The 57,671-nt window shown below is 45.9% G+C and carries 45 protein-coding genes; 17 read left to right on the forward strand and 28 right to left on the reverse strand.

The window, feature by feature from the left end; genetic code table 11:
- Positions 1–318: 318 nt before the first annotated feature.
- The 3 genes from VHA02S_RS17825 (at position 319) to VHA02S_RS17835 (ending at position 5,317) form a co-directional block, all read left to right on the forward strand.
- Positions 319–1,089, forward strand: a complete 771-nt coding sequence (locus VHA02S_RS17825; protein WP_038899069.1) for an efflux RND transporter periplasmic adaptor subunit — start codon at positions 319–321, stop codon at positions 1,087–1,089.
- Positions 1,086–4,133, forward strand: a complete 3,048-nt coding sequence (locus VHA02S_RS17830; protein WP_038899068.1) for an efflux RND transporter permease subunit — start codon at positions 1,086–1,088, stop codon at positions 4,131–4,133. The genes VHA02S_RS17825 and VHA02S_RS17830 overlap by 4 nt, the downstream gene beginning before the upstream one ends.
- 212 nt (positions 4,134–4,345) lie before the next feature.
- A complete protein-coding gene (locus VHA02S_RS17835) occupies positions 4,346–5,317 on the forward strand; it encodes a TAXI family TRAP transporter solute-binding subunit (protein WP_005451897.1) in 972 nt (323 codons plus the stop codon).
- A gap of 97 nt (positions 5,318–5,414) precedes the next feature.
- Here VHA02S_RS17835 and VHA02S_RS17840 read toward each other — a convergent pair whose 3' ends face one another.
- The 4 genes from VHA02S_RS17840 to VHA02S_RS17855 form a co-directional block, all read right to left on the reverse strand.
- Positions 5,415–6,185 carry a sulfite exporter TauE/SafE family protein gene (locus tag VHA02S_RS17840; RefSeq protein WP_038899067.1) on the reverse strand — a complete coding sequence of 257 codons (771 nt, stop codon included), beginning with the start codon at positions 6,183–6,185 and terminating at the stop codon, positions 5,415–5,417.
- Between the two features lie 154 nt (positions 6,186–6,339).
- Positions 6,340–7,866: a tripartite tricarboxylate transporter permease gene (locus VHA02S_RS17845; RefSeq protein WP_005451899.1), complete on the reverse strand. Its 1,527-nt coding sequence runs from the start codon at positions 7,864–7,866 to the stop codon at positions 6,340–6,342.
- 20 nt (positions 7,867–7,886) lie between these two features.
- Positions 7,887–8,381: a tripartite tricarboxylate transporter TctB family protein gene (locus VHA02S_RS17850; RefSeq protein ID WP_005451900.1), complete on the reverse strand. Its 495-nt coding sequence runs from the start codon at positions 8,379–8,381 to the stop codon at positions 7,887–7,889.
- Positions 8,382–8,611: 230 nt separating this feature from the next.
- A complete protein-coding gene (locus VHA02S_RS17855) occupies positions 8,612–9,586 on the reverse strand; it encodes a tripartite tricarboxylate transporter substrate binding protein (protein ID WP_038899066.1) in 975 nt (324 codons plus the stop codon).
- A 284-nt stretch (positions 9,587–9,870) separates the two neighbouring features.
- Here VHA02S_RS17855 and VHA02S_RS17860 point away from each other — a divergent pair, with 284 nt between their 5' ends.
- Positions 9,871–10,269 carry a GFA family protein gene (locus VHA02S_RS17860; protein WP_005451902.1) on the forward strand — a complete coding sequence of 133 codons (399 nt, stop codon included), beginning with the start codon at positions 9,871–9,873 and terminating at the stop codon, positions 10,267–10,269.
- A gap of 158 nt (positions 10,270–10,427) precedes the next feature.
- On the opposite strand, the gene VHA02S_RS17865 is transcribed toward VHA02S_RS17860, so the two are convergent.
- Positions 10,428–10,877, reverse strand: a complete 450-nt coding sequence (locus VHA02S_RS17865; RefSeq protein ID WP_005451904.1) for a GNAT family N-acetyltransferase — start codon at positions 10,875–10,877, stop codon at positions 10,428–10,430.
- Positions 10,878–10,969: 92 nt separating this feature from the next.
- Positions 10,970–11,455, reverse strand: a complete 486-nt coding sequence (locus tag VHA02S_RS17870) for a type II secretion system protein (protein WP_009696964.1) — start codon at positions 11,453–11,455, stop codon at positions 10,970–10,972.
- Positions 11,456–11,736: 281 nt separating this feature from the next.
- On the opposite strand from VHA02S_RS17870, the gene VHA02S_RS17875 reads away from it, so the two are divergent.
- The gene (locus VHA02S_RS17875) at positions 11,737–14,883 is read left to right on the forward strand and encodes an HD domain-containing phosphohydrolase (RefSeq protein ID WP_038899065.1); all 3,147 of its coding nucleotides are present in this window, start codon (positions 11,737–11,739) and stop codon (positions 14,881–14,883) included.
- A gap of 26 nt (positions 14,884–14,909) precedes the next feature.
- Here VHA02S_RS17875 and VHA02S_RS17880 read toward each other — a convergent pair whose 3' ends face one another.
- The 19 genes from VHA02S_RS17880 to VHA02S_RS17970 form a co-directional block, all read right to left on the reverse strand.
- Positions 14,910–15,626, reverse strand: a complete 717-nt coding sequence (locus VHA02S_RS17880; protein ID WP_038899064.1) for a protein kinase domain-containing protein — start codon at positions 15,624–15,626, stop codon at positions 14,910–14,912.
- A gap of 2 nt (positions 15,627–15,628) precedes the next feature.
- Positions 15,629–19,018 (reverse strand): type VI secretion system membrane subunit TssM, encoded by a 3,390-nt coding sequence (gene tssM, locus VHA02S_RS17885; RefSeq protein ID WP_038899063.1) that lies wholly within the window; start codon positions 19,016–19,018, stop codon positions 15,629–15,631.
- Positions 19,015–20,268, reverse strand: a complete 1,254-nt coding sequence (gene icmH, locus VHA02S_RS17890) for a type IVB secretion system protein IcmH/DotU (RefSeq protein WP_038899062.1) — start codon at positions 20,266–20,268, stop codon at positions 19,015–19,017. The genes tssM and icmH overlap by 4 nt, the downstream gene beginning before the upstream one ends.
- A 6-nt stretch (positions 20,269–20,274) precedes the next feature.
- Positions 20,275–21,606, reverse strand: a complete 1,332-nt coding sequence (gene tssK / locus VHA02S_RS17895; protein ID WP_038899061.1) for a type VI secretion system baseplate subunit TssK — start codon at positions 21,604–21,606, stop codon at positions 20,275–20,277.
- Positions 21,607–21,632: 26 nt separating this feature from the next.
- Positions 21,633–22,115, reverse strand: a complete 483-nt coding sequence (tssJ, locus tag VHA02S_RS17900; RefSeq protein WP_038899060.1) for a type VI secretion system lipoprotein TssJ — start codon at positions 22,113–22,115, stop codon at positions 21,633–21,635.
- A complete protein-coding gene (locus VHA02S_RS17905; RefSeq protein ID WP_038899059.1) occupies positions 22,115–23,053 on the reverse strand; it encodes a type VI secretion system-associated FHA domain protein in 939 nt (312 codons plus the stop codon). Before VHA02S_RS17905 ends, tssJ begins: the two co-directional genes overlap by 1 nt.
- A gap of 3 nt (positions 23,054–23,056) precedes the next feature.
- The gene (locus tag VHA02S_RS17910) at positions 23,057–23,860 is read right to left on the reverse strand and encodes an ABC transporter substrate-binding protein (protein ID WP_227740471.1); all 804 of its coding nucleotides are present in this window, start codon (positions 23,858–23,860) and stop codon (positions 23,057–23,059) included.
- Positions 23,861–23,872: 12 nt separating this feature from the next.
- Positions 23,873–26,479, reverse strand: coding sequence for a type VI secretion system ATPase TssH (gene tssH, locus VHA02S_RS17915; protein ID WP_038899058.1), 2,607 nt, complete (start codon positions 26,477–26,479; stop codon positions 23,873–23,875).
- A gap of 57 nt (positions 26,480–26,536) precedes the next feature.
- Positions 26,537–27,475, reverse strand: coding sequence for a type VI secretion system baseplate subunit TssG (locus VHA02S_RS17920; RefSeq protein ID WP_172461363.1), 939 nt, complete (start codon positions 27,473–27,475; stop codon positions 26,537–26,539).
- 12 nt (positions 27,476–27,487) lie between these two features.
- Entirely contained in the window at positions 27,488–29,239 is a 1,752-nt protein-coding gene (gene tssF, locus VHA02S_RS17925; protein ID WP_038899056.1) for a type VI secretion system baseplate subunit TssF, read from the reverse strand.
- The gene (gene tssE, locus VHA02S_RS17930) at positions 29,232–29,654 is read right to left on the reverse strand and encodes a type VI secretion system baseplate subunit TssE (RefSeq protein ID WP_005451929.1); all 423 of its coding nucleotides are present in this window, start codon (positions 29,652–29,654) and stop codon (positions 29,232–29,234) included. Before tssE ends, tssF begins: the two co-directional genes overlap by 8 nt.
- Positions 29,654–31,048: a type VI secretion system contractile sheath domain-containing protein gene (locus VHA02S_RS17935; RefSeq protein WP_038899055.1), complete on the reverse strand. Its 1,395-nt coding sequence runs from the start codon at positions 31,046–31,048 to the stop codon at positions 29,654–29,656. Before VHA02S_RS17935 ends, tssE begins: the two co-directional genes overlap by 1 nt.
- 244 nt (positions 31,049–31,292) lie before the next feature.
- Positions 31,293–32,771: a type VI secretion system contractile sheath large subunit gene (gene tssC / locus VHA02S_RS17940; RefSeq protein ID WP_038899054.1), complete on the reverse strand. Its 1,479-nt coding sequence runs from the start codon at positions 32,769–32,771 to the stop codon at positions 31,293–31,295.
- Positions 32,771–33,274, reverse strand: a complete 504-nt coding sequence (gene tssB, locus VHA02S_RS17945; RefSeq protein ID WP_005443648.1) for a type VI secretion system contractile sheath small subunit — start codon at positions 33,272–33,274, stop codon at positions 32,771–32,773. The genes tssC and tssB overlap by 1 nt, the downstream gene beginning before the upstream one ends.
- A 20-nt stretch (positions 33,275–33,294) precedes the next feature.
- Positions 33,295–33,816, reverse strand: coding sequence for an Hcp family type VI secretion system effector (locus VHA02S_RS17950; RefSeq protein ID WP_005426582.1), 522 nt, complete (start codon positions 33,814–33,816; stop codon positions 33,295–33,297).
- Positions 33,817–33,849: 33 nt separating this feature from the next.
- Positions 33,850–35,301: a type VI secretion system protein TssA gene (locus tag VHA02S_RS17955; RefSeq protein ID WP_038899053.1), complete on the reverse strand. Its 1,452-nt coding sequence runs from the start codon at positions 35,299–35,301 to the stop codon at positions 33,850–33,852.
- 201 nt (positions 35,302–35,502) lie between these two features.
- Positions 35,503–35,805, reverse strand: a complete 303-nt coding sequence (locus tag VHA02S_RS17960; protein WP_038899052.1) for a PAAR domain-containing protein — start codon at positions 35,803–35,805, stop codon at positions 35,503–35,505.
- On the reverse strand, positions 35,802–36,410 hold the full coding sequence (locus VHA02S_RS17965; RefSeq protein ID WP_038899051.1) for a DUF6931 family protein: 609 nt from the start codon (positions 36,408–36,410) through the stop codon (positions 35,802–35,804). The genes VHA02S_RS17960 and VHA02S_RS17965 overlap by 4 nt, the downstream gene beginning before the upstream one ends.
- Complete coding sequence (locus VHA02S_RS17970; protein ID WP_038899050.1) at positions 36,410–38,392, reverse strand: type VI secretion system Vgr family protein; 1,983 nt, start codon at positions 38,390–38,392, stop codon at positions 36,410–36,412. The genes VHA02S_RS17965 and VHA02S_RS17970 overlap by 1 nt, the downstream gene beginning before the upstream one ends.
- 134 nt (positions 38,393–38,526) lie before the next feature.
- Here VHA02S_RS17970 and VHA02S_RS17975 point away from each other — a divergent pair, with 134 nt between their 5' ends.
- From VHA02S_RS17975 to VHA02S_RS18020, 10 genes are all read left to right on the forward strand, one after another.
- Entirely contained in the window at positions 38,527–39,417 is an 891-nt protein-coding gene (locus VHA02S_RS17975; protein WP_005426534.1) for a hypothetical protein, read from the forward strand.
- Between the two features lie 277 nt (positions 39,418–39,694).
- On the forward strand, positions 39,695–40,414 hold the full coding sequence (locus tag VHA02S_RS17980; RefSeq protein ID WP_009696948.1) for a GntR family transcriptional regulator: 720 nt from the start codon (positions 39,695–39,697) through the stop codon (positions 40,412–40,414).
- 12 nt (positions 40,415–40,426) lie between these two features.
- On the forward strand, positions 40,427–41,323 hold the full coding sequence (gene prpB, locus VHA02S_RS17985; RefSeq protein WP_005443641.1) for a methylisocitrate lyase: 897 nt from the start codon (positions 40,427–40,429) through the stop codon (positions 41,321–41,323).
- A 119-nt stretch (positions 41,324–41,442) separates the two neighbouring features.
- Complete coding sequence (gene prpC, locus VHA02S_RS17990; protein WP_009704402.1) at positions 41,443–42,585, forward strand: bifunctional 2-methylcitrate synthase/citrate synthase; 1,143 nt, start codon at positions 41,443–41,445, stop codon at positions 42,583–42,585.
- 133 nt (positions 42,586–42,718) lie between these two features.
- A complete protein-coding gene (acnD, locus tag VHA02S_RS17995; protein ID WP_038899049.1) occupies positions 42,719–45,328 on the forward strand; it encodes a Fe/S-dependent 2-methylisocitrate dehydratase AcnD in 2,610 nt (869 codons plus the stop codon).
- A gap of 23 nt (positions 45,329–45,351) precedes the next feature.
- On the forward strand, positions 45,352–46,539 hold the full coding sequence (prpF, locus tag VHA02S_RS18000) for a 2-methylaconitate cis-trans isomerase PrpF (protein WP_038899048.1): 1,188 nt from the start codon (positions 45,352–45,354) through the stop codon (positions 46,537–46,539).
- Positions 46,540–46,779: 240 nt separating this feature from the next.
- Positions 46,780–48,660, forward strand: a complete 1,881-nt coding sequence (locus tag VHA02S_RS18005; RefSeq protein ID WP_038899047.1) for a propionyl-CoA synthetase — start codon at positions 46,780–46,782, stop codon at positions 48,658–48,660.
- 160 nt (positions 48,661–48,820) lie between these two features.
- On the forward strand, positions 48,821–49,303 hold the full coding sequence (locus VHA02S_RS18010; protein ID WP_038899046.1) for a GNAT family N-acetyltransferase: 483 nt from the start codon (positions 48,821–48,823) through the stop codon (positions 49,301–49,303).
- A 200-nt stretch (positions 49,304–49,503) separates the two neighbouring features.
- Positions 49,504–51,066 carry a trypsin-like serine protease gene (locus VHA02S_RS18015; RefSeq protein WP_038899045.1) on the forward strand — a complete coding sequence of 521 codons (1,563 nt, stop codon included), beginning with the start codon at positions 49,504–49,506 and terminating at the stop codon, positions 51,064–51,066.
- Positions 51,067–51,361: 295 nt separating this feature from the next.
- Positions 51,362–52,795: a bifunctional NUDIX hydrolase/phosphatase PAP2 family protein gene (locus VHA02S_RS18020; RefSeq protein ID WP_038899044.1), complete on the forward strand. Its 1,434-nt coding sequence runs from the start codon at positions 51,362–51,364 to the stop codon at positions 52,793–52,795.
- A 54-nt stretch (positions 52,796–52,849) separates the two neighbouring features.
- Here VHA02S_RS18020 and VHA02S_RS18025 read toward each other — a convergent pair whose 3' ends face one another.
- A complete protein-coding gene (locus VHA02S_RS18025; protein ID WP_009696940.1) occupies positions 52,850–53,659 on the reverse strand; it encodes a Cof-type HAD-IIB family hydrolase in 810 nt (269 codons plus the stop codon).
- Between the two features lie 164 nt (positions 53,660–53,823).
- Here VHA02S_RS18025 and queE point away from each other — a divergent pair, with 164 nt between their 5' ends.
- Both queE and queC read left to right on the forward strand, forming a co-directional pair.
- Positions 53,824–54,474: a 7-carboxy-7-deazaguanine synthase QueE gene (gene queE, locus VHA02S_RS18030; protein WP_017188077.1), complete on the forward strand. Its 651-nt coding sequence runs from the start codon at positions 53,824–53,826 to the stop codon at positions 54,472–54,474.
- Positions 54,475–54,488: 14 nt separating this feature from the next.
- Positions 54,489–55,187 (forward strand): 7-cyano-7-deazaguanine synthase QueC, encoded by a 699-nt coding sequence (gene queC / locus VHA02S_RS18035; RefSeq protein ID WP_029789726.1) that lies wholly within the window; start codon positions 54,489–54,491, stop codon positions 55,185–55,187.
- Here queC and VHA02S_RS18040 read toward each other — a convergent pair.
- A complete protein-coding gene (locus VHA02S_RS18040) occupies positions 55,144–57,111 on the reverse strand; it encodes a tetratricopeptide repeat-containing diguanylate cyclase (RefSeq protein ID WP_005451970.1) in 1,968 nt (655 codons plus the stop codon). The two genes, queC and VHA02S_RS18040, sit on opposite strands and share 44 nt — an antisense overlap.
- 191 nt (positions 57,112–57,302) lie before the next feature.
- Positions 57,303–57,656 carry a DUF2750 domain-containing protein gene (locus VHA02S_RS18045; protein ID WP_005451971.1) on the reverse strand — a complete coding sequence of 118 codons (354 nt, stop codon included), beginning with the start codon at positions 57,654–57,656 and terminating at the stop codon, positions 57,303–57,305.
- Positions 57,657–57,671: the final 15 nt, after the last annotated feature.

Raw genomic sequence — 57,671 nt, forward strand, 5'->3', positions numbered from 1 at the left:
GGTTACTTGGGTATATATCAAATCATGGCGAGTTTCTCTCGACAGACCTGCAACGGTTTTGATTGAACGAAGTACTAACAAATCAGAAAGGACTCCCTCGATTTAAGTAGTTAAACGCTTTATTCAGGACTCACTTTTTTTCCACACCTCCACTGATAATTTATATATCAAGCATCAATAAATAAGAGCGTTAATCGTTTGCTGTACTTCTGGTTAATGCCTTAGTAAACACTAAAGGCTTGTGTGTTCCTGTCAGTGGTGACTTGTCGGAGGAACGGTTACACAAGTCATTTGGTTCATCGGAAATGAGATAACTAAATGAAAAAAAGATCCGTACTAATTCCTTTATTTCTTTTATCAAGCGCTGCTCATGCAGCGAGCGATTACGTTGTTGGTCAACTGATTCCTGAAAAAAGTGTTGTGGTAAAAAGTGAAGTCGTCGGCGTGGTGGATTCTTATCGTTATGATAACGGTGACTCTGTGACTCAAGGGCAGGAGCTATTGTCTCTGTCCTCAGAAGACTATGCATTGAGTTTGGACTTAGCCCGTAACGAGTTAGAGGTGAGTCGTGCCGAGTTAGATATTCAAGAAAAGCAATTAAAGCGTTATCAATCCTTGCTGACCAGTAATGGCGTCTCGGCAAGTGACGTGGACAACCAAATTCGTGTGACTAACATTGGTCGAGCTCAATTCAACGTAAGCAATACACACTACAAAATCGCTGCACGAACATTGGATAAAGCCTCTCCAGATGCACCTTTTGATGGGGTAATCATCAATCGCTCTGTTGAGTTAGGGCAGTTTATTTCGGTGGGCGATGCGCTCTTTACCATCGCTGATATGAAGCGATTGAAAGTGCGTTTTCATCTGTTAGAGATTGATTTCAACAAGTTCAGCAAAGGCGAAAAGGTTAAGGTCGAAGTGCCTTCTGTTGAGCAAACGCTAGATGGCACCATCACTTTGCTTTCTCCTGCGTTCCAAAACAGTGAGCCGGGCTTCCTTGTCGAAGTGACGGTCGATAACGCCAACGGCGAGCTTAATCCGGGCATGGAATCATACGTGTATTTCAATGATCAGGAGGCAATGTGAATTTCTTCTTAGATTTGCTCTCTCATCGAAAGTTTGCGTCTAAAATCCTAACCATTTTGATCATCAGCATTGGTGCCCTTACTGCCTACAATCTTCCCCTTGCTGAGAAGCCTCGATTTGACTTAGGAAAAGGCGATATCGTCACGGTTTACCCTGGTGCCAGTGCGAAAGACATTGAAAGCAACATCACCAGTAAAATCGAGAAAGAACTGCTGTCTATTTCTGGATTGAAAGAGTTTACCTCCACGTCGGAAACTGGCGTCTCAAACATCAGTGTGGTGTTGGACAGCAATGTCTCTGATCCGAATGCGGTTTATCAAGACATTCGAGATGCACTGGCAAGGGTAACGGATTTACCCGCTGGTGTGACCGAAGCGCCAACCTTGTCGATCAAAAAGTCGTACAGCTTGGATTTCATGGTGGTCGGTATTTCTGGTGATGTTGGTTATAAAGCACTGCGAGATAAAGCCAAAGACCTAGAGTTGGCATTGCGACGCGTAGAGGGGATTGGTGAAGTTTACACTGTTGATTTACGTGCGCCAGAATTCTTAATCCAACTCGAACCAATTTCTTTGAGGCGCTACGGCTTAACATTGGATCAAGTGGCGGCATTGATTGCAGAGCGTAATACGCTGATCAGCGGTGGTCGTCTAGAAACCTTAAAGAACAACCCTGAACTGATGACCTCTGCCGAGCTGGATAGTATTGAAGAGCTGCGTGAAATGTTCATCTCATTCAGCCCAAATATTCAGCTTAAAGACGTTGCAGGTCTCATTGAGGATGGGTTTGAAAAAGGCGAGGTTTATGGCTCAATCAACGGTAACAAGAGCATTCTTTTTGACTTAAGAACCAATGAAAGTGCGGACGTTATTAGCACCTCTAACGCGGTGAAAGCTCTGATTGCAAATCAGCAAAAACTGCTCGGTGACAAATACACTATCGCCATCGGTTCTGATTTGTCTGAAGACATCCAAGAGAAAGCGCGCATCGTGCAAGACAACGGCTTGGTTGGGCTTGGCTTGGTGTTGATTACGTTGGCGCTTTTCCTTGATAGACGCATTGCATTTTGGGTCGCGGTTTCTATTCCCGTATGTATCTTCGGCACGCTGGCTTTGCTGCCTCCTTTCGGGCAGATTCTGGATGTGTTCACTATGTCCGCCTTAATTTTGATTGTCGGAATTATTGTCGATGATGCCGTGGTGGTGAGCGATAAAATCGTGGCACTAGTTGAAGAAGGTTATCCAGTTGATAAGGCGGTCTCGCAAGGTGTGAAGAGTGTATTCCCAGCGGTCCTAGCAAGCATTTTATCGACCATGATTGCCTTCATACCTTTGCTCTTCTTACCGGGAAACAGCGGTAAATTGGTTTATGTAATTCCGCTTACGGTCATTATTGCGTTGTGCTTTTCGTTTATCGACGCGCTGTTCTTTATTCCTGCCCATTTAAAGGGCATTTTGAGTAAGAAGAGTCAGGTAAAGAAAAAGCCATTTTTAGATTTAAGCGCACTGAATCGTTTAATTGAACTTGTCATTCGAAACAGCAAAGTAGCGCTGCCATGTATTACCGTAGTGATTCTGACTTTAGGAGCGATTTCATATAAGAGTTTGAGCTTCTTGTTCTTCCCAACAGACGGCGCGTATTTGATAGAAATCAGTGCTGAATCGAATCCAGAGTTAGATTTGGATGACGTCTGGAAAGAAACACAACAACTCGAAGCGCTGATCAAAAGCACTGAAGAAGTGAATTATTGGTACGGCGAAGTGAGCTCACCAAATAGCTATTGGGTGATTTCATTAACACCACCAAACAGCCGAACAAGAACCGCAGAGCAAATCGTCGAAGAGTGGGAAGAGAAAGCAACGCAAATTACAGGGTTGGCTCAAATTGAGTTCGATATTGATGGCGGCGGTCCTCCGGTAGGACGTCCAGTGGACTTGCGTGTCGTTGGCGGTACGGATGAAGGGCGAGAAAAGCTTGCTAATGATTTGACGGCGTACATTGAATCATTGGAAGGGACGAGCCGAGTACGACGTGATTTAAATGCACCAGCACCACAGATTCAAGCTGAGCTGCAAAATCACTGGCTCAAGTACTACGGCATCAGTGCCAACAAAGTTGGGGATATCATTAAGTTTGCGATTGACGGTCAACGCGTGACGCGGATCTTTAATGGTGAAGAAGAAGTGTACTTCCGAGTCGCTTTAGAAGAAGACGACAAATCCTTAAAAGAACTGGATAACATTTTGGTTCGCGCCAGCAATAACAAGCTGGTGCCATTAAGTGAGCTGGTTCGATGGAGAAATGCCGATGCAGAAGCACAAATCAAACACTTTAATGGAGAGCGAGTGATTCGTGTCTCGTCAGGTGTCGATTCGACCGTGACTGATCCGGTTGCCGTTTTTGCTGCGGTTCAAGAAGCCTTTGCCAATAAAGAATACGGCGGTGCCTCTATTATTGCGACAGGGCAGATCTTAGAAACACAAGAAGCGCAGCAAGGCTTTGTCATCGCGATTAGTGTGGCGTTTATTGGCATTGCGTTGCTTCTGATTCTTCTTTTTGACCGAATGCGCGAAACCTTAATTGTGTTGACGGTGATTCCTTTTGGCATCGCTGGTGCGATGTTTATTCTGTTCTTACATAATCAGGTGCTGAGCTTTTTCTCCATCATCGGGATGATTGCCTTGATTGGTATTATGGTGAACAACAGCTTGGTGCTGATTTGGCACTTCAAAGAACACGAAGCGCAATGTAACGATACCAACTTGCTGGAGTTTGTAATTCGTGGAACGCAAAGCCGAGTAAGACCAATCACCTTAACCACAATCACAACCGTTGCAGGTCTTATCCCGCTTGCGTACGGCTTGGGTGGCTACGATAACTACATGTCGCCGATGGCGCTGGTGGTTGGTTGGGGCTGCGTGATCTCGATGATCGTCACGCTTACCGTGATCCCATCCATTTACCTATGGACACACAGGAGAGGGAATGAAAGTGCATCCGCAGTCAATGACAACAGCGAGGAGAGAGCCCTAGCGACCGACTAAGTATTATTGAAATACCGGACAGCCCGCAGTTAAATTCTGCGGGCTTTTTGGTTGGGCTAAAACTAAAGTCGAACACGGTTCATAATTGCTTACCGATCAATGCCTTTTGCTGCGTGGTGATAATTCTCAGGATGTGATCTTAAACGTTATCAATTTGTTAACGATTGCTATACTTACCAAGCCATAAACAAAGGAAAAAATAAGGACGTTCAATGTTAAAGCTCAAGCAAATTGCTGTCGCGGCTTCTCTGGCTGCACTCAGTACAAGTTTTTCAGTTTCTGCTAAAGATACGTTCGTAACCATTGGTACGGGCGGTGTAACTGGCGTGTACTACCCGACGGGTGGTGCAATTTGTCGTTTGGTGAACAAATCACGTGCTGATCATGGCATCCGTTGTTCAGTAGAAAGTACTGGTGGTTCTATCTACAACATCAACACCATTCGCGCAGGTGAGTTGGATTTAGGTATCGCGCAGTCGGACTGGCAATACCATGCTTATAACGGTACGAGCAAGTTTGAAGATAAAGGACCATTCAAAGAGCTTCGTGCGGTGTTCTCTGTACACCCAGAACCGTTCACCGTTGTGGCTCGTAAAGACGCTAACATCAACACGTTTGATGACCTAAAAGGCAAACGAGTGAACATTGGTAACCCAGGTTCTGGTCAGCGCGGCACCATGGAAGTGCTAATGAAAGAGTACGGTTGGACGAATGATGATTTCAAGCTGGTATCTGAGCTAAAAGCATCAGAACAGTCAAAAGCACTGTGTGATAACAAGATCGATGCGATGGTTTACACGGTCGGTCACCCAAGTGGTGCGATTAAAGAAGCAACGACCTCGTGTGACAGCAACATCGTAACGGTAGCCGGGCCACAAGTTGAGAAGTTGGTTTCTGATAACAGCTTCTACCGTATCGCAAACGTACCGGGTGGCATGTACCGCGGTTCAGAAAGCGATGTACAAACCTTTGGTGTAGGTGCGACGTTTGTTTCTTCAACGGCCGTGCCAGACGAAGTAGTTTACAACGTAGTGAAAGCGGTATTCGAAAACTTTGATGATTTCCGCCGTCTACACCCAGCATTCGCCAACTTGAAGAAAGAAGAAATGGTGAAAGATGGTCTATCTGCGCCGCTTCATCCAGGTGCTGAGAAGTACTACAAAGAAGTGGGTTTGATTAAGTAATTTCACTTAGAACTAATAAAAACGCCATCGTAGTTTGCGATGGCGTTTTTGTTTGTGAGCAATGAGCGCTTGGCTTTGGTTATATCGTGGTATTGAGTTAGGCATAGACATCTACGAAAAAGTAAATGGTAATCGCGATAGAAGAGAGGGCAACGAAGCCTTTTACATGATTAGGATTCAACCGGCGAGATACACGCGCTGCCAAGTAGCCGCCAACCAATGTGCCAACCATTACAACGCTGCCTTTGGTCCAATCGATCGAACCGTTAGCAACAAAGATCACGATGGCAATCAGAGAAACACAGGTCGAAACCAGCAGCTTAAGCCCGTTCATTAAGTTGATGTCTTGGTGCCCTGCAACCACTAAATAACTTAATACGATCACGCCTAGTCCGGCATTGAAGAAGCCGCCATAAGCAGAGACGCTAATCAAAAGAAGACTTAATGCAATCACACCCAGAATGCCGGCGTGTTTGGTCTCTTTGGTCAGAGATTTAATCAACGCGGTCATGCGTGAGCCAGTTAAAAAGAGCACGGTTGCGAATAAAAGTAGCCATGGAATCGCTTCAAGAAAAACAGATTCCGGCGTATTCAGCAGAAGGTAAGCACCGACAGCGCCACCAATCAAACTGAAAGAGATAGTGAAAGCGAGTTCTTGCTTGTTCTTCATGATTTCTTCGCGAAAACCGATTGCACCACTGATGTAACCTGCGCAAGAAGCATAAGTATTCGTCGCGTTCGCCATGATGGGAGGCACGCCAACCGCCATTAATGCAGGGAAGGTAATGAAGCTACCACCACCGGCGACGGAGTTCATGATCCCACCAACGACGCCCGCAGCAAACAAGAGAGCAAATTCCAGCAGCATAAAAAGTCCTTTTTTGTTCTTATAGTTTTTGTTTCTGAACGATTAACACTACGCAACTCACCCAAAGAAATAAAGTAGCGATTAGTCCAAGAAAAAAGCCACCGCAGAGGGTGGCTTGGTTTCAAAGGTCTATCTTGAGGGAGAGATAGAATGCTTATTGCTCAACTTTCACTGGTTGCGCTTTAAGCTTTTGAAAGAGTTTTACAAACAGTGGGCTGCCAAGTACCAATACTGCAAGCACTGTGAATGTCAGTGTGATTGGGCGTTCCCATAAGAAGCTCAGTTCACCGTCGGAAATCATCAATGCACGACGCAGGTTCTCTTCCATTAATCCACCAAGGATAAAGCCAAGCAACAGCGGTGCGAGAGGGAAGTTTGCTAACCTTAGTGCGATGGCAGCCATTGCCACAAGTAACATCACAAACACGTCCATGGTGTTGAAAGAAACCAGATACACACCCGTAATGGAGAAGAACAGAATCATCGGCAACAACACGGTTCTTGGTACTGCTAACAACTTCGAGATGTATGGGATCAGCGGTAGGTTAAGAATCACCAACACAATGTTGCCGAAGTACATGGAGATAATTACCGACCAGAACACATCTGGATGTTCAACAAACAGACGAGGACCTGGTTGAATACCGTAAGCGATTAATGCTCCTAGCATGATTGCGGTTGTACCAGAGCCCGGAATACCAAGAGTCAAAAGAGGAACGAAAGAACCACTTGATGCCGCGTTGTTCGCTGACTCCGGAGCAACCAAACCTCGAATGCTGCCTTTACCAAACTGCTCTTTTTTATCCTTTGGAGCAAGGTTACGTTCCATACCGTAACTTAAGAAGGCTGCGATGGTTGCACCTGCGCCCGGAAGAACACCAGTAAAGAAACCAAGAATTGAAGAGCGAATAGAAACAGGCGCTACTTCTTTGATTTCTTCCTTGGTGACTTTCATCGAGCCAATGTTGCTCAGCTTATCTTGTTCCTCATCACGCGTATCTTCAGAAGGCTTCAAAATACCCATCAACGTTTCACCAAGCGCAAAGGTCGCCATCGCCAACAATAGGAAGCTAAAGCCATCCATCAAATCCGTTAGACCAAAGGTGAAGCGTTCGACACCGACGCCTTTATCAATACCGACGGTAGACAACATCAAGCCTAGAATGGTCATCATCCATGCTTTTATTACTTGTCCTTTGCCAGCGAACGCAGCCACTGCGGATAAGCCAAGAAGCATTAGCGCAAAGTAGTCAGAAGATTGGAAGCTTAACGAGACGTTAGCCAATGCAGGTGCCGCCACAAGCAGCATTATTGCTGAAAGCGTGCCACCAGTGAAAGAAGAGTAAGCCGCCAGTGCAAGTGCTTTACCTGCTTGTCCTTTCTGCGCCATTGGGTAGCCATCAAACGCGGTAACTACGGTTGAAGAACAACCCGGTGCGTTGATAAGAATAGAGGAAGTTGAACCACCAAATACCGCACCATAGTAAACACCTGCCATCAGAATCAGACCCGAAGATGGATCCAAACCATAGGTGATAGGAATCATCAGAGCGATGGCAGAAATAGGACCAAGCCCCGGTAGCATGCCGATAAACGTACCAACAAAACAGCCAACAATCACCATCATGATGTTCATTGGCATCACGGCGGTGGATAAACCTTGTAGAATTCCATCTAACATAATTCAGTCCTTTCTTTTGACTACCAGATGGTGAAAATCAGACCAGGCTCAAGGTAGATATCCAGACCTTGAGTGAGCAACAAGTAAAACGCGATAACGAACGGGAATGAGGCTCCAAACAACACCGATTTACGTCGTTCGCCAAGAAGGTAAAAGCCCGCAAGCAGGAAGAATCCTGTCGCTAATACAAAGCCGATGTAAGTCAAACCCAGACCATAAAGCGCCATCAAAACTAAAAAGGCGATAAGCAATTTCCAGTTGAATGACATCACAGCGCCGCTTTGTTTATCGGGCTGACCAGTGACCAATAGCATTAGCGCTAAACCAATCCCGACGTAGGTCAGAATGGTCGGTAAAGTGCGAGCCGTGAAAGGTTCGTATTCATCCCCGGGAAAGAGAGGGATTTGCGTAGTTTGGTAGCCATAGCATAGGCAAAACAACAAAAAGATCATCGCGCCAACACGATCGCGGCACAGCAAGTTCTCTTTGGTAAAAATATTGGTTGAATGAGACATATCCAACTCCTAGAACAACAGGAAAAGACCGTATATGGGCGTTAATGAAGAAGGACCAAGTCATTAACAATTAAGCGCATCGCTGCTAGTCGAGTTACTTAGTGTTTACCAATCAATAAACAAAGGAGTTTTTACTTGTCGAATATCGACAATGCCCATATACGGTGAAATTAGAGTGCAAATACAACGGGGCTAGGGATAGCTAACCCCACAAACTCGGATGGGAGTTATTACTTTTTAAGGAAACCTAATTCGCGCATTAGATCGCCCATTTGCTGCTCTTGCTCTTCTAGGAACGCGAAGAACTCTTTATCCGCTTTGTAGTTGTCAATCCAACCATTGCGGTCACGAACAACTTGCCATTCGTCCGTTTTGTACATCTTGGTCAGAGCTGCGTTCCATTCATCGAGTTTGGCTTGGCTCGTGCCAGGAGCGGCAAAGAAACCACGCCAGTTCGCGAACACAGTCTCATTGCCATATTCTTTCAGGGTAGGGATGTTTGGTGCAGCGTCTAGACGTTTTGGTGCCGTAATCGCCAGTACTTTTACCTGACCAGATTTCGACATCTCTAATACTTCGCCAAGACCGGTTGAAAGCAATTGTGTTTCGCCAGACAGAAGCGCTGCCATTGCTTTGCCGCCAGCGTCATACGCGATGTAGCGAACTTTACGCGCGTCAAAACCTTCGCCTTTAAATGCAGCTGCGACGACAAGGTGATCCATCGAGCCACGAGCAGAACCGCCGGCGATTTTTACTTTACGTGGGTTAGATTCGAAATCTTTGACCACATCTTCCCATGTGTTGTACTTCGAATCCGCGGAAGTCACGATAGCGCCGTAATCAGCAATCGTCGCAGCTACTGGCGTGAGATCTCGAAAAGATTGCGGGAAGATACCCGTCAGTGAACGAACAACGATTGGGGTTGAGTTCACCATCAACGTATCAGGTTGGCGCTCAGCGGTTTCGATGAGGTGTGCAATGGCTTTACCACCACCGCCACCAGAGAGGTTTTGGAAAGAGACATTTTCAAGGATGTCGGATTTAACCAGTACATCACCTGTACCACGAGCCGTCATATCCCAGCCACCACCAGCACCACCAGGGATTAGAAAGTGGATTTTTTCAACATCAGCAGCAAAAGCGTGGAAAGAAAATGAGGCTGCAATGATGGATGCGGCGAGCGTTGGTTTGAGTACCTTTAACATGTTTCACGTTCCTTATGTTGGTGACTCTCTTGTTTTGAAGAGTCTTATTATTTGTTCTCCTAGCAAGGTAGGGTGACTCGCTAGTGATGAGTTAAAGGTTAATAAGGTGTTAACGTGATGTCTCTAATGCGTAGATAAAGAGAATATTGAGCATAAACGACGTTTTGTTCATAAAGTTCACGCAAATATACTCATCAAAGAATGTGGTGAAAGACTAGGTTGGTCACATCAATGGAGTGTCTAAAACCGCCATAATGATGGAGGTTGAATAGGGAGGAATAGAGATGAAAGGAACATGTTTATGTGGCGCTATTGAAGTGACCGCACCTCAACACAATGAAGTGAGCTTTTGTCATTGCGATATGTGTCGAAAGTGGTCAAGTGGGCCTCTGCATGCGGTGCATTGTGGTCCCGGTGTGACATTTAACGGTGCTGAGCCTAAACGCTATCAATCATCCCAATGGGCAGTACGAGGTTTTTGTGGTGAATGCGGCACGAATATCTATTACCACTTGTTGGCAACAGATGAATATATTCTTTCTGCGGGATTATTTAATGAGCCAGATTTCAAATTAAGCTTAGAGATCTTCACTGATGAGAAGCCCGCATACTATGATCTGCAACCACACAGCAAGAAAATGACAGCTCAAGAAGTTTTTGACCAATACGCGCCAGAAGAGTAGATAAAATGAAGTTTCTCTGGTTAAAGGTTTTACTGACAGTAGCGGTATTTGCAGGTTTATTTTTGATTGTCTATCAGCAAGTACAAAGTGGTGTAAGTTGATCATTAAAAGCCGAGTATTGACTCGGCTTTTCGCTCTTTGCTCACGTGCTCGTTTGATTACTTAAGCATGTGGACATAGTTATAAAACTCGACATCTCGTACGTAACCGTGTTTCTCATACACGGATTGCGCGGTTTTATTATCAATACCAGTGCTTAACATAACAAAGGCAGAGTCGGTCTCTTTTGCCAGTTGGTCCGCTTGTTCCAATAAGCGTTCACCAATCCCTCGTTTTCTCTGTGATGAATCCACATACAAATCGTACAGAAGCCAAATCTTACGCATTTCTAGCGAACAGAAGAGTGGATAAAGCTGCGCAAAACCGAGCGTCCGCCCACTTTCATCCGTTGCGTAGTACACGACTGATTCTTCATTCTCAATACGAGCTTTGATAAAAGACTCTGGGTCTTTACCTGAAACATCGACTTGATAAAACTCAAGATATTTTAGGTAAAGAGGAGAGACCTTTTTGACATCAGAGACACCTGCTTTTTTCACGACGATCATAATAAAACCTTAAGGGTATATAAGACATTAGCTAGCATACGCCGATTGAAGAATAAGATTTCGTAGTAATCTAATCTCTCTAAAATGGAGCTCTAGCAATAGTCGTAAAACTTTGTGATGGTTAACTTATTCGTAGTTGCAGTTAGACTCGTAGCGCCGTGAGATGGGCGGCTGATACTGAGGAAACAACCTGACTCTTTTATCTGTTCAGGTGACTTTTCCTTGCCTAAGTAAATAAGTAATGACGGTTTCTCGGTCGGTCCGATATTGGCAAGGTTCAACCCTTGCACGCCCATCGCTTTCTCTACATTGAAATCATCCAACGCTAGCGTTCCCAATCTGACATAAATGTTCAGTTCTGACAGTTTTGCTAACGGCATTTCTGCGACACCTTGACTCTTAGCGTGTGTCATCATCTCCTGGTTGATGTCATGAAATTTGTCGATAAAAGATTCCAAGCTGTTGAGTCGATCTTGACGTTGCTTCTGCATGATTTGTGGTGCTGAAAACAAACTTATTATGGCTAAGAGAATAAGCGCTACAGTCACTTCGGTTAAGGAGAATCCTTTTTGCTTCATAGATATTTCTTACAGATAGAGGGGGCATACAAAAGAAGCGTAATGTTAGCGAGCTAGGTGCTTAGGATAAATTTGAGATGACCGATTATTTCAACAGTCGAAACCTATGAAAGAACTGAGACTGTGGTTGCGATAGTGGTACTTGCCGATTAATAACCTTTTGGTCGCTCCTTGTGCAAGTCTATGAAAAATATGTACTAGACTTGATATTAATATGCCTCAAGTTGCCAACATAGGTAGCGAATTTTCTTGTCGTCAATGCCATTGGAGGGCGTTATCGCATGAAAACTAAATCAGGTTCTCCTCGTAAGTTTTCGATTAAGTTCACCGTCGGAAGTCTCTTCATATTTGCTACTGCAGTGACTGCGTTACTCGGGGTTGGTATGCAATACTACTTTGGTAAGCAGATGTCAGAGGAACATATTTTGACGCGCTTAACCATGACGGCTAAAGACGTCAGTAACCATATCCATCAAATTGATGCGAGTGCAACAAGTAGTGCGGGGATACTGCGGAGTGTAGCTGATTACAGTGATACACAATTTAGTGAAGATGAAATTCAGCACGTATTTACCCAAACCTTGATTGATAACCCTGTCTTTTACAGTATTTACTTTGCGAATCAGGAAGAGTTCTTCTTTCAAGTAGTTAACTTGGAATCTTCTTCAATTGTTAGAGGAAAAATAGGAGCGGCACCTGATGAACGTTGGGCGGTTATCAAAATTGTAGGAGAAGGCGAAGAGCGAACAAGATATTCCTTATTTTATTCAGAGTCGCTTGAGCTGGTTCGTACTACAAAACAAAGTAGTAACTTCTATCCATCTCGGAGACCTTGGTTCGACAATGCCTCAAAAAACAGTGTCTACAAGACCGATCCCTACTTATTTCAGCATTTAAAAATCACCGGTCAATCCTATTCTGTTCGCAGTAATAAAGGCGCAGTGATCGGTGTCGATACCGTGCTCTCGTCTCTGAGTGAGAAAATCACAGCGACTGAACTCGGAATGAAAAAAGATGATGGCGTAGAGTCGTTCATTTTTAACAATCGAGGTGAAGTGATCGCTTCAAGCATCAACGTATTTCAAGAGGTTGAAATTCCGACATCGCCACCGTTAACTTTAACAAAAGAACAGCAAGCATTATTGAATGATAAAGAGTTTGTTGTGTCCAACCAGAATGATTGGGGACCATACGATTATACCGAGAGTGGTGAGCCTGGTGGCTATGCTATCGATGTTTTAAAACTCATCGCTGAGAAAACGGGCATGGCAGTGGAGTTCGTAAATGGCTTCAGTTCTGCAGAATTGGTGAAGAAGTATCGCAATGCCGAAATAGATATACTTCAGCCAGTGCTTGGTGCTCCCTCTGAATTTGGTCTCAAGAGCCATCCGATATTTTACGGACAACTGGCTATCGCAGCCAAAATCGATATTCCGATGCCCGTTTCTCTAACTGAACTCACGAACCAAAAAGTGGGCGTCGTCGCTGGCTTTGGAATGAAGGAGTGGTTACTCGAACGTTATCCGACACTCAATATTGTTGAACAACCTAATCTCGATTTAGCAAAACGAGCGCTGCACATGGGGGATATTGAATACCTTGTAGACAGTTACCTAACCATGGTCGAGATGAAGCGACTAGTGAAAATTACCAATATCCATGTGACAAAATTGACGGAATCACCTCTGGAATTTTCTGTGTTCATGCAAGATGAAAACAGTGGATTGATGCAAGTTGTCAATCAGGCAATCGACAGTATTACACCAGAACAACAATCCGCGTTGGAAGAGAAGTGGTTTAAACCCCATCAATGGCGAGGCAGTTTTGCGCCTTATCCAGAAGTCTATGAGCTAGCAACCCAAAAAGACAAACACGACACGATGAACAAAGTGACCATTGAGGGAGAGCATCGATTTCTCTATATCACTAAGTTGCAATCTACTCGTGGAACAAGTGACTACTTTGCGGTGTTAGTTTCCGAGCAAGTCGTTACTGATGCTGTCACCAGTCGATTATCCAAGGCTATTGCGTTTACCTCTATCGTGATGGTTATCTTATTTCCATTAGCATGGAAGGTTGGCTCACCTATTGTGCGTCCGATTCTGGCGCTTCGAAAAGAAACCATCAAAATCAAAAATCGTGAATTTGACCAATTAGCTCCGGTAGAAACGCGTATCAAAGAAGTTTCTGACTTGTCTGACTCAGTTACCGAAATGACGCAAGAGATTCAGCATCACGAGCAACAGCAAGAAGAGTTTGTTGAGGCCTTTATTCGCCTTATCGCGCAAGCGATCGATGACAAGTCTCCTTATACTGCGGGGCACTGTAATCGTGTTCCAGAAATTGGCTTGATGCTGGCAGAGGCAGTAGAGAAGTGCGACACCGGTAAGTTCAAAGACTTTAAGTTCAACAATGACGATGAACGACGTGAATTCCGTATCGCGGCTTGGTTACATGACTGCGGTAAGATCACCACGCCAGAACACATCGTTGATAAAGGCACTAAGTTAGAAGCCAACTACAATCGCATCAATGAGATTCGCACTCGTTTCGAAGTACTAAGGCGAGACGCTGAGGTGGAAATGTGGAAGTCGATATCTACTGGTGAACTGTCAAAAGAAGAGGCACAAGCCAAGTTCGACCAAAGAGTTGCGCAGTTAGACGAAGACTTCCGATTTGTTGCCAACGCCAACGTGGGTGGCGAGTTCATGAGCGACGATAAGATTGAGCGCATTAAACAAATCGCCCAACAAACTTGGTTGCGTCACTATGATGATCATCTTGGTCTTTCTCCATTTGAAGAAATGATTAAGCCAAAATCTGACGTGACGCTACCCGTGGTTGAAAACCTTTTAGCGGATAAGCCTGACCACATTATCGAGCGCGTTCGCCCAATGGAATTTGCACCGGAGCATGGCATTAAGGTGCAAGTGCCAGAGCATCAATATAACTTGGGTGAAGTGTACAACCTGACCATTTCCCGCGGAACGTTAACGCCAGAAGACCGCTTCAAAATTAACGAGCACATGATCAGTGGGATCAAAATGCTGGGGGCACTGCCATTCCCACCGGAGTTAAGTAACGTGCCGCGCTACGCTTCGACCCACCATGAGACGCTGAAAGGCACAGGCTATCCGCGCCGGTTGAGTGCAGAAGATTTATCAACCCCAGAACGCATCTTGGTGATTGCCGATATTTTCGAAGCATTAACGGCGGGAGATCGACCTTACAAGAAAGCCAAGCCAGTGAGTGTTGCGGTCGACATCATGTACAAGATGGCACTGGACGAGCATTTGGATATGGATTTGTTCTTGTTGTTCTTAGAAAGCGGGGTTTACCGTGAATATGCCAACAAGTTTATGCCAACCGAACAGGTTGATGAGGTGGATATTGAGAAGTATCTGAAGTCGAAATCATCGGACGCGTAAGCCAGTGAGCTTAGAGCGTTGAATACCTACAGCTTCAAAGAGTGGCGCATTCGTTGCCACTCTTTTTGTATCAGAACGTGGTAGCGTGTTGGTAAATCAATGTAGCTTGGGGTAGGTAGCAGTTCTGCCGCTTCTTGTAACGAGAGACCAGCAAAGGGATGTTGATCGTGACAGCTGAGCAAGGTCATTGCCAAGGCATAAAAATCATCGTTCTTGCTTGCCTGACCGATACGCAGAGAGGGGCGGGTCGCACTATAGGCTCGGCTGACGGTTGTATGTGAATGCTCTCGGTATTTAGCATCAACTCGAATCATACTGCCAAAGTCGATAAGCCGAACTTGGTTATTTGGCGTCACGACGATGTTGTGTGGCTTGATATCGCCATGCAGATGCCCCGTTTTGTGCAAGTTTAGCAAAGCGAATTCAAGCTTGGTTATTAAGTCTTGCGGTAATAAATCAGGTTCTATCGCGTTAAGTGTTTTGCCTTCCATATACTGGCTCATTAACCAGTCGGCGTGGTTTTGCGAGCCGTAACCATGAAAGTTCGCCCAGTAATCCGATGCGTATTTGGATAGAAAATCCGCTTCCGCCATCAAAGCCCGTTTCTCAGCCAAGCTGCGCGCTACCTTGATGATCACAGAACCATAAAGTTTGTGCTTGCACTGAAACACGTTTTCGCTCAAAGGCGCTACATAAGTAACGCCACAGGCTCTGAACAGGGTTTGATTGGCGAACGTGTTCATCACTAAATACTCGCCGGTAACACAAAGCCCGCAAAGAAGTTCGGTACGAACGGATTGTTCTGACCTTGAGTTTTAATCGTTAAGCGAACCTTGTCGCCATTGTAATCAAACTCAAGTTGAGTACTTTGCGAAGAGGTTGAAGTGACGCGCGGTTCAATCAAGCGGAACCATGCCCAACTGCCTTTAAACTGTTCATTGGCAATCGGCGTTGCTTGTTTTTGTAGACGCACCGTTAGTGCATCTTGTGCGACAGAATCACCTTTCCAGCTTTGTTGTGTCCACAGCATCGGACCGTGTTGGTAGGTGAAAATCGGTTTTTCAGCACGAATGGAAAACTCAGTCAGTGCCGAGCTCATCTCTGTTGGTTTCATCTGGAATTGAATCGCGACGTTTTTCGGGTCAGCTAAAAACAGGGCAGAGCGAATGTCTTTGGCTTTATCAAACATCAGCCAAATCGCAGGATCTAACGCAAAGCCAGTATTTGGCAGTAAGCCGGACATAAACGGCGCACGTTGCTCTGTTGAGAAGCCTTTTAACATGGTTTGATAGAAGGTGTCCAATGTGCCATCGGTTTTAAAGAAGGCAGCAACATCCGCCGTGCTAGCGTCGCTGTTGGCACTTTTCTTAAACGGGTAGAAAGCTGCGATGGTGTTTTCATAAGGCTGGTAGACTTCACTGTTCCACATACTATTAAGGTATTGGTGAGCTAAGTTCATCACCAACTCATTGGTTTGCACTGTCACATAGTCAATCACTTCACCGGATAGCGGTGGCTGGGAATCGGTCAATGACGCCAACTGTGCGACCGGATTTTGCGCTTTTAAACCGGCAGATAACGTTTCGTAAGCCACTTTGTCTGGCGTGTTGGATTTGTAGAACTGATCGAGCCATTTGGCCGTGTTCGCAAAACCTTCCAGAACGGAATCTATTGGCTTCTTACCCTGATCGTCTGATGTCACTTGTTTGTGGAAATCATTAAACGTCAGTGTGATTTGGCGAGCGGATTCCTTTTTCTCGTTGTCTTGCGCAGCATCGGCAATCTCTTCATCGGTCTTCTTCTTCGCATCTTTTGGCTCAGGTAGAAGAACCGAAGTGTAGTTGCTGATGGTGGTAAACAGCTTAGATATTGGGTTGTTTGAGGCATTGTTGAGCACATTCAAGCTGGCATTCAACTGTTCAGAGCCAGAAATGGTTTTCACCTCGATGCTGTTAATAAAATCGCGCCAATAATTGATGTAATCGTTCTGGTACATGCGTTTTAAATCGTGGCTGATTCTATGCATCTCTAGCGCGCTTGGTGCTTGCCCTGCGATGCCTTCATAAGCGGATAACGCTTCGATAAGAAGAGGGGATTCCACCGAAAGATCCAGCTCGTTAAAGCCAGTCGGTGTGTACAAGTAAGGAACGAAATAGCCAACGTAGCCAGGTTTGAATTGGTATATCTGATTGAAGTTGGAACCAAGTTCTTTACGCACATCAATGCGCTTCTCGTACGCATGATCGTTCAAAATGTGTTGGTAGAGTAGCGTCTCGATATTGGATTGATTGATGACTTGCTTCGCCAACCCCTCAAGCTCTTGATTGGCAGTTGTCGCCACTAAGTGCTGGTTAAACACATCGTCGAGCAGCACTTTAAGCTGAGCTACATTGGTTTTGTCCGCTTCGCCTTGGTGCTCTAAGTTTGCTAGGAAGTAGCTTTTGAGCTCTTCAATGTTGGTACGATTTTTATCAAACAACAGTCGATAGTCATTCAACAATTCGAGTGTTCTGGCTTGATCTTCCAAGTTCACATACACATACAAGTCGCTCTCAATGGTGTGCGCCATAGAAGGGATCAGCACTTGCTGCAGTTCTTTGGTGTAAGCCGCCTCAACTTCTGGTTTGATGGTCGCATTCGGTAGGAATGGCAATGTATACCAAGGTTCAGGCTCCTGATATAGCGCGTAAATGCGATGCATGGTGTACAGGTTTGGAATATTGCCCACCAAATCTTCTTTGCTGTATGGCTGTGCTGCGATCGCTTCTTTGTAACGCTCTAACATGCCATCGGCTTTGGCTTCACGATTGGTTTGATAATCGAAGTCGAGCTTGAGAATAGTCAGTGTGCCAACCAGTAGACCGAGCCAAATTAGGGTGTAGGCGGTTTGGCTGAACCACAACCAATTCTCTTTATGGCGGTTAACCCCGACTAAAGTGTTTTCATTTAGCACGACATGAGACATCAAATGCTGAGCAAACAAAGTTTGTTGAACAGGCATTTGTTGGTGTTGCTGATATTGCTCATTGCCGAGGGATTGATTGACCACGTTTGCCAGTAAATCATGCTGTGCGAAATCACTGCCACTGTGGGTAAAGTAGAAGCCGCGGAAGTTGAGCCCATCTGTGTATTGGTCACCTCGATGCAAACGCTGTAAGAAGTGCCACAAATTCTGTTTGAGCAGACCAAATTGGTAAGGCGCCCCACAAATGGCATTGCGGAAATCTTGGTTAAGCTGTGCTCCCAACGCATTGCTCATGTTCGAGATTAACTGACCGATGAGGTGGTCGTATTCGTCATTGAACCAATCGGCATCAATGCCACCATGTTTTTGCACTGGACTTGTGGCGCCGAACACTTCATTGCGTCTCGCTTCATCAAACGCAGAAAAGAACTGACAGAAATCGCTCACTTGACCCATATTGGTTAGGACATTGTAGACAGGTAAGTTCAAACCAAATGAACGATTAAATGCTTTGATTTGCGATTTCAATTGGTCGGCTTTTTGTGACAGGGTTTCACTATTGCCAACTAACTGTTCAATTTCTGTGGTTAGCAACAAGCCGTTAATCGCTTGTCTCGGACGCCATTTATTTAGGCACTGGCACAGTGTTTTTAAGTAAAGCGGTTGCTGATCGTCACCCATGCTGATGGAAATCAGAATTGAGTGTTCACTGAGCCAAAATAGAATCGGAAACTCAATGTCGTTGCCAAAATCATCCACTTTATAAGCTTCATAACCCATCTGCGTGATGATGCTTTTGTCTTTGCTTGGGTTATCACTGAGTAACAGGTAAATCGGCTGATCGTAACGGCTGGTCAAGCGCTTTTTACGTTTTTGTACGCCGAGCATTTTCTTGAAGTGGAAGGCGAGTAACTTGGAGCGTTTAATAATTAGTGCACGTTCTTGGTCTTGCTCAAGACTCTTTTTCACCTTGCGGTTGATTAACCAAAAGCAAAGCCCAGCAGAGAGCAGTGCCACAATGGTCGTCGTGATGACGCCTGCCCATAAGAAATCAGGATACGCAACAAACCAAGTCAGTAAGCCGCCTAAGATTGCCAGAAGCAGAAGGGTAACAAGGCTCCAAATGATTGCCTTTTTTCTTGTTGGTGTGTTTGGGTTGTCTTGCGTCATCGTGACTCAACCTCGCTTTGTTTGTTTTTGTTATGCACCACTAAGCCGTTGACGTTGGCATTCTCTCGATACCAGTTATTGATGGTTTTCGCTTGTTCTGAGTTGTCACATCGAACAATGACGCGAACGTATGAATTGATGTTATCCGCGACAGGTTGATAGTTGGATGTCGGCAGCTGGGCGATAAACTTCTCGGCGTTTTTAAGGTTAGAGAAGGTCGCAAGTTGCACCAGCCAATCAGTGTCCGCTGCAGGGCTCGTGACTGGAGCGCTCTTCGTCTCTGGCGTGGAAGTTTGCGCTTGTTGCGTCACGGCTTTTGGTTGGCTCGGGACTGGACGAGGTGGTTGAGTTGTGTTTACCGCGACTTTATTGCCTTTTAAATCGTCGTCAGTGCTGACATAAACGATATCTTCCGCACGACCAGATTCAATATAGCGTTGGCTGTACTCACCAAGCTGGACAAAATCTCGTGCCCGCTGTGGTTTGGTTTTGTTGTACCAGAAATAGGTCAGAGCAACGCTCAAACCAATGATAGTTAGGAAAAATAGCGTAGTGACAAGGTAACGTTTCTTGCGTGTAGGCTTACGTGTTTTAGGTACCGAAACCTTAGTATGACAATAGATTCCACCGGCTTGTCGGTACTGACTTAAAATCTGCTCTAAGCGGTAGGTAAAACTCTTTAGCTGTTCGCTGCCCGTTTCACGGTACTGACCTTTAAACCCGATATTGAGAAACAGGTAAACCACTTCTAATAAGTCGATCAGCTTGTGCGGTTGGCGCGCTGCTTTCTCTGCCACAGTAAAGAAAAGCTCACCACCGTTGCGCATACCAAACAGTTCACTGAGTAAGGTTTTGTTCTCCCATCCGCGTTTTTCACCCCAATCGGTGTAGACAATCAATTCATCCAAAACCACGGCATACAGGAAGCACAGCTTGTCGATCACGGCGACTGGGTAGGTCAGCTCTGCGCCTTTGGTTTTGATCTCATTGATGGAAGCTACAAGTTGATGCCTAAGCGTGGTGATGTCTTCGGGCTCCGGCAAGGTGTTGATCTTGAGTGTGACTGCCAACAACTCAGAACTGATGTTGATCAGCTGATTCTCGGCTTTATCGAAATGATGTAAGAACCCTATGTTGGCTTGCGCAGCGTTGACCGAATGCCACTTTACGTCTGGCATGTCGGTGTCTTTACTTACGAAGTCGTTTTCGCTGCTGTCCCAAACTAAGGTATCTTCATCCAAATAGTTCATAACTTACTACCTCAGTGCGTACAACATCACTTCTAGCTCGCCAACACGTGTATCGACGTGTAGCGCCAGTGCATCGCGGTTTTCAATCATTTCTAACCAATTGCGGTCTGACGTATCCACTTCAAAATACGCTGTGCCTTGCATCGGTTTCAGTTCGCTTGGCGCAACAGGAAGCGGCGTTAGTTGCACGCCAGAAAGGGCATTACGCACAATCTCGACAATCTTGTTATTGCTGCTGAGTTTGGCAGCCGCAGGGAACAATTCGTTGAGCTCGGTGCTGCTGACGTTGGAACGGACACTGAGTACGAATCGGCGATCGGACAGGTTGTGACCATCTTTTACCAACGTGCGAAGCAAGCGGCGTCGTTCAAACAACGAAGTGTCGAACGCAAACTCAATCACAGAGTCTTGTTGAACCAGCGTGAGCATATTGCGCAGATTCGAAAAAAGCGGATTAAAGCAATCATACAGACGATGGAAATCTAACGGCTGACACGGCTCTGGAATCGCAGGTGTGGATGCCATGACTTGCGCTTCAAACTTGCGTAGCTCCAAATAAAGCTGATGGGTTTGAAACTTTGGGTTCGACAAAGATAAATCAAACCACGGAAGCCAAGTGTTGAGTGTTTGCAGCCACAGGTAGTCTTGCATCATCGACTGCGGACTCTTTTGTCCTTGTCCAGCTTGAATACGTTTGAGCAAGCTGGTGGCACGGTTGGACGTGAGGGCATGAATCTCTTTCAAACGTTCAACCAATAGCTGTGATGCACCATAGTGCAAACACGCAGGAATAAAGGAACGGTCTAGCATCACTTCGCCCGTTTCGCTGCATTCCAACACCTTGGCGAAAGGAATGAGGGTAAAGCCAGAAGTGTCTTCGCCTTCTAGTTTAATCGCTATATTGAGCTGCGCGACGTCCACCTCAACGCTGGCATTCTCAGAGGTTGAAGTATCAAACACATTGATGGTGCGTGTGAGATAGCGGCTTTGTTCCGATTCATCATTGGCGTAATCATTATTGCCTTGCAGAGAGACAGGCAGCGCTAAGTAAGCCATTTTCTCAATCGTACCGTGCGGCACATCTCTGGCGATTTCGCGTTTCAGTTCGAAATGCGTGCCATCTGGGAACAAACCCGCGCTAGAAGAGACGGAAAGCTTGCCAATTTTAAGTAGATCGTGATTGATCGCCAAGTCGGTCACACCATAGTAAGGGGCATAACCAGCAAGCGTTTCGACGTTTTGTCTGACGTAGTTTTGTGTGTATCTGTCTTGTTGTTGAAAGTGTTGTGGGGCAATGAACATGCCTTCTTGCCAAACGACTTTTTTATATGCGTCCACGAGATTTCCCTATCTACTGAATCGAGTTAAAAAACATCCCACCAAGGCGAATCTGGTGTCACGGTTTGCAATGCTGCTTTGTTACCGCTGATCTTTAACTGGATATATTGTTCTTCTTCCTGAGGCGTGGTTGTTACTACCGTCGCCGTGCTTGCATCATATTCGGCAAATTCCACCAATACGCCGATGTATTGAGTGGTCTTGTTGATGTCTAAGGTTTGTTTACTATTGCTGTCTGGCATTACCACAGGCAAAACTTGTTTCGACACCAAGTTTGCGCCCAAAAGGCTCACGTCATCGTTGTACAAATCGATAAACGGCAATTGCTTAAACTGCTGGGCATCGGTCAGTTGATACAAGCGCACCACCACGGGATTGGTACTGTTGTTAACGCTGGGGTTAATTGTCTTCTCGGCGCTTACCGCTAGTTGATATTGCGTGACACCCGGTGTTGGGTCAGACGAACACCCCACCAAAGCGAAAGCGAGTAAACTAAGCCAAATCTTCATCAGCTTTCCTCGCTTTGCTTTTGCATGTTTTCCATAAACATCGCTTTAAATTGACGACGAAAATCACCGTTGTCCTGCCGATGTTGGAAGTGCTTGCGGTAGATTTTCCAATACTTCTTGTCTTTGCTGCTGAACAGTCCGCCAGACACAAATTCGCTAAATTGATTCTCTAGTTGGTTCGGCGCGAATTCGTTGAGGAACTGATCGAGCGTTTTGTCCAACGCATCAAACAAAGCATCATGTGCAAGCGGTGGGTTGCGAAGGTATTGCTGATTCTTCTCGGTAATCGTAATCAGCTTTTCGATGGAGGCTTCCAGCTCTGACGTTGGAAGGTGGTCTCCCGGAAGATACTCAATCTCCGTAGAACGCTCCATTGCTTGCTGCTGTTTCGACACTTCATCCACTTCAAAGTTATCCGCCAGTTCATCATCATCGATGTCTTCGAACGGGTCGGAGGAGAAGGGGTCATCGCTCATTACATTTTGGTGAGAGTAATGGACTTCTGATTTCACTGGTTCGACGAGATCTCCCTCATCGAGAAAATCGACATTGTCTTCCAGTTGCAGGTCGAACTTGGTCGCAAAGAGGTCATCGGATTGCTCTTCGACAGGCGCTTTGCTCGACGTGAGTGTTGATACCAACATCGAATAGCTTTCGATCTTTAAAATGTCGCCATCGTTGAGTGGGTAATCTTTGTCTTTCACCATGGCTTTATCGTTGAGGCGAGCCGGGTTCTTGCCGGTACTCTTCACCAGATAACCTGTTTCAGTGAGACGAATTTGTCCGTGAATACGCGAGATGCGTTTTGATTGATCGGGCAATGCCACTTCACAAGAAGCAGAACGCCCCAACTGCCCGCCAGACTCGGGCAGATAGATGACTCTTGAAGTCACCACCTCTTCAGAGGGTACAGAAATCAAATGTATGCTGATCGCCACTTGTTATCCCTCGCATTTAGCCAACGCTGTGTTGAAAGCGGTTAAGAAACCAGAATATTTGTCCAAAAAGCGGTTAGAGAAATACACGCCCATTGGCTTGGTTTCGAATACTTGAGAATAGAAGTAATCGCTTGGAAGAGAGGCTTGGCTTATTTCCGTGTGGAACACCCGTTCATCTTCCAGTGCGACGTCAATTTCTCTTTGTTTTAAAAGCCTTAGTAAAACCTTAGCATCTCGTGGCTGCTTAACGACGTTGTATCCATTACGTTTCAGCCAAAACCATGTGCTTGAGCCAAATTCTGCCGAGAACTTAAGGTTCAACTTTGACAAATCATCAAGCTTAGGCTCTACACCGGGACCAAAATACCAACGCAGTTTTTGCTCGGTAATGGGAGCAGACAACGTTGCGTAGCTGTCGTGTTCTCTGGTTTTCGGCGAGACGAAAAAGCCGTGCTGTTGACCACTGTGTACGTGGAGCTGTGCGTCAGACCATTCCGTCATGGTCAGTTGGTAAGGTTGTCCCATTTCGCCAAGCGCGCATTTGACGCGGTTGAGCGCAAACCCATCCATGTTTTGATTCTGGTGAGTTTGGTACGGTGCCCATTTGTGGGTCGCAAGCAGTAATCGCTCGGGACCAATCCAAACTTGCGCCCATGCTTCGAACGAGAATAGGGCACCAAGCAAAATAAACAGCGATGAAACCAGCTTGGTTATTTTGCGGAAAAGACTCACCCCACAGGCGACCGCCGCCTCTTGAACAAGAATCGAGGTGGTGACGAGATGGGGTGAATGTACGCTTCTAAACATCATGATTCGTTACTACTGAATATCCAGTTCAAAGCCTTGTGGCGTCGACGCTGCGGTGACCGTCACTTGGCTAATCGGTTGTTGTGTGCTCAGGCGCGCGATGCATTCTTCTGCCAGCTTTGGCATCAAAGAGCGGTTAATGATTTGCTCAACCGCGCGACCACCTGTCGTAGGGTCGGTGTTTTTGCTTACAACCAAATCCACAAAACCTGCATCCCACGTAAAGCTCGCTTGATACTGTTCTGCCAGTTTTTTGCGAATGCGGTTTAGCGCGATTTCGGTGATCTTCGCCAACTCATCATCGTTGAGTGGGTAATAAGGCACGATGGTGGTACGCCCTAAGAACGCAGGCTTGAAGTAACGTTGTAGATCGGGACGAATTGCTTCAAGCAGTTCATCGTTGCTGATCCGTTCGGCGTTTTCATCACACACATCGCAAATCGCTTGATCAGCGGCGTTAGAAGTCATGATGATTAAGGTGTTTTTGAAATCGACCGTGCGACCTTCGCTGTCTTTGATATGTCCTTTATCGAAGATTTGATAGAAGAGGTCATGAACGCCCGGATGCGCTTTTTCCATCTCATCCAAAAGCAAGACAGAATAAGGATTGCGGCGAATAGCCTCGGTTAACACGCCACCTTCACCAAAGCCAACATAGCCAGCAGGCGAGCCAAGTAACATGGAGATTTTGTGTTCTTCTTTAAACTCGGTCATGTTGATAACCGTGAGATCGTTGCTGCCTCCGTAAAGTTGCTCAGCCAGCGCCATGGCGGTTTCCGTTTTACCGACACCACTTGGACCACACATCAAGAACACACCGATTGGCTTGCGATTATCAGTTAAGCCAGCGCGCGAGATTCGAATCGCTTTTGCCAGCTCTTGCTTTGCTACGTTTTGACCGATAACCCGTTTATCCAGCTCTGATTCTAGTGACAATAGGCGAGCTATTTCATCACTCATCATGCTGCCGACAGGAATGCCTGTCCAACCGGAAATGACTTGAGCGATGGTCGCGTCATCCACCATCGCATTAACTAACGGTTCTTCACCTTGAAGCTCATGTAATTGGTCGAGGAGGGCATTCAACTGGGTTTGCTGAGCTTCGTCCGGCGTTTCGCTTTCTGTGATGCTTTGTTGAAGCGCTTTAATCTCATCAACCAATGTAATCTCTTGCTCCCAACGCGTTTGGTAGTCCGCTAATTGAGATTGGTTGGTGGTGATTTCTTGCTTCAATTCGGCAATTTCCTCTGCGCCTGTGCCGAATAAATCAAACTCTTTCTCTAAAGCTGACTGCTCGTTTTGTTGATAGCGAATGGTTTGCTCTAACGCTTCAATCACTTCTGGTTTTGCACCTTGGGTTAAAGCAATACGCGCACTAGCGGTATCGAGCAGGCTGATCGCTTTATCTGGCAATTGGCGAGAGGGTAAGTAGCGAATGGATAGGTTGACCGCGGCATCGATCGCGGATTCTGTAATAAACGCGCCGTGGTGCTTTTGCAATGAAGCCGCAATGCCTCGCAGCATCTGTTTGGCATCTTCTGCATTTGGCTCTTCTACCGTGACGACTTGGAAACGGCGAGTCAGGGCAGGATCTTTCTCGAAGTACTTTTTGTACTCTGCCCATGTTGTTGCGGCAATGGTTTTGAACTCACCACGTGCAAGAGCGGGTTTCAATAAGTTGGCAGCATCATTTTGTCCTGCTGCGCCACCAGCGCCGATCAGCGTATGTGCTTCGTCAATAAATACAATGATTGGCACATCGCTGTTTTTTACTTCATTGATGACGTCTTTCAGGCGATTTTCAAATTCGCCTTTTACGCTGGCACCTGCTTGTAACAAACCTAAATCAAGTGAATGGAGTTGAACGCCTTGCAACGCACTTGGTACTTCATCTGCTGCGATTCTCAGCGCTAAGCCTTCAACGACAGCGGTTTTACCCACACCCGGCTCGCCAACAAAAATAGGGTTGTTCTGGCGTTTACGACAAAGAATGTCGATGGCTTTTCTTACTTCAGAATTACGCCCAGAAATCGGGTCGATATTGCCTTCAATCGCTTGTTGAGTAAGGTTGATGGTGTACTTGCTTAGTGCGTCGTTCGCGCTTGCTGTGTTTGCGGCTGAACTTGCTTCACCTGCGCTTTGTTGTGTTGCTCGCTTAACCGGCGTTTTGTTGATTAAACCTTGCAGGGACTCGGTCGACACGTTCTGTAGTGATTCGAGATTGTTGCTCGATACGCCCATGACGTTCTGCTGCAACAGCGCTTGAACAAGATGCAAGCTGATGATTTCGCCATGACCATAGTTAACGGAGGTAATCATCCAAGCGTCTTTTAGAAGTTCAGTCAGTGCATGGCTGAGCGTTGGTTGGCTGTCTTGTACTTTTGGTAAGCGCTCGATGCGATTTGCTAGTTCACTGGCAAGTTGATCTTGGTTGATCTTCTGACTTTCAATCAGAGTTTTTAAGTGCGTGTCTTGCTGATTCAATAGCGTGAGCAGCCAATGTTCCGGCTCAATGGCAGCAACGCCTTGATTCATAGCTGCACCCGCAGAGGCTTCCAATGCGCGTTTTAATTCTGGCGATAACTTGGCGACTAAATTTGTCAGCGTTACTTGTGTCATAACCTTATCCTTGTCTTTAGCGCGATAACTTTCTTTGTCGTCGCGGTGTCTACCTAGCTACTTCAGAAGAATCCGAATCCGCTCTGTAGGTTTACGTTCTGGGGCGAGGCAATCCACTTCACCCAATTTTGCGGCTTGATCTGGTTGAGCAGATAGCCTTGGTTTTTCGAGATACGCACGCTTAACGTTGAGATAAATAGAAATCGGCGTGGCGTCTCGTAAATAATGTTGAATGAGCTGGCGCATGTGGCTCGCCAATTGAGTATCTCTATGAATTTGATGTAGCTCTTTGCGGTTGGCAGGCTGGATACTCACCACCAAATGTTGGTTGTAAGTCATGCATGTTTTGCCAATGAGGAAGCCTTGCCCGATCCTGCTGTTGTAGTCGTCTTTCTGTCCCAAACGGGTAAGAGAACTTGCTGGTAACTGACGACGTTCATGGCTCTTAGTCGACACATCGATCTGGTAAGGGAAGTAGTCGTTAAGGATCTGCTCTAACGTTTCTAAGTTACGATGCCCTTGAGCGAACAACAGCGAATACTGGAACAGCGCGCCGTGTTCGTGTTTTAGGTTCGCCAGTTGTTTGAGTAAATCGGTTTTCTCTTTTGCCAGCTCTTTCTGCACCAAGAGGTGAGGAGCGAGTTCTAGCTGCGCGGCAAGTTCAAAATGGCGCTGATTGAATACGTCTAAAAAGTCCTTCAGTGCGTGATCATCGTTATGCAGTGCAAACAACAATTCCTCATAGATGTAGTTGGGGATAACACCTTGTGCGCCAGATAGTGCTTGATGCGCGATGCGAACCTTGGCGCTGTGGTCACTGAACGAGAAGTATTGAATATCGTCGGCATCACCATGAGGCATGGCTTCCGCTTTGAGCTCTAACTTCAGCTTATGCCCAGACTGTTTTGCCATTTGCATCAGTAATCGCATTGCTTGAGCAAAGTCATACTCATGTGGATTCGCTTTTAAATCGTTAATCAGTGACATCGACATCATCTATCGTCCACGCTACATCGAGCGCTGGCTCCCGTGGATTTTTGGATAACGCCTCGCAATACCATCTTTGCCATAAAGACGAATTGTGAGCTGAATGTAGCGATCAAAACTACAGAACTGTTGGAAGAAGCGATTCAACACATCGGTGAAAGTCAGATAGTTGCCAGACGTATCGAGAGTGATTTCAATCTCTGTGCCCGGAGAGAAGACGTTCTTGCCTAGAATACGCATCGATGAAACTTGCGAGCGCACTTTAACTGACTGAATCATCTGAATTTCATCGCTTACTAACTGATTGCGGCTACACAATTGCAGCATTTGCTTAAGCTGTTGAGTAGGATCTTCAGAGTGCAACAGAGACGAGAAGTTACTGTTCAGAAGCCCGATAAATTGCCAGTGCATATTGGCGTCAGATTCACGTTCTATCGGAGCCGACGGCGGGTAGAGCGAATGAAAATCGCCGGGTAAATCGATCGGTTCTAAACATGTCATCTCACCATTGATGGTGCATGCTTGTTTGCCATTGGTACAAAGAAGGCGAGTGCCATAGAGTTTGTTGAATTCGAGCTCTTGGTTGGCGTTCAGGCTGATCGCCAATCGCAGTTCACCTGTGGAATCTTTTCGGCTTTGCCAGTAATCGCAATGTGGGTCGCTTTGGTAACTGTCTTTAAACAGTGGTGTCAGCAGTTTTTGACCGCTCGACGTAATCTCAAACACATCCAAAATGTCGACCACTTGAATCTCGTTGTCGGTATGCGCATCGGCATTAACGGGAATGGTCAGGCTGCGTTGATCATAACTAGTTGGTTCGCCCGTTTGCTCGAAGAGGTTCACCGCAGGCACCACATTGAGCTTAAACACTTGGTTGTCGAAAAGACGGATAAACTCCATCGGTAAAGAGTGCATGAACAGGTTTAACACCACCGTTGAACAATCATGTTGCTGACAGGCTTCACCAAAGCCTTTAAGACGGAAGAACTGACGTTTCTCTTTGAAGAAGAAAAACTCATTCATCAAATGGTAGCCAGAAAATTGATTGCCTTTTTGTGGCAGAAACTGAAACTGCTTATCGCTAATTCGACTCTTTAGCTGATTGGCAGCCAAGACAGCGTGATTCTCACCATTGATGTCGGAAATCGATATTGCACGAGCTTCACTGAGCAGTAGTTCAACCAAGGAGTCCGCATTGTTCTCGAAACCTTGAACGAAGAAGTCGAGATCTTCTAACGCCAATTGACTGAAGTGCACATCATCATCGCCAGTTGACAAAGTGAGCTGTATAACGGCGGTAGTTTGTTCACTGCCTTGTGGGCGATTGAAGTCAAAAGGAGCACTGCTTGCCTTGGTGTCAATCAGTGCAAATGGTGTCGTTTTGAGTTCATCCGTTGTGGTGAACAAACATGTTTTGCCTTGAGACTCGGAAGAAAAGCGTGTGCCTTTGGGAAGCGTCGTGCTGTCGGTGGAAGGCGCGTCTGTGCTCATCTCTAGATACGCCACACTCGGTACCGTTTGAATGTAACTTGGATAGAGTACGCCAAGTAATCCTTCGACAACTTCAGGGACTTGCTCAGATAGACGTTTTTCAACGTTGGCATTCAGCAGTGCCACACCATCCAATAAGCGAGCCAAACTTGGATCTTCGATTTGTCCCTGATGAATATTTAGGCGTTGTGCGTGTTCTGGATGTTCAGAGCCAAATTGACCGAGGGCACGGCGAACAAAAGTCAGCTCTTGTTCGTAATAACGCAGTAGAGGATCACTCATACAAATCCTCCTTCATATCGGTGGTCATGTCGCTTAATGAAATCTTGGAATCAAAAATCAGCTCTTTTTCGCCCTGTGCCGTTTTGGCTTTGGCGACGATATTGAAAGCGATGGTGTTTTCTCCCGCTTTACGCTCAACCAGTTCAACCATGACTTGGCTAAGGCGTGGCTCGAAATGTCGAATGTAGTTTTCTAGTTTGAGGGCTAATTGCTGGTGGTCGAGACTGGCACTCAATAGGTGCACATCCTCTATGCCAAAACGGTAGTTAGAGCGCTGCACTTCGGTTAACCGATCATCAATGCTCATCAGTGACGCTTCCGAATCAAACAGGCGAGTCAGGTGATATTTGATGTCCTCGATATCATCTCGACGAGTCGTAGGGGCAGTTTGCACAAAGGTACGCCAAAAACTCATTACGCCACCTCATCCAATTCTGTTGTCAGCACCACTTCGCCGCTGAAATGGTCGTATTGATACTGCGGTACGATGCGCAAAGTACAGACGAAATTGCCCGGATGATGGTCAGAGTCGCACACGCTGATCTTTGCGAAGCTCAATGGGTATTTTGATAGGGTTTCTTCGTTGGCGTACGCGACGTTACTAGAGAATTTTTCAACCCACTGAGAGAGGAACAACTCACACTCAGCCGCTGTTTTGAAGCTGCCAATCATCTCTCGCACTTGTACTTTGAGATAATGTGCAATACGGCAAGACATCAATGATGTTTGGATTTGAGTGAGGACTTTCTCATTATCAGATTCACTGTTGTGCCAAATCGAATTGTTACCATTGAAGTAAAACTTATCGCTCAAAGGGCTCTTAGTAAGAGGGATAAAACCACTGCGACTGTAGAAGGTCGACAGTTGCCCAAACAAGGTCACTTTGGTTTGAGGTTGAATCAGAAAATGGCTATCGCTTTGGCTTTGATTGACCACGGCACCTTGGTTGTTGTCGTTCCAGCGAGATTTCAAGAAGCCAAACCAACTCACCCGTTGATGCTCTCGCATAATGGTGGATACAAACGCAAAGCCCGCATTGCCCCAAAGCCCGTTTTGCTTCTCGTTGTAGATGAATCCCACTTTGGCGTTTTGATAACGTGTACGCATGCACATTTCTGGCATCACTAAACCGACAAAACGCGCAGAGGACTTACTGCGTAAAGACTGCCACGATTGGTAATCAGGGCTGGCGAGGATCTTCTCGATTCGGTTGATATCAGACAGCCAGTCTGCGCCGGATTCGACAAAGAAATCACGATTAGGAGCAAATAGCATTGGGCATAACGTCGCTTCACCCAAGCGGCTCAATAGCTCGACGGTGAACAAATCATCGTAGTCAGATTCGAAATCCATATCTGCCGCTACTGGTTGTGTGAACAGCAAGCAACCGAATGGATGTCCGCCTAAGGTGTTTAACTCTTGGTTGCCGATCTTGTTGTACAGCTCAGACGTTTTGGTGCTGTAGGCTTGATTGACGTCGGAAGACACTTCTTCCCAACTCATATTGAGCAGCTTGAGTTGAGTGCGTTGGTAGTTTACGGGTAGGGTGGCTAAGCCTTGAAGCCCTACCCAATTGGTTTGCAGTGCCTCAAATTCTGGATGATGCAGTAATGTATCCATCTGTTTCGAGAGCTTATTGTCAATCTCTGCAATTAGGCGCGAAATATGAGTAATAAGCGCATCGGGATGGTCTAGCGCGGAGCGAGACACTTGAGACAGTAAAGAGAGCGCCTCTTGTAAAAAGTCGCTGTCTTTATCGTCTAGCTGTGTAAATTGGGTCTGCCAACCTGAGTGATAAATCTTACTCATACTATCCTTGTGACCTAAATCGAATTGGCTTGGTCGAAGCATTCTACTTCGACCAAGCTTTATCATGCGTATACCAATCGTAGTAAATAACTGGTCATTCTAGCTGGTTATAACACTCGATAACTTCGTTAACTTTTCGTTTAAAGTAAGTTGATTGTAGAATAACTACTTACCGAAAATTTTAGCCTTGTTCTCAAGCGTTATTCCTGCGCTAACTCTGACCACTTACTTACTGTGATCGGTATTAACCAGGGATCTTCGCTACCATACGAACCGACGTAGTCAGTTCTTCAAGTTGTAGCCAAGGTCTTAGGTGAGCAACGGCTGAATACGCGCCCGGTTTACCCGGTTGTTCAACCACTTCAATGCGAGACTCTGCCAATGGCGTTTTCGCTCGTTGATCGTTACCAATTGCACCTGCGTTGGTGTATTGATCGATCCAAAGTTGAAGTTCACGTTGAATGTCTGGCGCTTCTAGGTTCGAACCTAGCTTGTCGCGACCCATGACTTTCAAGTAGTGAGCGATGCGACCACTTGCCATGATGTAAGGAAGACGCGCTGAAATCGCTGCGTTTGCTGTTGCATCTGGGTCTGTGTACGTCTTCGGTTGCTGTGTCGTTTGACCACCGATGAACACGCCATAGTTTGAGTTCTTGTAGTGAACCAGTGGCAAGAAGCCTAGGTCACTTAACTCTTTCTCGCGTTCGTCGGTTAGGTTCACTTCTGTTGGACATTGCTGAACCAAGTCGCCAGCTTCGGTCTTGTAAGTTAGGTTTGGTAAGTTTTCCACTTTACCACCGTTATCCAGACCGCGAATTGCTGTACACCAACCGTACGCGGTGAACGCTTGCGTCATTTTCAGACCCAACTCGTAAGCCGCATTTGACCAAACCAGCTCATCATTGCTTGACGGATTCGGGTTGCCATCTTGGTCAGTGTTTAACTCTTCGTAGCTAAACAGTTTGGTGCCAAGACCTTTCTCTCCGTAAGGAAGGCGAGCCAGTGTGCGAGGTAGTGTTAGCGTTACGTAGCGCGCGTCGTCACTCTCACGGAACGAGTTCCATGCAGCATAAGCCGGAGAATCAAAACCAGCCGCGACAGGTTTGCCTTCTTCGAAGGTAGTGAAGTCATTGAACTCAAACATTTCCGCGTTTGCTGCGGCAACGAACGGAGCGTGACATGCAGCGGCTACTTCGCCCATGTAGCGGAGTAGAGCGACGTCTTCATCTTTTGCGCTGAACTCGTAGTCACCGATGAAGGTGCCATACGGTTCACCTCCTGCTGTGCCGTATTCGCCTTGGTATACCGCGTTAAACAGTGGGCTACGGTCGATGGCTGGTGCATCTTCAAACTGATCAAGCAGCTCTTCTTTGGTGTAGTCGACCATTTTGATTTTTAGTGAGCGTCCTAAGTCGCTCTCTTTAACCAGTTTTTGCAGACCACGCCATGAACCTTCTAGCTTTTGGAAGTCATTTTCTTGCATGACTTTCGATAGCTGTTTAGAAAGCTTTTTGTCGATCTCTACGATGGCGTTTTCAATCGTTTTGGTGACGTTCTTGTCCCATGTAACTGTACCGCTTAGCGCTTGCTCTGCTAATACTGAGAACAGTTCTTTTGTTGTGTCCGCTGGCGTTTGTGTGGTCGCTTCGATTGCACGATCCAGAAAGCTCAGCGAAGCTTCAGCCGCTTCTGCTTGTGGTTGGTTTTCAACTTCCGTCGTCATTATTCTGCTCCTTCTTTCTGGATGCCTAGCTCATCGGAAAGGGCGTTGATAGTGTCTGCGCTTTGCAGCACTTCCTTGAGTAGTTTCTCTAGATCACGAGAACGGTCCGCTTTTGAAAGCAGTACTTTGAGTTGGTTACGAGTCTCAACAAGCTTCTTGAGCGGTTCAACTTGCTCAACGATGGCTTCAGGCTCAAAATCTTTCATTGATGAGAATTTCAGACTCGCTTCGATTTGGCTGTCGTCATCAACCAAAACGTTGTCCACTTTGAGTGATAACTCAGGGCCAACACGCTTCATGACAGTATCGAAGTTGTCTTTGTCGACGTTATAGAAAGTGCGATCTTCTACGTCTTCTTTGTCTTGCTTGTGACCCGAATAATCACCGACGACTCCCACCACAAAAGGGAGTTCTTTGGTTTCTACTGCGCCATTCGTCTCGACATCGTAAGTAATACTTACACGGTTTTTGCTAACTCGCTTGTGTTGGGAGTTCAGTGCCATAATGGTATCTCCTTATTCCATTAAGAAGCTGTCGAAGTAACTTTCGCTGTCGTTGCGTCAAAGCCCACTTCAGGACCTTTCTCGATTTTGCCGCCTTCGCCTTCGATGTAGTACGCTTTCGAAATCTCGGTGTAAGTGAGGCTGAATGATTCATTTGGTAGGTGACCATCCGACGCGCCCATGTTGTAGCTCGACATACGCGCAGCACTTAGTGTCAGGATTAGGTATGGATCTGCACCAGAACCTTCACGGTTTGGCTTAGTCATCACGATTTCGATGGTTTTGCCTTCACCACCTGGCGCGTAAAGGAAAGTCGTCAAGTACGGTGTCGCACCATCACAGCCACGAGAGATGTTCACTTCACCTAGCGCGACCATGCCTTGGTCTGCGTTGTTCGCATTACCGACGTCGATGCCAACGCCACGAACGGCACTCCAGTTCACTGTATCAATAGCAAAAAATCCATCCTTGCCACCGATCTTTTCTACCGTTGCAGCACCTTTTGGTGTGGTGCCATCAATTCTCATGTAAATAGAAGCCATTTGGTTCTCCTTTGCTTTTTAGCATTTTTTGCTTCACCACTCGAAATCGGTAATACCGCTCGACGATTGAGTAGTTTTTACTTCTGGTTGGTTGGTTGTATTTGGAGTGTCGCTTTGCTCTGACGTTGTTGTTTCAATTGACGTTGCACTTTGAGACTCCTCATTAGAGGTAGTTTGAACCTCAGTCGCAGGTGGTACGGTCGGAACCGACTCTGGCACTGATTGTGGTTCAGGAATTCTCTTCAGAATGGTTTGTTCTAAATTGTCCATTCCTGTGAGTTGATTGATATGGTCGAGCACTTGGTTGTTGCCACCAGTCATTTCTTGGAGTAGTTCTGGTAAGCTCAGATAACCCCAACGAATTGCGCGCTCTAGCAAGAACGGAACAGGGCTGTGTGGCTCGGTTTGTTTGAAGTAATCGGCAAGCTTTCTAAGTTCATGAAAAGCGTGGTCGCGATTTTGGATCTGACCTGCGATATTCATCGCAGTGGGTGCTGCTGGCTGGTGTGCTTCATTTGAAGGAATCGGCTCTAGCAACGGCGTCGTCGTAATTTGCTCTGCTTCTGGCTCTGATGAGGTTGGTGCTACTTCTGTATTTTCTGTTGCTTGATAGGTTGTTTCAGGAGAGTTTGATTCGACGGGGGGAGCCTGGGCTTCTTCGGCAATCAATTTAAATTGATCATCCAGCGGCCACTTGGAAAAATTATCTTCGGTGAGGTAACGAATCGCATTTATAAGTTCAGCGATGTTTTCTTTGATGAATTTGAAACTTACTGGCGTGGCGTTAATTGGTTGGCAATGCTTCGCGATGGCTTGTTCTGTAGCATCAAGATTCTGATACGTTTGCGCCAGATCCATTAAGATGTCTTGCGTGTCTGCGCTGAAAAGGTTTTGCGCTTTAGTTTTGATTTCGCCAAGCGAACCGTTGCGCTCTGCACGTAGGTAATCTGCAAAAGTGATGTCATCAATCAAGCCGATTAACTGCAAAGGCATATACACCGCAGTGGTATCATGAGTTTCACCAACAAGCTGTAGCAAAGGCTTCATACGGAACTCTGCACGTTCTCTCGCTATGCCAGACTCTTCAGCGCTTTTTAGTTTGTCTTCAGGAAGGAATGGATTGAGAGAGTCCCAAAACTGCTCCACGGTGCTTAGAAGAACTTGCGTTGCGTCGGCAAGGTTTCGATAGGGTGCGTCGGTGAACAACTGACTGGTGATATACCAACCTAGTAACTCCAAGTCTTTGCTTGACTGGGTGAGAGCGTGAAATGTCGCGGTACGCAGCTGCGTCCAGTTTTCATCATTACTCTCAAGTAAGGATTCATCACTGGATGCTTCGGGCGTTTCCACCAACTGGCGAAATGACGATTGCGCCGCATTGTAACTGTTTCTCAGTGCTCGATAGGCACTTCTATCGAGTTTTAGATAGACGCCGCTCGGCGATCCATCTGTGATCGGTGCCAAAAGACTATCAATGTCAACCATATTCAATCCATGAATTATTGTTTTATTAAGCCAGAGATAATTCCGTTCCTCTGGTTTCATAGTTTGTAAACTTCAGTCTAGTGAGGATTTTCCTAAATAGCCGATAAAAATTAACTATTTAATAAAAACTAAGATGTCGATCCAAAAAATTGGTCGGATGAATGCTTCTATCAATATAATAGCCTGATTTATAAGGAGGTTTTATCCCCCTATAAGTACTGTGGGCATACCCGCAACAATACTGCCACCATGAGAAGTGGTGTCTCCCATTCGGGCGGCAGGTTTATTGCTTAATAGCACGGTCGTGCTTCCCATCGCGATAGAATCTGGGGTTCCAACGCATACGCAAACGTCACTTACTGTCGCGGCCGGTAAGTTACCAATCAACACAGTCGGTGCCCCGGGACCGGTGACCGGACCTCCCACATGAGGGATCGGTGGCGTTGCAGGTGTCTGCATTGGGCATACATGCATGTCGGTGATACGAGCAGCAGGTAATGTCATCGTACTTCTCCTTGTACTGCAGTTTGTGATTGGCTATCTGAAGTGCCTTGACCGCCTGCAGCGATATCCAAAGCCATTGCGATTGCGGTTTGATAGTAAGGTTTCGTCTTGTCCCATTGAGGCAAAGCGGCTGCGTGATTAATTGCACCTGCAGTCGCTTTGGCATACAGAAAAGGATCAGGCATAACGGGTGGAATATCTGGTGCAACGATGCTGCCCGAACCATTCCAAAATACCGCTTGAGCAAGCCAAGATGGCCCACAATTCAGTTCCAATCGATGAGAAAGATGTTCGGCTTTGCGGCGCAATTCTTCGGAGGGTGACCGCACCCAAGCCATGCAAGTTTCGACACTTTGTTTTTGAAGGGGTGACCATTCCTCATTGCGTTGATTTAAACACAATGCTCCCCACCAGATTGCCTCCCGGACGGGTAGAGCATGCGTCAAAAACTGAACGAGATCGTTGTAGAGCTCTTTGTCTGTGAGTGATTGAATTGCATCGTTGATGCTGGTTTCTTCGTTGAGTAGCGCTTTAGCCTCGTCACTGGCTTTGAATCTCGGTAGTATTTGCTCTGCCGTTTGGTATGGAATCTTCTTATATTTCATTAGTTAACCTTTACAATTGCGCCTTTTACTTCACCCATTACGCCGCCATCAAATGTCGCTTTGAGACCTGATTTAAACTCCGCACTCAAAGAGCCCTCTGCAGAGAGCGTGGTGTCCGCTTTGATGGAAATACTCAAGCCAGAAATGCTGTTTGAACTGGTTGCATCAAGCGCCGTCGTGGTACCTGAAACCATGTTGGCTGAAGTGGCTTTGCTGGTGACGTTGGTCCCTTCCAAATTCAGCGCGCTGCTGGCTTTGACGTCGATATTGGTTGCTTCAATGGCAATGGATGATGAGGACAGGGTTATTTTGCTTGAGCCAACTTTGAGCTCGATAGAATCGTCAGCTTCAATCGAAATCGACTTGGCTTTTTCGCTCAGTGCTTTGGTTACGCTCAGCGAGTAGTTGTCTTCTGTCGACACTGATACCGCTTTGGTGACTGTTTGGCTTAATTCACCCTTGATGGTTTCTGTTTGGTTGTTTTCAACTTCTTGTGTCAGGTCTTTGGCTGCATGAAGGTAAAGTAATTCATTGTCTTTTTTGTCATCGAAGTAGAGCTCGTTACTCTGTCCAGAAAGCTGGGTTTTGATGCCAGACTTTGTTGTATTGGCTTCTGCGTATGGCGGGGCATTTTTGCTGTTGTAGACGCTGCCCGTGATGATTGGTCTATCTGGATCGCCATCGATGAAAGAGACCAGCACTTCTTGCCCGGCTCGTGGCACAAACTGAGCACCGTAACTACTTCCCGCAAGCATTTGTGCGACACGAACATAACAACTGGTTTTGTCGCCAGTTGCGTCTGTATCCCATTGGAACTGAATACGCACACGACCTTGTTCGTCCTGATTAATATCACCCGCGGTTGAGCCTGCAACGACTGCGCTTTGCAAGCCCTGAACCACTTGTTTTGAGCGAGGTTGCGGGTAGTGAGGGGTATCTTTTGGAATTACTTTCAGTCTGGTGCTGCTCTGTGCACTTTCAGTGTAATCCACTTCCATACTGATGACCGAAAAGTCACCAAGTTGATCTTTGTCTAGATGGCTTGAGAGCGAGAAGTAAGTACCGAGCTCGAAGAGATCGTGTTTTGCGCTGGCAATGACACTTTGGTAATCCTGCTCAACATACTCGATGCGACGCTTGGCAAGATTACTAGAGAGATCCGTCATGTCCCCGCTGATACCCAAAGTCGGGTAACGCGTGTTGGCAAGTTGAGTGTTGTTGGCAATGGTATTGCTGGAGGTTTTACTGCCGCTGGTAATGAGTTTCGTCTGCGAATAATCGTAGCTTGATAGCTCAACACTTGCGCCATGAAAAGCAACGGTAGGGCACCAATCTTCAAGCAAAGGAAGTGAGCCTGTCGGCGTTTCCTTCATATCAAATTTCGCTGTGCTGGCTTTATCAAATGGAGTTTGAGCATCTTGCAAAATCATAGTGTGTGAACCACTCGCATGCTCAAAATAATAATGAACGCCTTCCTCAGCGAGCAGACGAGAAACGAAGTCAAAATCCGATTCGTTATATTGCAAACAATATTCACGCTTGGTCGAAGGCATGCTGGATATTTTATAGTTACCCTTGAAACCAGCGTTATCGAAAATATCACTGACAATTTCTTGTGTGGATTGATTTTGATAAACCCGGAAAGAATGTGTGTGTTTTAATAACCAAAACCACGGTTTAAGCGTTATTTCATATTGGTGATTCTGCAAATTAGAATCCATTCCTAAATGTTGGATCAATGTCACAACTCCATTGTAGGAACGATTGAGTGTATTGCTGCCAGATTCGTTGAAATAACGGTTTATGGTAAGGAACTGACCTAGTTGATCTTGCATGTCAAAGCAACTGGATACCAGCATTGCTTTGATTTCAAAGGGCTCTGACAAGGCTTGCTTTAGTGTTGCATTACTTATGATATGTTCTTGATTACTTGAGTCTTTTGCAGACATCAAACTAGCCGAACTGCTGTATTTATCAGCCATTGCATATCCTTATGCTTGAACTTTTTAATAATAAAAATTTGAAATATAAATACTATTATTAATCAAATTACTCAAAAAATAGCAGTATTAGATCTTATTCGCTATTCGATTTATTAAAAGAAAAGGAGTTCTTTATGGCGAGTCAAAATGCAAAAAAGATGGCGAAAGAATTTTTGCAAAATGTAGAAAAGGACAGTAAGTCATATCACAAAAGTTGGGCGAGAAAATTCGGTAATAAATACCAATCTGCCAAGAACTGGGTAAAACGTGACAAGAAAATGGTCGCGATGGATATTGCGCAAAAAGGGGTAAGGACTGGTATCGGGATGATTCCATTTCCCGGCTCGAAAGAGGGGGCAGCCCTTTTGGAAGTCGCAGGTGGCGCAGCGTTAAAAGCCGCTTCTCGCAAAGCGTGGGAAGAAGGCTCAAAGAAAGGCGTTAAATCTCTTCTTAACAAAAAAATTGAATCTGCTCGCAAGCAACTTAAAACCAACTCGGTAGGAAAAGTCGATCACGAGTTCCTGGCGCTTTCTGCCCGTAAGCGTGATGAACACATTCATGCGATTCGTAAGCTAGTGAAGTACGAGGTGAAGTTGTTACCAAAGCGTTCTGATGAGCTCAGTTTGCGTTTATTCAAGCTTAAAGAGGCGATCAATGAATCCCGTGTGAAGCTCAACAAAACCACCATGTCTTCCACATCGGCTATCGACAACATGCAAGCATGGACGGAGTTCTTTTCTGCTATCAAAGAGGTGGAGCACTACCAAGCGAAATTGCGTGAAAGCCTGATTCAAGTACAAGAAATCACCAAGGATGTGGAGTGGTTCTTGGCGGCTTCTGAAGCGACTACTGACCAGATGAACGCACAAAACTTACCGCAACTGGAAGAGGCGTTTGACCAGATCCGCCGCAGTTACGGCAACATCAATTCGCTGAAACAACTGCAAGATATGATGCTAGAGAGAAACCTCGTTGAATCCGGCTTGTTGGATGAAAAAGACCTAACCTACAAACTGGTCAACTAGACAAACCTGTCCGTTCGTTACCAAATTAAACCCAAGTAGGGAGCTGTTGTGCTCCCTGATTCTTTTTACTTGCTGAATTTATTGAGTTTTTATTGTCGACAATTTCGTCTTGCTCTTATCGAAATGAATATTTTTCCACTCATAAATCACTCAATAACACTATACCTTAGTCTAAATTGTCGACAATTTGCTTGATTGTCGACAATCTGATCGTCTATTTTATATTCAAGTTAACAAATTGTTGACACTTTGATTTCTAAATACGAGTGCCTTGAATATGAATACAGAATTGAAAACTCGTCATAAAGTGATTGTCTCTGAAAAAGAGCACACTAAATCTGAATCGCTGACCGAATCGTTAGTGGAAGCGATTGTGAGTGGTGAAATTGAACCGGGTAGTAAAATCTCAGAGCCTGAATTAGCCAAGAAATATCAAGTGAGTAGAGGTCCTTTACGTGAAGCCATGATGCGCCTTGAAGGACTTGGCTTGATTGAGCGCATTCCGCATGTTGGTGCTCGCGTTATCACTTTCTCCCCAGAAAAACTCATCGAATTGTATTCAGTCCGCGAAGCGTTAGAAGGCATGGCGGCAAGGCTCGCGGCTCGCTATATCACTCAAGAAGAATTACTGAGTTTGGAAATGCTATTGTCGACACATTCCAAACATATTGATGAAGTCGAAGGATCTTCTTACTTCCACCAGCATGGTGACTTCGACTTCCACTATCGAATCATTCAAGCGAGCCGAAACAGCAAGCTTATCTCTCTGCTTTGCGACGAGCTGTATCACTTGTTGCGCATGTATCGTTACCAATCACCACGAGCGCAATCTCGTCCTAACGAAGCACTCAACGAACACAAATTCATTCTGCAAGCGATTCGCAACCGTGATGAAGAACTGGCAGAAATGCTGATGAGAAGGCACATCTCAGGCAGCCGAAAACTAATCGAATTACAGATTCTACATTCTGAAAGTAAAGATAGAGAACAAGACTAGAAGGAAATTGTCATGAGCTTATCTCCGGGGGCGAAGTTCAGACTCGCCATTGAGCAAAACAACCCGCTGCAGATCGTCGGCACCATTAACCCATACTGCGCCATGATGGCGAAAAACTTGGGTCACCAAGCTATCTATTTGTCGGGTGGCGGCATCGCTAACGCGTCTTACGGCTTGCCAGATCTTGGCATTACGACATTGAACGACGTTTTGGTGGACGTAGACCGCATCACCAACGCGTGTGATTTGCCGTTATTGGTTGATATCGATACCGGTTTTGGTGGAGCTTTTAACATCGCACGCACTATCAAAGCGATGGAAAAAGCCGGTGCGGCGGCAGTGCACATGGAAGACCAAGTGGCGCAGAAGCGTTGTGGTCATCGCCCAAACAAAGCGATTGTTAGCCAACAAGAAATGGTTGATCGAGTGAAAGCGGCGGTGGATGCACGTAATGACGAGAACTTTGTCATTATGGCTCGTACTGATGCGTTAGCGGTTGAAGGCATGGACAGTGCGATTGAACGTGCGATTGCATGTGTGGAAGCGGGCGCAGATATGATCTTCCCAGAAGCAATGAATCAGCTCGACCAATATCAACAGTTCTCGGCAGCGCTCGAAGACGCGACAGGGAAGCATGTTCCAATTCTTGCCAACATTACTGAGTTTGGACAAACGCCATTGTACGGCTGTGAAGAGCTAGCCCAATCCAAAGTGGACATGGTTTTGTACCCATTGAGTGCATTCCGTGCGATGAACAAAGCGGCTGAGATGGTTTACAAACACTTGCTTGAAGTTGGCAACCAAGAAGCGTTGCTTGATTCAATGCAGACACGAAAAGAGCTGTATGAGCACCTTAATTACCACGACTACGAGAATAAGTTAGACAAGCTGTTCTCGGAGGGTAAATAAGGTCAACAAAGAAACAAACGGAAGCCCAAGAAAAGAATCTCTAATCCAATAACGTGAAAATTGTCTGATTCAAAAGAGCCCATTAAGAGAGCCAAATCAGACAGAAAAGGAGTTCAACAATGCCTCATTCTGTAGAAAAGAAAGCTGAGATAGGTGGCGCAGGTCTACGCGGTCAAAGCGCTGGAAGCACAGCTTTATGCACTGTCGGTAAAACGGGGACGGGTCTAACGTATCGTGGTTACGATATTACGGACTTGGCAAATCATGCTCAATTTGAAGAAGTGGCGCATTTGCTGTTACGCGGTCACTTACCTAATCAACAAGAGCTAGACGCCTACAAGACACATCTATTGAGCCTGCGTGGCTTACCAGCGGAGCTTAAGCAAGCGTTAGAGCTGATTCCTGCTGACGCACATCCGATGGATGTTATGCGCACAGGTTGCTCTATGCTGGGTAACTTAGAGCAAGAAATGGACTTTGAACAACAGCTCCATGCTACTGAGCGAATGCTGGCGCTTTTCCCTGCGATCATCTGTTACTGGTATCGCTTCAGCCACGATGGCGTACGAATCAAAACTCACGATAACAGCGAAGACTGCATTGGCGGCTACTTCCTGAAACTGCTTACTGATAAAGCACCAAGTGAAACGCACAAAAAGGTGATGCACTGTTCTTTGATCCTTTATGCAGAGCATGAGTTTAATGCCTCAACATTTGCGGCGCGTGTGTGTGCTTCTACGCTTTCTGATCTTCATTCTTGTATCACAGCTGCTATCGGCACGCTACGTGGTCCACTTCATGGCGGTGCAAACGAAGCGGCGATGGAGATGATTCAAGATTGGCAAACGCCAGATGAGGCAGAAGCCAATATTCTGCAAATGCTAGAGAACAAAGACAAAATCATGGGCTTTGGGCATGCGATTTATCGTGAAAGTGACCCTCGTAATGCACTGATCAAGCGTTGGTCAGAAGCGTTATCGAAAGAGGTGGGTGACACACATCTTTACGCGGTTTCTGAGCGTGTGGAATCCGTCATGAAGCGTGAGAAAGGTCTGTTCTGTAATGCAGATTTCTTCCATGCTTCGGCTTACCACTTCATGGATATTCCAACCAAGTTGTTTACGCCAATCTTCGTGATGAGCCGACTGACAGGTTGGGCGGCGCACGTGTATGAACAACGTGCGAACAACCGAATCATTCGCCCAAGTGCGGATTATACCGGACCGGATCATCAAGACTGGGTGCCAATCGAACAACGCTAGCGCGTGACGCCTCTTTGTGAGTTTCTTCTTGCATGGCATTCACAAGGGGCGTCTCTTTCACTGCGAATCCATTTCAAAAACAGTATCGCGGTGCGTTCAGGCACATGATGTACACTATAGCGGAAGCAAGCCCATGAGCATCACCACAAATATAAATACTCAATATCGTAAGCCGCTCCCGGGAACCCAACTCGATTATTTTGATACCCGAGAAGCGGTCAACGATATTTCCCCTGGAGCCTATGAAAAGCTCCCATACACCTCACGCGTTTTAGCAGAGCAGTTGGTTCGTCGCTGCGATCCAAAGATGCTCACTGAAAGCTTAAAACAGTTGATTGAGCGAAAGCGTGACCTCGATTTTCCTTGGTATCCGGCGCGCGTGGTTTGTCATGACATCCTTGGACAAACGGCATTAGTCGACCTCGCCGGTTTGCGTGATGCGATTGCCGAACAAGGCGGTGACCCAGCGAAAGTAAATCCTGTGGTTGAAACGCAATTGATTGTCGACCATTCACTGGCAGTTGAACACGCAGGCTTTGATCCAGAGGCGTTTGAGAAAAACCGCGCGATAGAAGAGCGCAGAAACGAAGACCGATTCCACTTTATCGAGTGGTGTAAGACGGCGTTTGAGAACGTCAGTGTTATTCCTGCGGGTAATGGCATTATGCACCAAATCAACTTGGAGAAGATGTCTCCGGTTGTGCAAGCCAAGCAGGGCATTGCTTATCCCGATACCTGTGTCGGCACGGACAGTCACACACCTCACGTTGATTCACTTGGCGTGATTGCTATTGGTGTCGGCGGTTTAGAGGCGGAGACGGTTATGCTTGGTCGCCCGTCGATGATGCGTCTACCGGATATTGTCGGTGTGAAGCTCACAGGTAAGCGCCAACCGGGTATTACCGCCACCGATATCGTGTTGGCGATTACCGAGTTTCTGCGAAATGAACGCGTGGTTTCATCCTATCTCGAGTTCTTTGGTGAAGGGGCGCGAGACCTAACCATTGGCGACCGTGCGACCATCTCAAACATGACGCCAGAATACGGCGCAACCGCTGGGATGTTCTACATTGATGAACAGACCATTAATTACCTCAAACTGACGGGGCGCGATGATCAACAGGTCGACTTGGTAGAGAAGTACGCCAAGCAAACCGGTCTATGGGCGGATGATTTAGACACTGCCGTTTACGAACGCGTGCTTGAGTTTGATTTGTCCCAAGTTGGGCGCAATTTGGCAGGTCCATCTAATCCTCATCGTCGTTTACCCACCTCAGAGCTTGCTGAACGTGGTGTTTCTGGTGAATGGCAAGAGAAAGAAGGCGAACTTCCAGATGGCGCGGTGATCATCGCAGCGATTACTTCTTGTACCAACACCAGTAACCCAAGAAACGTTGTCGCAGCGGGTCTGGTCGCTAAGAAAGCGAATGCGCTTGGATTGGTGCGCAAACCTTGGGTGAAGTCTTCATTTGCACCGGGTTCTAAAGTGGCTCGATTATACCTTGAAGAATCTGGCTTACTCCCTGAACTAGAGAAACTTGGTTTTGGTATTGTCGCTTATGCGTGTACAACCTGTAACGGTATGAGTGGTGCACTTGACCCGAAAATCCAACAAGAGATCATCGACCGAGATCTGTATTCAACGGCGGTACTTTCTGGGAACCGCAACTTTGATGGTCGAATTCATCCTTACGCAAAACAAGCATTCTTAGCATCACCACCTTTGGTCGTTGCTTACGCGTTAGCCGGTACGATTCGTTTTGATATCGAACGTGATTCTTTAGGCACAGACAAAGACGGCAAGCCGGTTTACCTCAATGACTTGTGGCCAACGGATGAAGAAATTGATGCTGTGGTGGGGGAGTACGTTAAGCCTGAGCAATTTAATCAAGTCTACATTCAAATGTTCAAACTGAATGATGAGGCTCGTAACCCAAATCCGCTCTACGATTGGCGCCCGATGAGTACGTATATCCGAAGACCTCCCTACTGGCAAAAAGAGGGGGAGGGAGCACTGGCTGGTGAGCGAACTCTGTCTTCAATGCGTCCTCTTGCCGTTTTAGGCGATAACATTACGACCGACCATTTGTCGCCATCGAACGCGATTTTGGCAAGCAGCGCCGCAGGCGAATACCTCGCGAAGATGGGCGTGCCAGAAGAAGACTTTAACTCATACGCGACTCACCGAGGCGATCACTTAACCGCGCAGCGCGCCACTTTCGCTAATCCAAAACTGTTCAACGAAATGGTCAAGGAAAATGGCGAAGTCGTGCAAGGATCGTTAGCGAGAGTCGAACCTGAAGGCAAAGTGACACGCATGTGGGAGGCGATTGAGACTTACATGAATCGCAAGCAGCCGCTTATCGTGGTCGCAGGTGCGGATTATGGTCAAGGATCGTCGCGAGATTGGGCGGCGAAAGGCGTTCGCTTGGCGGGTGTAGAAGCCATTGTCGCTGAAGGTTTTGAGCGTATTCACCGTACCAATTTAGTTGGCATGGGCGTGCTTCCTCTGCAATTTAAAGATGGCGTGAACCGAAAGACGCTCGAATTAGATGGCACTGAACTTTATGACGTTATCGGCGATATCACTCCTGGTGCTGATTTGGCGCTGGTGATTACTCGTGCGAATCGCGACAAGGTTGATGTGCCGGTGACTTGTCGACTCGATACCGAAGATGAAGTTCACGTGTACAAAGCGGGCGGTGTATTACAGCGCTTTGCTCAAGATTTCCTCTCGCAATAGATAGCGCAATAACGGAGCAAGATATGGATAGCAAGATGCAAAGCCAAATCAAAGTCCCAGCGACTTACATGCGCGGCGGTACGAGCAAAGGTGTTTTCTTCAACCTTGAAGATTTGCCACAGCCAGCGCAAGTCGCAGGTAAGGCAAGAGACAATCTGCTACTTCGTGTGATTGGTAGCCCTGACCCGTACGCCAAACAAATTGATGGCATGGGTGGCGCCACTTCCAGCACCAGTAAAACTGTGATTGTGTCACGCAGTCAGCGAGTCGATCACGACGTTGATTACCTGTTCGGACAAGTATCGATAGATAAGCCATTTGTCGATTGGAGTGGTAACTGTGGCAACCTTTCTGCTGCAGTCGGACCTTTCACCATTCATGCAGGGTTGATCGATGAAGATCGTATTCCTCAAAACGGCATCGTTACCGTTCGTGTATGGCAGGTAAATATTGGAAAAACCATTTTGATTCATGTACCAATCGTTAATGGTTTCGTTCAAGAAACAGGGGAGTTTGAGCTTGATGGTGTGACGTTTCCAGCGGCTGAAATCCAAGTTGATTTCGTCGACCCTGCTGATGGCGAAAGTAGCATGTTTCCAACCGGCAATCTAGTAGACGATTTGGTCGTACCAGATGTTGGGACATTCAACGCAACCTTCATTAACGCAGGCATACCGACGATCTTCATTGACGCAGAAGCGCTCGGCTACCAAGGCACTGAGCTTCAAGATGACATCAATAACGATGAGTTTGCGCTCGCGAGGTTTGAGTCCATTCGTGCTCATGGCGCGCTAAAAATGGGGCTGATTGATTCGCTCGAAGAGGCTCAAACACGTCAACACACGCCTAAGATTGCGTTTGTTTCCCAGCCTAAATCCTATTTATCGTCGAGTGGTAAAACCGTAGAAGCAGGTGAGGTCGATATTCTCGTCCGGGCTTTATCTATGGGCAAACTTCACCACGCCATGATGGGAACCGCAGCGGTCGCCATTGCCTCGGCGGCATGCGTCCCGGGTACTCTAGTCAACCTAGCGGCTGGCGGCGGAGAGAAAGAGTCAGTGACGTTTGGGCATCCATCAGGAACGCTTAAGGTGGGGGCAAAAGCCAAACAAACAGAACAAGGTTGGGTGGTTGAGAAAGCCATCATGAGCCGCAGCGCGAGAATACTGATGGAGGGCTTTGTGCGTGTTCCCTCCAATGTCTTTGAATAACACAATTGCATGGTAGTGATACTTATACCAACCACATCAATTATTTGATGATTCTTGCTTGTTAAAACCGCTGATAACTTCGTTAAACCTATTTCTTAGTTAAAGAAGGTGTAGGTAGAGCAACTAGCTAGCTGCAATCTTTGCCTTGTTCTAAGCGGTTTTACCTACGCAATCTTCTGAACATCTAATTAATGCGATTGGTATTAAAAAGCAATGTCAGGACATACTGGAGGAAGCAATATGTCTGCATATCAAAAAGAATACCTTTGGGCACAAAATGAACCGGAAAACTTTTGGCGTGCTCAAGCTGAAAACATCGATTGGTTTGAAGCGCCAAACACCATCTTACAAGCTGACGAACATGGGATTGAACGTTGGTTTCCTGATGGCGTAATGAACACGTCATGGCTCGCGTTGGATTATCATTGTGAGCAAGGAAGAGGGGATAAAACCGCACTGATTTATGATTCACCAGTGACGGGTCAAAAACAAACTTACAGCTATCAAGCTCTGCGCAACCAAGTGGCAAAAATCGCGGGCATGCTTTCTAATCAAGGCGTAACCAAAGGCGATCGTGTGGTCGTCTACATGCCGATGATCCCAGAAGCGGCGATGGCGATGCTGGCTTGTGCTCGATTGGGTGCGATTCACTCGGTGGTGTTTGGCGGTTTTGCCCCGAATGAGCTTGCCGTTCGAATTGAAGATGCGGAACCCAAAGTCATCATGACGGCGTCTTGTGGCATCGAAATTAACAAGGTGATCCCGTACAAACCAATGGTTGATAAAGCCATTATGGACAGCCGTTGGAAGCCTGAGAAAGTCTTTGTTCTTCAACGCCCGCAGTGCGAAGCCGAACTTAACCTTGAACGTGATTTAGATTGGCAGCAAGAATACGCGCAAGCTTTGCCTCATGCGTGTGTCCCTGTGCTAGCGACAGATCCTCTTTATATTCTGTATACCTCTGGCACAACAGGGAAACCAAAAGGCGTGGTGCGTGACAATGGTGGCCATGCCGTGGCGATGAAATATTCGATGACGTCGATTTATAACATCCCCCAAGATGGCGTGTTCTGGGCAGCATCGGATGTGGGCTGGGTTGTTGGTCACTCCTATATTGTGTACGCGCCGCTGATTCATGGTTGTACCACTATTCTATTTGAAGGCAAACCAGTGAGAACACCGGACCCGGGTGCATTCTGGCGTGTTTGTGATGAATACAAAGTGGATGTGCTTTTCTCCGCGCCAACCGCTTTCCGTGCAATTAAGAAAGAAGACCCAGAAGGCGAGTTCATTAAGCAATACGACTTGTCCAACCTCGACTCTATCTTTATGGCAGGCGAACGTCTTGACCCACCAACACTAGAATGGGTCGAAAGCAAAGCAGATAAGCCGGTCATTGACCACTGGTGGCAAACCGAAACTGGATGGGCTATCGCGGGCAATCCGACCGGTATCGAGGTAATGCCAGTAAAAGCAGGCTCTGCTACCAAGCCAATTCCTGGCTATCAGGTAGAGATTCTCAACGAAATGGGCATGCCAGTAGGAGCAAATCAGCAAGGTTTTGTGGCATTGAAACGCCCATTACCACCAAGTTGTCTACCAACTGTCTGGCGCAACCATGACCGCTTTGAAACTGGTTATCTAAGTCAATTTCCGGGTTACTACGTATCGGGAGATGGCGGTTACCTAGATGAAGATGGCTACCTGTTTATCATGGGACGAATTGATGACGTAATTAACGTCGCAGGTCACCGTCTGTCTACCGGCGAGATGGAAGAAATCGTTGGTGGTCACCCGGCGATTGCGGAATGCGCGGTAGTCGGTATTCACGATGAGTTAAAGGGGCAGCTACCACTTGGCTTTGTGGTTCTCAAAGATGGTGTGAAGATTGATGATCTAACGCTAGAAGGTGAGCTGGTGGGTAAAGTGCGCAACGAGATTGGTGCTGTGGCTTGCTTTAAACATGCGCTGGTTGTGGACCGTTTGCCAAAGACACGCTCAGGCAAAATTTTGCGAAGAACCATTCGTCAAATAGCCGATGGTGAGCAATACGTGGTGCCATCAACCATTGATGATCCATCCAGTTTAGGCGAAATCGAACGAGTGCTTAAACGTGGCTAGTTAAGTACGATTTTAATTAAGCACGATCTTAGATTAGCTGCGACCAATCGTAAATATCGAAGCCTCTTGCTTTGTCGGCAAGAGGCTTTTGCATTCCTGCTTGCCTAATCTCGTGTTTAAACACACACTATATGGATTCCTGTTTTTGGCTTCTTTTCTTATGTCTACTTTTTTAATCAAACCAGCGCTTTTTGACGATCTTGAACAACTCAATGATTTGATGTTCGAACTGCATGATGAGCACCATATCCAATCCCCAGAGCTGTTTAAAACCGCAGAAGAAATCGAACAAGAAAAGAGTATTGCTCGCTATCTCGATAATCCTGAATGTTTAGTGTATGTCGCTAGAGTAGAGGGTGAGATCGTCGGCTTTGTATCTGGGCATTTCTGCGAGCTTATTTCTACGGTTAGTAAACCTGTCATGATGGGAAGCGTTGATGAGCTATACGTCTTACCCGAATATCGTAAGCAAGGTACCGCAAAGGCTTTGATTGAAAAGATAGAGGCGACATTCGTTGATTATGGAGTGAAACAGATGTTTGTTGAGGTTTGGGACTTTAACCAGACAGCGATTTCTCTCTATGAGAACCAAGGTTTTGGGCATCATATTCATTGGTTAAGAAAGTCGTTATCTGAACGTTAATTAATGCGTAGCTAAGACGGTAACTTAGTGACTTATGTAATCTGATGGTGCAAAAGTTGAGTCTAATGGTCAGTATTTACTATTAGTCTCGTCGCAATGTGCGGCGACTCATTCTCATCCAAGTTGGTGATGTTGTTTTTGTTTGCTTGTTTTGTAAGTGGCACATGAATAGTGCCTCATAAAACAAGAGGAAAATAACATTGAATCTATCAAAAACCTTACTTGCAACGGCGTTATTGCCAATGTTGGCAAGTGCAGATCAAGTCACGCAGACGCAATACGACGAAATTCAACCGGATATTGTTGGTGGCATTACCGCAACCCCAAATGACTGGAAGTTTTACACACAAATCGTCAGCCGTAATAGTAACCGCTCTTTCTGTGGAGCAAGCTATATTGGGGATGGCTATGTTCTCACGGCTGCTCACTGTGTTGATGGCGATGCTCCTAATCAAATTGCCGTCAAAATTGGTAGTGTGATTTATAATGGTACTGATGGCGTTCGCTCTAATGTCAGCCAAATCTACGTACATCCTTCCTATAATCGTTCTACTTTGTCTCATGATATCGCTCTGTTAAAACTCTCTTCAAAGCCTCAAGGTGTTACGAAAGTGGATATCGCATCAGGCAGTGTCTCGCAATATGCAGGCGTCGGTGATTGGTTAACTGTCGCTGGACTAGGCCGAACTTCGGAGGGGGGCAGTTCGCCAGCCGCTCTACAAGAAGTGGATGTTCCTCTGGTGTCTGATGCAATGTGTCGTCAAGCTGGTGGGAACTACACATCAGTTGGGGCTGTTTCGTTTTGTGCGGGAGTACCTCAAGGTGGCATTGATTCTTGTCAGGGAGACAGTGGTGGTCCCATCGTTGTGAATAATAACGGCGTTGTGGCTCAACTTGGTATCGTAAGTTGGGGCATAGGTTGTGCCCGACCGGGTAAGTACGGTGTGTATAGCGACATTGCGGCGTTGCGCAGTTTTGTTGATGGCGTTTTAGGTACGACAATGCCTCCGACAGATAATGTTTCTGTTGGTTACACCGCAAATCAGACTTTGAGTTCTTTTAAAGTGGGCGAGCTGAAGCAACACAGTTTCAGTATTCAAAATATCGGTAATGTTGCGTTTACTGTCGAAAGTGTGGAACTGCAAAGTTCTGGTGTCACGAAATCTGCGATGATCACCAGAGACCAATGTGCACAATCGACCCTTAGTGCAAGAAGCTCATGTGTTGTTGATGTTGAGTTTGGTGCTTCTCAAGCTGGCGACGCGAGCGTTACGCTGAACTTTGGTATTGATAAAACCAGCACCTCATATCAAGCAGTCGTAATAACATCGGCAGTGAGTTCAACAACACCGCCATCTGGTAGTTGTGAAAATGAATGGCAAGTTAGTGCGGTTTACAACACTGGAGAAACCGTGTCGTGGGCTGCTCAAATATGGCAAGCACAATGGTGGACGCAAGGTGATAACCCTTCAGAGTCTGGTCTTTGGGGAGTGTGGCAGGCAGTAGGGGCGTCAGATTGTACAGGAACAACACCTCCGGTAGAGCCGCCGACAGACCCGACGCCACCGACTAAACCAACACCTCCGTCTTCTGGTGATGCCTATCAAGCTGGGACTAATTACACAGCGGGTGATGTGGTGACAAATCGTGGTGCAAGTTACCAATGTCAGCCATGGCCAAACAGTTTATGGTGTGGCTCAACTCCAAGTGCTTATGAGCCTGGAATAGGCTATGCATGGACAGATGCATGGTTGAAGCTGTAATCGTTTAAGAGAGTTTATTTCTCACTGAGAATAAACTCTCTTCTATTGTTTCAATTCTGAGAACGCGTAAAATCCACATAAATTACCCTGACGTTAAATTAATATAACTGGCAAAATTGCAGCCAATGTTTCGAGTTATGTCTGATTTCTGTCAGAATTATTTTGAAAAGTATCATTAAGTCTTTTTTGACATGTTCGCCAAATGTACAACTGGTTACTTAATTTATGTCGAAAAATATTGGCAACCCTGCCATCATGACGGTGTGATTCTTCTCTCTTTTAAAGGTTGTATTTTGTGCTGAGACAGTTGTTTTTTCTCATCCTGTATTCCATTTCACTGTTTGTTTCTCCTTTGTCTGCCGCGAATCCTCTTCCAGAAGATGTGAAAGGGGCGCTTTGTGTTGTTCGCGCAGATAACAAATTAGTATTAATCCACGAGATATTAACGAATAAAATTTCCCTTCCTGGTGGCACCATTATTCAAGGTGAATCGCCTAAACTTGCTGCGCAGAGAGAAACGTGGGAAGAAACCGGTTTAGTTGTTACTGTTGGTGAAGAGTTAGGTAGAACAGATACTGCTGTTTTCTTTGATTGTGTATCGGATTCAGACGTAATTGCGTTTTCGATGACCAATAAAATTGATGGTAATGAGTTACCTATCTGGTTTGCTCCTCATTATGGCGTTGAAGTCGCTTCTGCGATGCTAGTGAGCCCGAGTAACATGTCAGCCTCTTTGTACCGTTATCCTGAGCAGTGGAAAGATGTAGGCGAGTTCTACACTAGAGCGACTGAACAACCTGTCGTTTATGTTGAACAGTTAATTGAGTCAGCGCCCAATTTCCGTCAACTGGAGTTGTCTTGGATGATGGATCTACAGAGTTGGGTAGGTTCGTTTTCATCGAGTAGTCGTAATACGGCGTGTGAAATCGCAGACCTAATTACGAGTTTGAGCAATCCAACATTTTTGTTGTTCTTGTTTCCATTCGTGATGATGCGTTTCGATAGTCGTTTTGTATATCGGCTGTTCTTTGCTGTTACCGCAACTTCGTTGATGACTCTCGTTGCTCAACAGGGGTTCTCACTACCAAGACCGCATGTATATGTACCAATGGCAGAGTTAACTCAAAGCTTTGGCTTTAGTTTTCCAAGTTTGCCGGTAGAGGTGTGGTTTTGTGTGATGACGTTTATGTTCCAAAGAACAAATACCTTTGGTCTAAACCGAATCACGTTGCTTGTTGCCCTTGTGACTTTGACCGTACTGGCTTGTAAGTTCTTCCTTGGTACTGCATTTATCCTAGATATGTTGATTGGTGCTTTGTTGGGTTCTTTGGTTGCATGGCATGTGCTCCGACTCGAAGGCAACCCCGATGTGGACGTAGACAAGTTACTCAGTTCAAAAAGTGTTTGGTTTACGATGACTGCGATTACCGCAGTGATTTCTGTCATTTGGCCGTTGCCCGTATTTACTAGCTGGTTAGCGATTCTGATTACTGCGTCAGCGCTGGTGATGACCTTCAAAGAGTCAGAAATACGTTTTGACCGTCAACAGATGTTGTTTGTGATTCTGGCGTTATTGCTGGTTGAGCAATTGTATCTTTACTTGAGCACAACGGTTTCATTTAGCGGATTTTGGTCTTTGGTGTTTAGCACCTTCCATTATCCTCTATTGATGCTGACATTTATTGTGTTAGCGAGAAAACTAACGTGTAAAAACAAGCACGCAGAGTAATAAAAAACCTCGCTTAATAGCGAGGTTTTTTAATTGGCGTTTACTTCAGATTTGTTAAGCGTTCAAAACGAATTTCTCAATAGACTTTGCTACGCCGTGTTCATCGTTGCTCTCAGCGATGTAGTCTGCGATTTCTTTTGTCTCTTCCATCGCGTTTGCCATTGCAATACCAAGACCCGCATATTGAAGCATGTGATGGTCGTTCTCGGCATCGCCCATACAAATCACTTCTTCAGCTTTGATGCCTAAGTATTCTGCGATTGCTGAAACACCGATGCCTTTATTACTTGATGGATTCAAAAACTCTAAGAAGAACGGTGCGCTTTGTACTACGGTGAATTCTTCTCTTAGATCTGACGGTAGCGCTGCTATCACTTCGGTAAGTTTGCTTGGCTCTGCAACCATCATCGCTTTGATGATGGCGTGATCATCAGAAAGTGACTCGAAGTTCATTTCAGTGACATCAAGACCATTAATTTTTGCCTCGATATCAGTGTATGGGTTGTTTTCTTCAGTAATTAAACCGTGTTCTTGACTGAATGCATGAACGTACGCCCCAAGTTCTTTTGCTTTGCGAGCGATTTTCTTTGCTGCTTTGCCATCGATGATTTGCTGGTGGATGATTTCATTGGTGCCAATGTTCTTCACCATAGAACCGTTGTAATACAGTACAAAGTCTTTATCAGAGTTGATGTTTAACTCATCCAATTTGTCTTGCATACCCTCAAGAGGGCGACCTGATGCAAGTACAACGGTCACACCTGCTTCACGAGCCTTAGTGATGGCTTGCTTGTTCTCTTCTGAAATTACTTTGTCGCTGTTTAGCAACGTACCGTCCATATCTAGGGCGATCAGTTTGTACATCTTTACTTACCTTAAAAATTGGGAACTCGTGTATGAAACTACAAAAAGACCTATTTTAACAATTTATTTTTGGTTTAAATTGACCTGAGTGCGCCTCTCCATTAAGGTCTTCGCCTCGAAGTATTATGAGTTGAGTGAGTTCTACGTTGTATAAGCTAAATGAGATGTTTGAAACCATCCAAGGGGAAGGGGTTTTCACTGGTGTGCCAGCAGTTTTCGTGCGTTTGCAAGAATGTCCGGTAGGATGCTCTTGGTGCGATACAAAGCAAACTTGGTACGCAGAAGAGAAAGACCAACGCCAGATTGGCGATATCTTGGTGAAAACAGAGGACTCCCCAACATGGTGTTTCGCATCAGCACAAGACATCGTAGCAGAATACAAAAAGCAAGGCTTCAATGCTCAGCACATTGTGATCACTGGCGGTGAACCCTGCATTTATGATTTGCGTGATTTAACCGCAGCATTTGAAGATATGGGTTGCCAGTGCCAAATTGAAACCAGCGGCACTTCAGAAGTCGTTACTTCAGAAAATACTTGGGTGACCGTGTCACCTAAAGTCGCGATGAAAGGTAAATTGCCTGTACTTAAAAGTGCGTTGGAGCGCGCAAATGAAATTAAGCATCCTGTTGGCACACAAAAAGATATAGATCATCTTGATAACTTGCTTGCGATGGCCGATATAGACTCAAAAACCATCATCGCTCTGCAACCAATTAGCCAAAAGCCAAGAGCAACACAGCTTTGTATTGATACTTGCGTGGCACGTAACTGGCGCTTGTCAGTTCAAACTCATAAATACTTAAGTATTGCTTAAGCTCGGAGAAAAAGATGAAAAAAGCAGTTGTTGTTTTCAGTGGTGGACAGGACTCTACAACATGTCTGGTTCAAGCGTTAAAAGAGTTTGATGAAGTACATGCAATCACATTTGATTATGGTCAACGTCATAAGTTAGAGATCGAAGTTGCGGAAAAAGTAGCAAAAGATCTTGGTGTTGCTGCTCATAAAGTCATGGATGTAGGTCTTCTGAACGAACTAGCAATCAGCTCTTTGACTCGCGATGACATTCCAGTTTCTCATGAACTTCAAGAGAACGGTTTGCCGAATTCATTCGTTCCGGGTCGTAATATTTTGTTCCTAACGCTAGCTGGCATTTATGCATACCAAATTGGTGCTGAAACCGTTATTACTGGCGTGTGTGAAACCGACTTTAGTGGTTACCCTGATTGCCGTGATGACTTTGTGAAAGCGATGAACAGTGCTTTAGTAAAAGGCATGGACCGTCAGTTCGACATCAAAACACCGCTGATGTGGCTAAATAAAGCGGAAACATGGGCGTTGGCAGATCAGTACGATGCGTTGCAACTGGTCCGTGAAAGTACTCTAACTTGCTACAACGGCATCATTGGTGATGGCTGTGGTGATTGCCCGTCTTGCGATCTGCGCAAAGCGGGCTTAGATGATTACCTTAATAACAAAGACACTGTTATGCAGTCGTTGATTCAAAAGCAGAAAGCGGAAGATCAATAGGCTCGTTATAAGCATCAATCACGGCATCATGCCCATTTCTTTTTGATTGATACAAAGCTTGGTCTAATATCGAATACAGCTCATCAAAATTACTAAGTGGTTTTGATGTAGAGAGATAGGCCAAGCTTGCTGTGACATTGACCGAATGACCGTCGTCTGTTTTTATCTGCTTTTCTGAGATGGTTTTGTGAAGGCTTTGAACACGAAATGGCACATCAATTTCATCCACATTCTTTAGTAACAAGATAAACTCTTCTCCTCCAATACGTCCCAAATATTCTCCTTTATTTAGTTTAGATTGAAGTGACTTACAGACTTGAGTTAGGACTAAGTCGCCTACTGGATGCCCGTATTTATCGTTAATCAGTTTAAAGTTGTCTAGGTCGAATAGTGCAAGTACGTAGCGCATATCATCTGGCGCGCTGATCGATTGAGAACGGATTTTCTCGATGATTGAACTCCGATTCAGGGAGCCTGTTAACTTGTCTAAACGAGATTCCATCTTTATTTTTCGTAGAGCAAAGAGTGCGACCAACAAAACAGCGAGTAACACAAATACTACAAAGTTGTACGCTCGCTGTTGCTCGGCAAGCTTTTTAAGCTCAAGCAGTTTTAAGTTACGTTCGTTGTCAATTTTTACGAGTTGCAACTCATATTCATATTCACTTTTCGTTAGGTCTAGCGCTTCGATTGCTTTTACATTGTTGGCATCTCGGTTTGCTAACTCCAATGTTGCGTACTCGCGGTAGTGGGATAGAGCTGTTTCATACTCGTTCTGTTCTTGGAAGATTTGCGAGAGTAACAATTGAGATTTTGATTGCAACGCGGTCGTTGAGTTCTTGTTTGCTAACTCTAACGCGGCATTCGCGTGTTCCAGTGCTTCTTTCAACATGCGGTGTTTTAGGTAAGCGAAGCCTGCCGCCAAGTGACTTTCAGTTTGTAAGCGTTCGTTTTCGTACTCTTTGCCCAACTCTAAAGCGTTTTTAATATGGGGAACGGCGCTTTTTAAGTCACCAGAATCGACGTAGGCAGAACCAAGCCCAAGATAAGTTAGTCCCTTGCCGTATGGGTAATTCAGTTCTTCGAGTAGTGTTAGCGCATTCTTATAGTGACTGATGGACTTCTCGTAATCTTTAGATTTGTAATACATGGATGCCAAGCTATGTTCCACTTGAGCTACTTCAAGAGGTGTGGCTTCTAATTGTCGAGCAAGTAGTGCTTGAATTAGGTACTGTTCAGATTGTTCGAATTGACCTAGTTCACTCAGCAAATTACCTACATCGTTATAAACACCTGTGGGGTCGCTTTGCGCTGGCATTTCATTAATGAGTCGGCGGTACAAGCTAAGTGCAATATCGTATTCGCCACGGAAGTCGAAGTTGTTTGCGATTACACGCAGCGCAAGATCTGCAGGAATACTCTCTTTGTGGTCGTTAGTTAAGTGGTTATTAAGCGATGAGCAGAAAAAGTTAGCCTTGTGGTACTGACCCTGTTGATTGAGGGTGTAGCAAAGCTGGTAGTTCATTAACGCTTTTGTTTCTATATCTGCGCGCTGTTTAGCACTTTGCAGTAATGAGGTGAACAAGTTTACTGCAGCGTCGTAGTCACCCTGTTTGCGTTCTAACAGTGCTTGAATGTACTTTGATTCCAACTTTGCAAAGTGATTTTCCAGAAACTGACTGCTACCAAAGTAAGGCTGGTTGATATTCGACATGTATTCGTAAATCAAACCACTGACGTAAAGCTTCTCACTATTAGAGTCGGCAGTGTGGTATCTGTCTTGAAGCATGTGGAGCGCAGATTTGGAATTTGTTTTCATTGTAGCTAGATAAACAGAATGCCATTGAGTGATGCTTTGAGTGTCACTTGCGTTTGCTTGACTGCCTAATAGGAGAGACGCAAGCAAAGTAAGCAGCGTACGCATAGTGATGTAACCTTATGTTATTGCTATATTGTTTGTTCAGTATGATATACCAATTGGAAGTGAGTCATTGTGACAAAAGCCAAAGGGTATAGATAGTGGGGTGATGAAAACTATGCGCTCGGTCGAGCTTTACATCGAAAAGGTAAGTAATAGAAAAGAAGACCCCAGCACGGTGCTGAGGTCCTAGGGAATCAGCCTACGTATAGTTTCGCTAGATCTTGAGGTTCAACCTCTTTACCTTCTAGCTGTGCATTCCAGTTTGTGCCAACAAGAACGCCGTCTTCTGCAAGAGTTAGTAGCCAATCTTCAACAAAGATATCTAGTGGGATTTCTAGTACTTCGAAATCTGCCCATTCTTCAACGTTGTGTGCCTGCGCATCTTCTTTAGATGACCAGAAAGGCATGACTTCGCTGTTTTCGAATTCAGTTGAATCGCAAGATAGCCAACCTTCTTCATTGCGTAAACCCCAAACTAGTTGGTTTTCTTTAGTTTCAGCAACGAAAAGGTCAAGGTTTGCTTGGATATCTGATGTAAGTTTGCTCATTTCAAAACTCTCATT

This window comes from Vibrio harveyi NBRC 15634 = ATCC 14126 = KCTC 12724 (assembly GCF_001591145.1).
Taxonomy (GTDB): Bacteria; Pseudomonadota; Gammaproteobacteria; order Enterobacterales; family Vibrionaceae; genus Vibrio; species Vibrio harveyi.

Bases quoted from the DNA above. Each gene is read 5' to 3' on its own strand.
- VHA02S_RS17825 (WP_038899069.1), top strand. From the start codon at position 319: ATGAAAAAAAGATCCGTACTAATTCCTTTATTTCTTTTATCAAGCGCT.
- VHA02S_RS17835 (WP_005451897.1), top strand. From the start codon at position 4,346: ATGTTAAAGCTCAAGCAAATTGCTGTCGCGGCTTCTCTGGCTGCACTC.
- VHA02S_RS17840 (WP_038899067.1), bottom strand. From the start codon at position 6,185: ATGCTGCTGGAATTTGCTCTCTTGTTTGCTGCGGGCGTCGTTGGTGGG.
- VHA02S_RS17845 (WP_005451899.1), bottom strand. From the start codon at position 7,866: ATGTTAGATGGAATTCTACAAGGTTTATCCACCGCCGTGATGCCAATG.
- VHA02S_RS17850 (WP_005451900.1), bottom strand. From the start codon at position 8,381: ATGTCTCATTCAACCAATATTTTTACCAAAGAGAACTTGCTGTGCCGC.
- VHA02S_RS17855 (WP_038899066.1), bottom strand. From the start codon at position 9,586: ATGTTAAAGGTACTCAAACCAACGCTCGCCGCATCCATCATTGCAGCC.
- VHA02S_RS17860 (WP_005451902.1), top strand. From the start codon at position 9,871: ATGAAAGGAACATGTTTATGTGGCGCTATTGAAGTGACCGCACCTCAA.
- VHA02S_RS17865 (WP_005451904.1), bottom strand. From the start codon at position 10,877: ATGATCGTCGTGAAAAAAGCAGGTGTCTCTGATGTCAAAAAGGTCTCT.
- VHA02S_RS17870 (WP_009696964.1), bottom strand. From the start codon at position 11,455: ATGAAGCAAAAAGGATTCTCCTTAACCGAAGTGACTGTAGCGCTTATT.
- VHA02S_RS17875 (WP_038899065.1), top strand. From the start codon at position 11,737: ATGAAAACTAAATCAGGTTCTCCTCGTAAGTTTTCGATTAAGTTCACC.
- VHA02S_RS17880 (WP_038899064.1), bottom strand. From the start codon at position 15,626: ATGAACACGTTCGCCAATCAAACCCTGTTCAGAGCCTGTGGCGTTACT.
- tssM (WP_038899063.1), bottom strand. From the start codon at position 19,018: ATGACGCAAGACAACCCAAACACACCAACAAGAAAAAAGGCAATCATT.
- icmH (WP_038899062.1), bottom strand. From the start codon at position 20,268: ATGAACTATTTGGATGAAGATACCTTAGTTTGGGACAGCAGCGAAAAC.
- tssJ (WP_038899060.1), bottom strand. From the start codon at position 22,115: ATGAAGATTTGGCTTAGTTTACTCGCTTTCGCTTTGGTGGGGTGTTCG.
- VHA02S_RS17910 (WP_227740471.1), bottom strand. From the start codon at position 23,860: ATGTTTAGAAGCGTACATTCACCCCATCTCGTCACCACCTCGATTCTT.
- tssH (WP_038899058.1), bottom strand. From the start codon at position 26,479: ATGACACAAGTAACGCTGACAAATTTAGTCGCCAAGTTATCGCCAGAA.
- VHA02S_RS17920 (WP_172461363.1), bottom strand. From the start codon at position 27,475: ATGATGTCGATGTCACTGATTAACGATTTAAAAGCGAATCCACATGAG.
- tssF (WP_038899056.1), bottom strand. From the start codon at position 29,239: ATGAGTGATCCTCTACTGCGTTATTACGAACAAGAGCTGACTTTTGTT.
- tssE (WP_005451929.1), bottom strand. From the start codon at position 29,654: ATGAGTTTTTGGCGTACCTTTGTGCAAACTGCCCCTACGACTCGTCGA.
- VHA02S_RS17935 (WP_038899055.1), bottom strand. From the start codon at position 31,048: ATGAGTAAGATTTATCACTCAGGTTGGCAGACCCAATTTACACAGCTA.
- tssC (WP_038899054.1), bottom strand. From the start codon at position 32,771: ATGACGACGGAAGTTGAAAACCAACCACAAGCAGAAGCGGCTGAAGCT.
- tssB (WP_005443648.1), bottom strand. From the start codon at position 33,274: ATGGCACTGAACTCCCAACACAAGCGAGTTAGCAAAAACCGTGTAAGT.
- VHA02S_RS17950 (WP_005426582.1), bottom strand. From the start codon at position 33,816: ATGGCTTCTATTTACATGAGAATTGATGGCACCACACCAAAAGGTGCT.
- VHA02S_RS17955 (WP_038899053.1), bottom strand. From the start codon at position 35,301: ATGGTTGACATTGATAGTCTTTTGGCACCGATCACAGATGGATCGCCG.
- VHA02S_RS17960 (WP_038899052.1), bottom strand. From the start codon at position 35,805: ATGACATTACCTGCTGCTCGTATCACCGACATGCATGTATGCCCAATG.
- VHA02S_RS17965 (WP_038899051.1), bottom strand. From the start codon at position 36,410: ATGAAATATAAGAAGATTCCATACCAAACGGCAGAGCAAATACTACCG.
- VHA02S_RS17970 (WP_038899050.1), bottom strand. From the start codon at position 38,392: ATGGCTGATAAATACAGCAGTTCGGCTAGTTTGATGTCTGCAAAAGAC.
- VHA02S_RS17975 (WP_005426534.1), top strand. From the start codon at position 38,527: ATGGCGAGTCAAAATGCAAAAAAGATGGCGAAAGAATTTTTGCAAAAT.
- VHA02S_RS17980 (WP_009696948.1), top strand. From the start codon at position 39,695: ATGAATACAGAATTGAAAACTCGTCATAAAGTGATTGTCTCTGAAAAA.
- prpB (WP_005443641.1), top strand. From the start codon at position 40,427: ATGAGCTTATCTCCGGGGGCGAAGTTCAGACTCGCCATTGAGCAAAAC.
- prpC (WP_009704402.1), top strand. From the start codon at position 41,443: ATGCCTCATTCTGTAGAAAAGAAAGCTGAGATAGGTGGCGCAGGTCTA.
- acnD (WP_038899049.1), top strand. From the start codon at position 42,719: ATGAGCATCACCACAAATATAAATACTCAATATCGTAAGCCGCTCCCG.
- prpF (WP_038899048.1), top strand. From the start codon at position 45,352: ATGGATAGCAAGATGCAAAGCCAAATCAAAGTCCCAGCGACTTACATG.
- VHA02S_RS18005 (WP_038899047.1), top strand. From the start codon at position 46,780: ATGTCTGCATATCAAAAAGAATACCTTTGGGCACAAAATGAACCGGAA.
- VHA02S_RS18010 (WP_038899046.1), top strand. From the start codon at position 48,821: ATGTCTACTTTTTTAATCAAACCAGCGCTTTTTGACGATCTTGAACAA.
- VHA02S_RS18025 (WP_009696940.1), bottom strand. From the start codon at position 53,659: ATGTACAAACTGATCGCCCTAGATATGGACGGTACGTTGCTAAACAGC.
- queE (WP_017188077.1), top strand. From the start codon at position 53,824: ATGTTTGAAACCATCCAAGGGGAAGGGGTTTTCACTGGTGTGCCAGCA.
- queC (WP_029789726.1), top strand. From the start codon at position 54,489: ATGAAAAAAGCAGTTGTTGTTTTCAGTGGTGGACAGGACTCTACAACA.
- VHA02S_RS18040 (WP_005451970.1), bottom strand. From the start codon at position 57,111: ATGCGTACGCTGCTTACTTTGCTTGCGTCTCTCCTATTAGGCAGTCAA.
- VHA02S_RS18045 (WP_005451971.1), bottom strand. From the start codon at position 57,656: ATGAGCAAACTTACATCAGATATCCAAGCAAACCTTGACCTTTTCGTT.